Source organism: uncultured Acetobacteroides sp., assembly GCF_963667355.2.
GTDB lineage: Bacteria > Bacteroidota > Bacteroidia > Bacteroidales > ZOR0009 > Acetobacteroides.
The window spans coordinates 2,535,818-2,593,488 of sequence record NZ_OY763328.2 but is presented as its reverse complement, the minus strand read 5'-3'; the positions used below and the strand labels follow the sequence as shown (position 1 = coordinate 2,593,488).

The window sequence follows — 57,671 nt, the reverse complement described above, 5'->3', positions numbered from 1 at the left end:
GTATCCCCATTCGTTTTGATGAAATATAAAAAGGTGGCCCCTCGGTACCTTTTTGTTTTATGATGACGAAGCGAATGTCACCTCTCCCTTCGGGAAAAGCCATCTCAACAACAACAGACGATCCCAAGCGCTGGGATACGCTATTGCTGTAGCAACGCTCAATCCCCAATGCTGGGATGCGCCATTGCTGTAGCAACGTTTAATCCCAAATGCTGGGATACGATATTGCTCCAGCAATGGATAATCCCGCGAGCTGGGATGCGATGTTGCTGCAGCAATGGACAATCCCGCGAACTGGGATGCCCTGCAAAGCCTCTAAAGGCTGATATCATGAATAAAACAACGACTCCTCAAAAAATATTTAACAAAATATTTTATAATATATAGAATCTTTCGTATTTTTAAGCATTAACCAAAAATTGATTCATATGAAAGCTAAATTTAAGACGCTTACGCTTCAAAATTTACGCATTGGCGAGCTATTCGCATTTCTAACCCTTATTCTACCCATCATCAATGCTTGCACCACGATTAGTGCAAAGCTAAAAAAGATGCTCGAAGAGATGGCCAAAACGATGGTTGCCCTAGAAGCCGCAACGAATAGCGGTAGCTTCGAGGAGCAAACAAAGGTTGTAAAGTCGTCGAATGCCAAGCGCGAGACGAGCATATCCCGGTTTCAGCACTTTGTCGAGTACTTCAAGAAGAGCGATGACGAAAAGGAGATTACAGCGGCCAACCTCATCCTAAAGGCATTGAAGGATGCGGGCAGCATCTACCGCATGGGGCTTAAAGATACGACAACGGCCATCCACGGGCTAAACGTGCTCTTTACCACCAACAGCCGCTACGTCGAAGCGCTTACGCTACTCAAGGCCACTGCAGAATGGGGCAAAGTTTGGGCCAACCAGCAGGAGTTTGAGTCGGCATACGGCTATCGAAACAACGTAATGGCGGACGAGAAGCTCGAGGCCTCGGCCTACGAGATCTCCAAGATGGCGAAGAGCCAATGCTCGGCCATCATGGAGCTCATCGAGGACCTCTACAACGTGGAGGAGAAGCCCGAGTATCTTGCCATCATCGACAAGGTGAACCTGGAGATCGAAAAAACCATGGCCGTGGTTCGCACCCGCGAAACCCTTGCCGCCAAGGAGCGCAAGGATCCCAAGAAAAGCTCTTAGCGCCTGTGAAGGCCCGTAATTGTTAATTACTAGTTTTTTAAGAAAGGTAGCCCCGCCAGCAATGGCGGGGCTACTAGCATATAGCAAAAGGGCTACCGCATTATTGCAATAGCCCTTTTGCATGGTGCGCATCGGAGGATGATTTCATCAGCCCATATCAGCATCAGATTCGGTCGATGTTGCACCGATTTTCTTTATCAGCAGCTAGAACAGCTCCACCGAGATATTTTGAATAAAGCCGGTATAGGTGTAATCATCCCCGATTTCGGCTTCCGAGATGGTTAGCAGGATAGAAAGTTCGTCTCCCCACTTATTGTAGACCGTCACCTCGCTTCGAACCCCTTTAAACCTATTTTCGTCCGATTTCAGGTAGCATATTGCATCGCCAGGCTTCCAATCCTTACACGCCGGAGGCAGCAGCATGCCGATGTGCTGCCCAATCACCTCGCTCTTGGTATAGCCAAACAGCTCCTCGGCAGCGCGGTTGTAAAGCTCAATCCTTTCGTCCGAGCTGATGGTAACGATGGCATCCATTGCCCCCTCGAGGGTCTTCTCGTTTCGGATCTTCACCGACTTTATCTCCTCCAGCTTCTGATGGAGCTGCTCCTCCTGCATCAGCAGCTGCTCCGTCTTCTGCTGAGCCTCCAGCTCGAGCCGCTTCTGCGAGGTGATATCGTTGGCAATAAGCACCACCTTCGAAAGCTCGTTGTACATGTCGTACACCGCCGTAAAGGTTCCCTGCAGCCACTTCTCTTCGCCAAACTTCGAGATCATCTGGTACTGATTTTCCTGAGGATGTCCCAGCATCACCTCGTTCCAGGTATCCCTAAATGCAAAAGCATTTTCAGCCGAGAAGAAATCGTAGACGGTTATCGTCTTCAGATCGTTCAGCCCGTAGCCAATAATGCTTAAGAGTTTGGCGTTCCCAGCTCGTACCGCGCCATTGGGCTCGAACTCTGCCGTAACCGCAGAGCTGTTTAGGGCAAAGACCTGGCTCTCCAAGTCGAGGCTAAGCTTTTTGAGCTCGGTAATGTCGATACCCATGAAGAGGATCCGCGTTACCTCGCCGCGCTGATCGCGCACGCAGGTGTAGGTGGCCATCGACCAGAAATCGGTTCCCATCTTGGTGGCGTGCTTCATGTCGCCCTCAAAGTGGCTGCCGCCCCTGCCCAAGCCATCCCAAATTTTAAAGAACCACTCCCGGTCCTTTTTATTGATGAAGAGCGAAACGTGCTTTCCCCGAATCTCATCGATATGGCCGTAGCCAAGCTTCGTAAGGAAGAGGGAATTCGCGTATAGTAGTTTCCCGGAAATATCGTACTCAGCACGAACCAGCGTGTTGTTTACCGATTCGGTGAAGTTGGCCAGCTCGGTGCTCTTCTTGTCAGCCTCCTCCTGAATGGCATGCAGCTCCTCAATGGTCCGCCGCATCTCCTCCTCCTGCTCCTTAAGCAGCTCCGACTGATGCTCCGACTGCTCCAGCAGCTCGGCGGTGTGCGAGGTTACCTTCACATTCTTAATGGTAGATGCAATGGCCTCCGACAGGTGCTCAACGAAATCGACCTCATGCTTCTTAAGCACGTTAAAGGATGCGAGTTCGATAACCCCCAGCACATCACCATCGGCAACAAGCGGAACTATCAACAAGCAGTGCGGATTTGCCCCACCCAACCCGCTGGTGATGCTCACGTAGCGATCCGGGATATCCGTCATAAAGATCGACTCCTTCTCGAAGGCGCACGCGCCAATAAGGCCATCGTTTATTTCTACCCTTTTGCGAATAAGCCGATGCCGATCGTAGGCAAAAGCCGCCACCTGAGCAAAATGCCTATCGCTAGGATCCGAATCTTCCAGCAGGAAAAAGCCCCCCTGGTTTGCATTAAGATACTTCACCAGGTTGCTGATGATTTCGTACGACAGCTTTTCCAGATTATCGTTATTCAGGCGGAGTATCTCGCCAAACTTTGCTAGGCCATCAACAACCCAGCGGCGCATCTTCTCCTCGTCAGCCCGAGCCTGCTGCTCCTGCTTGCTCTTTACCAGATATTCCCGAAGCTGCAGGATAGAACGCCCCAGCTCGCTGTCCTGATCAAACTCGGCAGGAGCATCAAGTTCGCCACGGTTGAGCCTTTCGGCAAACTGGAGCAGCTGCTTGCTCCTATACGCTTCGTCTGACGCACGTTGTTTTCTTGCTCTAAGGTAAAGCACATGCACCCTTCCGATGGAATAGGCAGCCACCCCCATAGCAGCAGGCAGCAGGTCAATCAACCACCACGATGGGCTATGCCCGTGAAGAAATACAATACCATTCCCGGTTATAAGCTCTCTCTTAGAAAAGAATTCTATGAAGAAAAAGACGATCCAAATTAAAAGGCCAGCCGCAACCCCTACAAGGGTAAAAACTTTGGCAATCCGTTTAACATCTACCTTCTCCCCGAAATCATACAACGAATAATCTGCTACTTTCATCTTACTAGTTTCAATGCTGTACGCTTACTTTCATCATTACCGGAGCAATTTGCTCGAGCGGCATAACCCTCTCCGCAGCCCCTAGCCGGATTGCCTCCTTGGGCATTCCAAACACTACGCATGATTTCTCGTCCTGGGCAATTGTTTTGGCTCCAGCCATCCTCATCTCTAAAAGTCCCCTTGCGCCATCGTCCCCCATTCCTGTCATGATAATGCCAATGGCATTTTTGCCAGCATACCTTGCAAACGACCTAAAGAGAACGTCCACCGATGGCCGATGGCGATTCACCAGCGGTCCGTCGTTGAGCTGCACGAAGTAGCGAGCGCCGCTTCGCTTTAACAGCAGATGCCTATTGCCTGGCGCAATAAGCGCACGCCCTCTGATAACGGTATCGCCATCCTCGGCCTCCTTTACGGTGATATTGCAGAGCTCGTTTAGCCTATTGGCAAACGATTGGGTAAACTTTTCGGGCATGTGCTGCACAATAATAATGCCCGGACAGTCGTGGGGCAATGCGGTAAGGAACTCCCGCAACGCCTCCGTACCTCCTGTCGAGGCGCCCACGGCTACCACCATCTCCGTAGTCTGCAGCATGCTGTGCGAAGTTGCTTCGGAGATAATGGCATCAGCCGATAGCTTTGGAGCAACCTCTATCCGATCGGCTATCACCTTGCGCTTTACCAGAGCCAGCGATGCTGCCTTAACGGAGTCGCAGATTCGGATGCACGACTCCTCGAAGAACTGCTTCGTGTTCATCTTGGGCTTGGTGATAATCTCCACAGCCCCGTACTCCAATGCCTTAATTCCAGTTTCAGACCCCTTATCGGTTAGGCTCGATATCACCACCACCGGAATCGGATGCTGCGACATGATCCGCCGCAGAAAGGTAAGACCATCCATCCTTGGCATCTCAATGTCGAGCGTTATAACATCTGGCACTTCGTCCATAATCTTCTTCACCGCGATATACGGATCGGAGGCGCTTCCTACTACTTCTATCATGGAATCCGATTGAAGTATCCCGGTAAGCGTTTGCCGAACTACTGCCGAATCATCTACTATTAGAACCCTTACTTTTTTCATGCCCTATTTGGGGTATACAATGATTAGAAGTAATACCCTACCTGTATCTTACAACTTCTTTTCGATTATCTTTTGGAAGACCTCGCCTGTTGCTGTTACATACATCAGTTTGCGCCCATTCTTGCCACCAACGCTTTGCGCCACAATAGGAATTCGATGTGCCTCCAGCAGCTCCTTTGCGATGGCGATGTTTCGCTCTCCAATGCGAAAGTTGGCGATGTTGGTTTCAATAACCTCCCCTCCTCCGAATACTTTTGCCCGTAGATTTGCCTTGCTACTCCCTAAAAGGAGCATTCGCTCTATCAACTTTTCAATGGCTATATTGCCATACTTCGGCGAGGCCAGCCCGTTGCCGTTCCAAAACGGCAGCATGTAGTGGTTGATACCTCCTATTAAGAGAATGGGATCCCAAAGACAAACAGAAACGCAAGAGCCAAGAACTGTTACCACCCGATGCGGCTTCGCGCTAGCAAAAAGAGCCGACGGATATAAAAAATGCTGTTCAATGTTATCCATCATGCATGTTTTCGATTCGTAAATGCACCAGAGGTGATGCTAGAATATCTCATTATCGGAATCGAACATGATTTCGTTGGTATCAAAAGCAAAACCATCAACCTCGTCGACCACCAATGCTTCTGGGATTCGTACCGTAAAGCGACTTCCCTCGCCCGCCTTGCTCGATACCTCTATTGTGCCCTCAAGCACCTCGAGCATTGCCTTTGCTACCGTAAGCCCAAGTCCGTAGCCCACGTTCAAGGTGTTGATGTTGGTGTCGATTCGCTTAAATCTATCGAAGATAGACTTCAGATTGTCCTCGTCGATACCAATGCCGTTGTCAGCAAGGGTGATTTCGAGGAATCCGTTTGCGCAGGACATGGTAACCTCAATATGCCCTCCTGTTTTACTAAACTTGATTCCGTTATCCAGCAAATTTAGGAAGACCAGCTTCAGCTTATCGGCATCCGTTTTAAACACTCCCCCCTCGGCGGTACACTTGAAATCGACGGTTATGTTTCTTTTCTGTAGCTCTAATCCATACGATTCAATGATGGACTTAAGCAACGAGGTTACATCTACGCTCATGCAGCTCAGCTTTGCTTCGCCAGCCTCTACTTCGGCTGCTGCGAAGATATTCTGCAGCTGGAAGTCCAGCGAGAACGCCTCGGAGTGTATCATGGCTGCCATTTGCTTCATCCTATCAATATTGTCTGGTCCGCAAGCCTGTATATGCGTGGCCAAACCTAGAATGGATGCAAATGGATTTACAATTTCGTTACGAATGTTGGAAAGGAAGTTGCTCTTCATCCTCTCCGACTCCTCGAGCTTCCTATTCAGCTCCATCAGCTGAACATTCAGCTCGCTTAAATGCTTTAGCGAATCAGTATTTTGTTCGAACCTGCTTTTTAGCTCGTCTAGCAGCTCCGCATCAGTTAATTTCATTTGTTGTAAGCTTTTTCGGTTTAAACCTGCCTATTCCCCTAAGATCTCAATATTAAAAGTTACCCTCTACGAGGCTATACTTTTACAAAAATTGTTGGCTTTACCTGCTTTAGCGGTACATTCATTGCCATTATCGATTCCGAATGCCCTAGAAAAAAGTAGCCGCCACGCCTTAGCTTAGCTGCCAGCTTGTTTATCACCTTCTCCTGGGTCTTCTTATCGAAATAGATTAGCACATTCCGGCAAAACACCATGTCGAAGCTATCTGGAGCATCGTAGTAGGAGTCCATTAGGTTTAATCGCGCAAACGTTGTCTTTGCGCGTAGCTCTGGAGTTATCCTAACCGTCTTTTTTAGCGGATCCTTGCTCCGTAGCAGATACTTCTTCTTTAATTCCAGCGGAACAACAGCCACCCTATCCTCCTTGTACACCGCATCAACGGCAATTTGGAGCACTTTTGTTGAGATATCCGTGCAATGAATATGGTAGTCGAAACTTTTGTTTTGCTCGATGTAGTTTTCCATAACCATTGCCAGCGTGTAGGCCTCCTCGCCACTCGAGCAACCAGCGCTCCACACCTTCAAATTCCTTTTTACTGATGATCGGCTTGTAAGCTCTGGCAGAATGGTGTCCACCAGAAAATCGAAATGGTGCGGCTCGCGAAAGAAGTCGGTTTTATTCGTGCTTACCTGATCCATCATCAGCACAATCTCCTCGTGCCCATTCTTGCTGAACACGTAATCGACATATTCGGTAAAGGAGGGGATATTTAATGCCCTCAACCGCTTTTGGAGCCGGCTCTGGAGCATTATTTTTTTCTCTACGGGCATCTTAATCCCGTAGTTGCTATAGATAAATTCGCTCAAACGGCTAAACTCCGTTGCCGACATTTTCAGAATTAGCTCACCTGCTTCACGAGGATCCTGCATCAATAAAATAGTATGATTATTAGCAATTACACCTACATTGTCGGATTTGAATAACCCAAGCTAGCGCAGCTCTAAGCTCACGCCACCTCCTGCTGCTTTTGCAGCATCGACACTATTCGTTCGTTGAGCCCTTTTAGGTCGCTCGAATGGTTGGAGTAGATGCGTCCGCCTCGCTCCACGAAGCTTAGCGTTTGCTTTAGCGCCGTTTGCACCATACCGTAAACCGATACTCCGCTCTCCTCCTCCTGATCCCATTCGTACCTGTCAATAAGATCGCTTGCAACACACGAGGCAGCATCGTCGACCACCTGGGCAACCTCCTCTTCTAGGAGGGCTATAACCTCATCTCCGTTGCTCATCTCCAGCTCTGCAATCTCCTGCTGCATCCTTTTTATTGCAAGGATTCTCTCGTACTGGCATAGCACCAGATAGGTTCCCTTTGATAGCGCATTAAGCGTTCGAATGCCCGCATAGAAGGTGATGGAGCTCGATTCGAGATCGTAAATCCTAACCATCGTAGCATCTTCGCGCGTAAGCGTTGTAAATGCGTTAAGGATGCTACTCCATATCCTACAAAACTTTTCGAGCTGGTTGATATCCTTGATGAAAAGAGCCTCGTCGAAGCTGATTTGCAGCAAATGGTTGCGCTCCTCCATCTCCATCGAATACTCATTCCCCTCCAGGGGCCTAACCAGCGGCTCAAGGCTGGCAACTAGCTGCTTTAGCTGACCTTGAAGAGCTACAACTCGCGTACTATTGTTCTCCAGTTCCTGTACCAGCGCCGAATAGTCTCCATTGCCCTTCTCAAAGAGCAGCTGTAGGCGGTCTGATGCCTGAGCGCCCAGCAAGCTAGGATTCTCCAGTTTCTCAAAAATTCGCAAATATCCCTTTTCCCAATCCTGCGGATTTACCTCACAAAGGCTTCCCTTCAGCAGCTCCAGCTCCTTGCCTAGCAGTTCGCCATCGGCAGCATTCCCCTTCAGAGCCTGTGTGCAAAACCCAATAAGACGTTGATAGTGCTCGCTTATCCCGCTGCGCGTAATGCCGTCGGAGATATAGTTCGCAATTTTTATGAGTTGACTAATATTCATGTGCTTCAGCTGGGTGTAATTACCGGACAGATGAATGCTTCACCTGACATCAAGACCCATAAACAGCGTACTTAATCGGATGCCTGCGAAAAATTATGCAATACCCACGGCAGGATTAGCCACTTAGCCAACCTAACGTAGGAGTTCAAAAACATCGATTAATGATTTGCTGTGAAAGAAGATATCTGCTCCCCGCAAAATAATGCGGAGAGCAGAGTAAATAGAAGACTCAGGCAGTAAGGCTCAAAAGATCGTGATCGGTTGCCGCAGAATTTCCCCTAACTAAAAACCCAACAGCCTCACATTATTCCGCACAACGATACGACCTAATCATTTAGAGCCCACTGCTAGAATCTTTCGTAATCTGAATCTTTTGCGCTAGAGTGCAAGTTGATTTTTACCCCCTTCGACTTAACCGAAGCCTCGTGGTTGTTATCCTTTATATTCAGATGCTGAACCTGGATGTTTCTTTTAGGCTGGTTATTGACCTGAAATTGGGATTTAGAACGACCCACATTGTCAACCTTAAAGAAGGAGATCATCTCGCGCAGCTGATCAGCCTGGTTGGAGAGCTCCTCCGACCCTGTTGCCATCTCTTCCGAGGCGCTAGCATTCTGCTGGGTAACCTGGTTGAGCTGATTAATGGCATTGTTGATCTGGTTAGCCCCAGAGTTCTGCTCAAGCGAAGCAGCGGTAATCTCCTGAACTAGGTTTGCCGTTTTCTCAACATCGGGAATAATCTGGACCATCAGCTTGCCAGCCTCTTCGGTTAGCTCGACGCTGGTTTTGGAGAGAACATCAATCTCTTCGGCCGCAATCTTCGAACGCTCGGCGAGCTTACGCACCTCAGCGGCAACAACGGCAAATCCTTTACCATGCTCACCTGCTCGAGCAGCCTCAACGGCAGCATTTAGAGCAAGAATGTTGGTTTGGAAAGCAATATCGCCGATGATGGTAATCTTAGAGGCTATCTCCTTAACCGATTTCATGCTGTCGTTGGAGGACTTGCTTACCCTTTGCATGCCCTGCGCTGCAGCAATCGAGATCTTCTCCGTTTGCTGTGCATTCTCGGTATTCTGCTGAATGTTGGAAGACATTTCCTCCATCGAAGAAGAAACCTCTTCGGCAGCCGAAGCCTGCTCCGAAGCACCTTGCGATACTTGTTGAGCGTTGGCGCTCATCTCTTGGCTGGCCGCAGCAATATTATCAGCCGCTGACTGTACCTGAATCACCACATCCGATACCGACTTAACCATATTCATCAAAGCCCTAATGAGCTCATCCTTGTCGGAGCGCATCTTAAGGTCGACGGTAAGATCGCCATCTGCAACCTGCGTTGCCTTGGCGGTAATATCGTTCAGGGTGTCTATTAAAATGTTGATGTTGTTCTTGATGTTGTTGAAATCGCCATTGTAGCTCTCGGTGATCTTCGCAGGCATGTCGCCCTGAGCGATACGGTCGATATTTTCGGCGGCCATATTCAATGGGCCTATCACGGCATCTAGCGTGTTATTCACGCCCTCAATAATCTTCCTAAAATCGCCCTGATGCTTCTCGGCATCCGCTCTTGAGGCCAGTTTTCCGTCCACAGCAGCTTTTGCTAGCATGTTAGCGTCGGCAACAAGCCCCTTGATTGCTTCAATCATCTGAATAAATGCGGGAATCAGCGTATCGTTCTCACTTCGCTTACCCACCTTCTTCAAATCCTCAAGATCGACCAAATTACCCCTACTGATGTTATCGGTGATGCTAATAACATGTAAAAGACGTGCTCTTACATTATTTACAGCGGTTGCAGTGCTATGGTAAATCCCTTGGTAGTTTCCTTCCACCATATGGCTGTAGTCGTTGTAGGCCATCTCGCCTAAAACCTTCGAAGCCTCAACCAAGCCTCCTAAACCATCGATACAATCGTTAATGTTGTTCTTTATAATGTTGAAATCGCCGTTGTAGCTTGCCGTAACCTTTTCTGGAATTTCTCCCTTGGCAATTAGGGCGATGTTTGCGGCGGCCATGTTAAGTGGCTCTATCACGGCATCCAGCGTATCATTTACGCCCTGAATGATTCGCTTATACTCGCCCTTATGCTTTGTCACATCGGCACGGGTGGCCAACTTTCCATCTACTGCTGCATTCGATAGCATGTTAGCATCGGTAACCAGCGCACCAAGCGAGCTTCCAACCATCTTGAAGCTCTCGTTAATCTTGCCGAACTGTGCCTCAACCTCCTTGGTGTACTCATCGGCAGGTGATAGGGTGAAGTCAAGATTCAGATCGCCATCTCCAAGCTGCTCCAAGTTCTTAGCAACGATGCTAACCTGGTTCTCGGTATAGCGTTTCACGCGTAAAGTAGATGTAAGGTCGGTAACGGTTTCCACGAAGCCTACCTTCTCGCCCTTAGCGTTATAAACAAACGCCGTATCCTGCTTGCAGTTCATGCCGCACCAGTCGAAGAAGCTTTGTCCAACTCCCATGCGCAGCTGCTCGATACCGCAGTTCTTGGTTCGGCAGATGTTGGCGTTTGCGGTAGCACAAGGACGTCCTAGCGCCTCTTGGCGATCGCGAACGTAACCCTGATCGACCATCAGCTTCTCAAAGTTCTTGTTCAGGAATACCCAGTTCATGCTATTATCGATCACATGGATGGGGAATGGAACCGCATCGAGAATGGAACGGTACCACTCCATCTTGTCCACCACAATGTCCAGCGTTCCATTAACTCCTTCAATAACTTTTCGGTAATCACCTTGATGCTTCGACACATCGCCACGGGTAGAGAACTCTCCCTTAATGGCAGCGTCCGAAAGCATATTGGCATCCTGCACCAGGCCGTTAACGGCATCAATTGCCTGGTTAAGGTTGTTCTTTATGATGTTAAAACCTCCGTTATACTCTTCCGTAATTTTCTCTGGGATATCCCCTTTACTAATCCTTTCTATATTTCGGGCAGCCATATCGAGCGGGCGCATAAATGCATCGAGCACCTTGTTCATTCCAAGAACAAGATCTCGGAACTCGAAGTTGATTGAGGCGGCATCGCCACGCAATGTCAGATTCCCGTCGATAACAGCAGTTACCAGCTTGTCGGTTTCATCTTTGATGGCCCCTGCGATCAGTATTATGGCGCGAGCAATAAACCACCCAAGCACAATGGCTATCACTATGCCGATAAACATGAAGATTCCCATGGTAACAACGGCCTTATCAGCAGTGTCGGAATTCCCTTGGGCTACGCGTTGCGCAACCTTTAGCTTACCACTTTGCAATGAGTCGAGCGCAACTTGGCAAGCTTCGTTTGCCTTTTGCCCCTGCTCGCGCATGCGAACTATTGCTTCGGCCTTTTTGCCGCTCATGGCTAAGCTCATAATCTTCTTTGCCTCGTCCTGATAGTCTTTTTTCGCTGTTTGCGCCTGACGGAGCTGGTCCCGTACATGATCCGTAAGGATGGTCTTCTCGAAAATGGCAGCAGACTTCTCGAACTGGCTGCAATGACCATCAAACTTATCGGAGTACTTCTCGAAATCCTGCTGGCTGTCGGAAAGAACAACCTCGCGCAGGTTTACGCGCATGCGCTGGAACGATGACTCCATATCCATAAGGTCAGTTAGTGGAGCGGTCATCGTCTCATATAAACGTGTATCTTCTTTTTCTAGATTTCTGATGTTGGAAATACCCACAAATCCAACAGTTGCCGCAATGGCAGCAACTAAAAGGAAGCCAAGCAGCAGCTTAGTCCTAATTGTAAGGTTCTTTAGCATGTTTTTCGTTGTTAGGTGATTTAAAAATGTTCTTCGCTGCCCGATTCCGATGTGCTATCGCGCAAGATGAGCGCCTCATCGGAAGAAAAGACCTTATCCATATCCAGCAACATGATGAAATGCTCGTCGTTGAGCTTATACATCCCATTAATGAACTCCGACCGATACCGACTCCCAATGTTGGGCGGTGGCAGAATCTGGTGGGGTTCAAACTCGAGCACCTCCTGTACGGAGTCGACCAGTCCGCCAACCTGTAGAGCTTCGCCCTCTACCTCGACCTCCAATACTAGGATGCAGGTGTTGGGGGTGAACTCCGTATCCGACATCCCGAATTTTACCCGCGTATCGACTACCGGAAGGACCGTTCCCCGAAGGTTTATTACCCCTTTCATGTAGGGGGGAGCCTTGGGTACCTTGGTAATCTTGGTCATCTCGAGGATATTGAGAACCTTACTGACGTTGGCAGCAAACGTTTCATCCCCCAGCTTAAACGACAGGTAAGAGTTTAGCATCAATTTTTCTCCATCCATATTATCCCTTTCTTTTTAAGCCATTTTTCTATTAGTGTCTCTCCAATTCCCTTACTACGATTCAAAAAAATATTTGGAAGCTCTTTACCTTTAGGAATTTCTCCTTTAAAGTATTGATCCTATATGCCCAATATCAAAACCCAATAATTTAGTCTCCCTCAAATTGGTACGAAACGAGTGCAATCCCCAATTGCACAACCCTAATTCGAAGGCTATCCCCCGCTGGCGGGGGTGGGGGGTGGACTTTCGGTATAAAATAGGCCCCGGTTCAGCCCTTTATTCCCAAACCCGTTCATTAGCATCGCAGCGATTCCATCAAGTTGCATCTTCCACCCCCTTGCCCCCGCCAGCGGGGGATACGCTTTGTGCCACGAAAGGCTAAATCATTAGCATCTCCTTGCTTGGGGGGTTAAATACCCTTTAAAGCAAAGCTCCCGTTCAACTCCAGCTACCGCGCAGCAACCTGCTTGATGATTTTTGCGGTATCGAGTACAAGCGCTATGGTTCCATCCCCCAAAATGGAGGCTCCACTTACAATATCGAGATTCTTAAAAGTCTTTCCCAGCGGTTTAAGCACCGCCTGATATTCTCCAACTACCCTATCGACAACAATACCAACGCTCGAATCGTTGTAGTTAATCAGCACCACCTGCTCCTGCTCGTCTACGCTTATGGGGTAGTCGAAAACGGTGCGCAGGTACACGTAGGGTATTTGCCTGCCGGCTAGTACAACCTGGTTGTTGTACTTCTTAAGCTCGCCATGCTTTATTCCAAATATGGTATCGACCACCGATAGCGGAACCACAAAGTAGGTGTCCGAAATTTGCACCAGCAGCCCATCGATGATGGAGAGCGTCAGCGGAAGCTTAATGGTTAGCGTTGTTCCCTTGCCCTGGGCCGACTCGATCTCCACCTCGCCCCTTATTTCGGTAATTTTCCGCTTCACCACGTCCATGCCAACCCCTCTACCGCTAAGATCGGTAACCTTTGCGGCGGTCGAGAAGCCTGGGAGAAAGATCAGCTCCAACAATTCCTGCGCGCTGAGCATGGCGTCGGGCGAGATGATTCCGGCCTGAATGGCCTTTTCTCGTACCCGCTCGGTGTCTATTCCGCCGCCATCGTCAGCAATCTGGATGTGTACGTTTGTGCCCGAGTAGAACGCCTTGAGCTTTATGGTGCCCTGCGCCGGCTTTCCCTTGGCAAGGCGATCCTGTGCGCTCTCGATTCCATGGTCTAGGCTGTTGCGCAGGATGTGCATGATGGGGTCGGCAAGGCTTTCGATCATCGTCTTGTCCAGCTCGGTGTCGGTTCCTTCGGTTACGAAGGCCACATCCTTGCCCAGCTCGGTGGATACGTCGCGCACCAGGCGATGGAAGCGCGTTAGCATGCTATCTAAGGGAATTAGGCAGATGCTAAAGGCGGTATCGCGTAGGCGCCGCGATATCTTGTCCATCTCCTCGGAGATGACGGTGAGCTCGGGCAGCAGGTTGTTTTCGGCAAAAAGGCTCAGACGGGCTTGAACGGTAACCAGCTCGCTCACCAGATTCATCAGCCCGTCCACCTTATCCGATGAAACTCGGATGCTCGATATTGCCGCATCCTTGGCCGCCGCTACCCTACGGGCATGATCCTTTTTGCTTGGGGCCGGCTTATCCTGACGCAGCGATTCTACGAACCCGAGAAGGTCCGCAGCGCTAAAGCCGCTTCCGGCGCCGTATATGGCGGCAATTTTATCGGTAAAGAGGCTCGTACCTAGCAGGTCGTAAGCTGCTAGAGGCACAATCTGAAGGTCGCAGTCGTCCTCAACAAAGATGAAAACATCGCGGAGAGCGTTTTCGTCCTCATCGGTAGCGAGGAAGATGCTCCATGCGGTGTAGCAGGCATCTGCCTGAAGCTCCTGCAGCGTTGGAATGCTGCTGGTATCGGCATACACAATGCTTTTGCCCATGCTGCAGAGCTCATCGATAAGGAAAAGCGGGTTGGTACCCGTCCTAAAGATGTCGGCATGCGGCTTAAAGCTGATAAAGTAGGTCGAAGAGGTACGCGCACCATCCCTACCGTCCTGTTCGGCCGCTGGCGATGCGCCACCCGACGTCGTCTCTGCCGCCTCGGCTCCCGAAATAAAGGTGTTCACCCTGTCGGTAATCTGTTTCGATTCCAGCAAGGTTTCCTCCGATACCAAATCGCCCTCGTTGAGCAAAGCTTTAAGATGATCGACTGCCGAAAGCGTTACCGTAAGCAGCGAAGACGATACCGCTATCTTACCCTGCCGTACATGGTCGTAAACCGTCTCCAGGTTATGCGTAAACCGGTCGATGTGGCTAAAGCCGAACATCGCGCTGTTCCCCTTAATGGTGTGCATAGCTCGGAAGACCTGCTCGATGTGCGAGCTATCCGACGGATCTTCCTCCAGTATCAGCAACGACTTCTCGAGCTCCTGAATAAGGTCAAAGGCCTCCTCGAAGAACTTCTTTCGGAACTGATCCATTAGCGTACAACTTTAGAAACGGCAGCAAGCAGCTTCTCGGGAACAAAAGGCTTCACAATCCACCCAGTAGCCCCAGCCTCTTTTGCCTGTAGCTTCTTCTCGGCCTGCGATTCGGTGGTTAGGAAAAGTATAGGAACAAACTTGTAGCTTCCACTTGCCCTAACCTCCTTAATAAGCGCAATACCGTCCTTGTTGGGCATGTGAAGGTCGGTTATAACCAAGTCTATATGTGTTCCATCTAGGTATTTAAGCGCATCCTGTCCATCAACAGCTTTCATAACTTGATGACCTGCGCTTTCCAGCGTAAACGAGACAACTTCTCGGATACTTTCGGAGTCGTCAACAATCAAAATGCTTTTCCCCATCGTCTGTAGTCCCTTTTTATTTTTCTAGTATAGATTCATTGCATCGCGAAACCCGTAAAACAGCGGTTAAGCGTACAAAATGGTTTAGCCAATAAGTCATGCATGGTAGAAATTACAGGTAGCCAAAAAAATCTGCCCCTTACTACGCCTACCAATCTTTTTCTGCTCTTACCCAATGCTCCCAAGCCATCGGGCAAGTGGTGCCTACCGGAGCAGGCTGCTATATCCCGAGCATTCAACCAAGCTCTGCGCATCGCCCGAGTAGATAATCTCGAAGGTCAGCGTCCGGTTCTCCTGCTGCAGCAGCTTCTGGAGCGATACCAGCAGCTGTAACCCCGAGAGGTCGATCTTCTCGACATTCGAGGCAATAAGATGCACCGCTCCACCGTTACTAACCATAGCCAACAGCTCCTGCCTTAGCGCATCGCTATTCTCAAGGGTAATGTCGCCCTCTACGGTAATCGTTTGTCCTCCCTGTGCAGGAGCTATTTCGTTTTTTACGCTAAATGTTCCCATCAAAAAAATAATCAGAGAAAGGTTAAAGCCACATCAGCCCCTATATAAAAACTAGAATCTCGCTCTATTCACCCCTAAATCCCCTAAAGGGGACTTTGCGGCAGCTCAACATATTAGGAGTTCCCCCAGCTACTATTCGGCATATTGCCAAACTAACTACTTCGCCATAGCCCCCTTTAGGGGGTTGGGGGTGAATGCTGCAAACCTTTTCAGCAGCCCCAATGCGAACGCTTAAGTGCGATATTCCCTTCCAAAAATCCCTAGCAAGCTGCTAGATGTTAATTCTTACCGTTCGAAATATGGTATTCGCTCTTTCGAAGAACGCCTGCAACACCTCGACAGACATTCACGGACTTTCAACTTTGGTTTACCGCTTTTCGAGAAAGCCCAACGCCATCTCGACGATAGCTTACGCCATTTCAAAATTGGTTTACGCCATCTCGACGATGGTTTACGAGCTCGTAAACTTTCGTAGAGATTTCGTAAACATTCCGAGAGATTTCGTAAACTTTCGTAGATGTTTCGTAAACCTTTCTCGAGATGCCGTAAACTTATCTCGAAGCTCCGTAAACCTCTCTCGAAAGGCGGTAAGCTTATCTCGAAGCTCCGTATGCTATACTCGAAGGTTCTCAAACCTCCCTCGAAGCGTAAAATACTCGTTTCGAAGCTAATTGCTCCATGCTAAAAGCTCGCCATGCTGGGTTTCCGATGCAAATTGCCTCAGCAATCGTGACATCAACCCCAATAAGAACCAGCTTCTAGCTAGTAGTAAGCCCCGTGAAGACTAGGCAGCATCCAACAGCCAACCAATTATCCCATTATAACAGCCAACAGATCCTAAAAACACTCTTCCCGATTTCTCTTACCCCCAAAAGGGTAGGAAGAGCTTCACTAAAAAATCTGCCTAGCTTCACGAGGAGCTTACACTAACTCAACTAATAGACTTCCCTCTGTTCAAAATTACTTGGCCGCTCCTACTTTTTAAGCGACCGGTTATCAACGTATAAGAATTTCCCTTAATCCTCTACATTCTATTCTGCAATGGCTCGCTAAAAGAGCTCGAGGTTATCCTCACCGACAGCACATTCGGCCATTGTGCCGCCATAAGCTCCAGAGCCATTCCCCGCTACACCTAAATATATCTTACGATGAATCTCCCTTTCGCTTTGCATCGTATATCCCTTTTCTATTTCTGCCAATCCCTGTAGGATTTGCTCGTCCGAAGCGCCAAACAGCCGGGGCAGCTCCGAGAGCTTTGCTAAATCGTCTATTACCTCCGAAATCTTCTTGCTAAAGAAGTCGGTATACTTATCATGAACCTCGCGGGTATTGTCCTCTTCGGGTAGCAAGATCGAGCTGGCATTATCCAGCTTCGAGCCACACTTTTTTGCATACAGCTGGTATACCGATTCGTTGTAGCACACCTCGTGGCTCCTGCCGTAGGCCTCATCAACAAAATGCATGGCAGCGGACACATCAGCATACTGCTTAATGCTATTGGAGACCTCCACGCTAAGCGTGAGCAGCTGGCTACGCGAGGCGGCAACGAGATCTTCCAGCTCATCGAAAAACGAGACATGGTCAAACTCTTCAGCCATACCACTAGCAGAGGTATTCATGTATTCAACTATGCTGCCCCTCATTCTAAGCAGCCCAACCTTAAGCCCACGAAAAGATGCCTGCAAATCGCCAACCGTTCGGATGTAGTTTTGCTCGTTGCTGGCCATCGAAGGGAGCTCCTGCTGCATCAAGCCCTCCACCTTTCGGTTAAAGTCGGCATCGAAATGCCACTTTAGGCAGGATACCTTTACAAAGGATTCCAGCGCTTCGCCCATTCTTTTGTCTATCGTGTTCAGGACGCTTCGGATTGCCGAAAAAGCGCCCATGCACTCCTCCTTTGTAGACTCGAGCTGGGCAATATGAAGCCGCGTTAGCTCGGGAATCATTGCGAGGTATTGGGGGATAAGCCCGTTACCCTTAGAGGATGCCAGCTCGTGCAGCAGCTGCTCGTACACCTCATCAATATGCTCCAGGCGCTGCCTCACCCTATCGTGAATCTGTATATTGGTAGCCAGCTTGTTGATATCTTCGAGGCAAAGCGCGGCATCGGTGCCAATGGTAAGCATTAGAGCCGAGGCGGTGCTGCTGCTCAGGTCCTGAGCCCTATTCAAGGAGTCTTCGGAAAAATCGAAGTACTTATTGATGAAAAAGAGGGCATCACCCGACTGTAAGATGGGCACCAAAAGGTTATCCAGTGCGATGATGAGGCAGTCGAGCCCATCTCCCTGCTCTTCGAGAAAGCCTACAATTTCGGTGTAGGAGCTAGTAGAGCCGTTAGCGGCGAAGGCGTGCATGCCGACCTTCTCCGTCAGCGTTCTGAAAGCGGTTCGCTCGGCCTCAACCTCCTTCTTTAGCCTCCAGCACTGGTGCTGGATTACCTGAAACGTTTGAAACAGCAGGTGGATCTGATTCCTACGATCTTCTATCCCGGATGCAGCAGCGTGCAAGCTGCGATCCGTTGGATCAATCCCGCCCATAGCATCAAGCAAAAGATCCGCATCTGTGGCAATCTCCCGAATCTCCTCGAAGTACACCTTCAGCCGCTTGCTAAGGTGGTTGAAATTCCGCTCCGAGTAGTCGTGCACAGAGCTCATCTTACAGCGCAAGCTGTAGAATTGCCTGTTTAAGGTATGATGGGTTGCTCCTATATCGCCATTTAGTTTCATTAACCTGCTGATTATCGCTTATTAACGACTGAATGTTTTTTATTCAAAACCTTGCCCCAAATATTGCCTCCACCATTCGCCATACCCAATAAGTATCTTAAGCAGTGGCCGAAAAGGCATAAAGCAAAGCCTCGTCACCTACATTTACCTTGTAGTAAGTAACTAAAATTGAACATGAAAAAATGTAAAAGGAGAGTTAGTATCCCAGGAGATAATTATTCAAAATGTCATTCCCTTTTTTTCCTTAAAACAATATTCCCTCTTCCCTTATCGAGTGTAAATATATTGCAATATCCATTAAATTAAACAGCGCGTTTGTCTATTTATTGCGATATATGGTTATTTAAGAAATAGGAAGGTAATATTACCATACAAAGACCGCTTACAAAACCTATAACGTTTGCATAAAATGGTCGAAAACGCGCGCAAATGCGCAAAACACTGTATCAATACACCTTACAAAAACGAAAAAATAAAGCCAAATCAAGTTTCACTTTGCATGCACATCCGTGTAATTACACTCATTATGATAAGTAGTACCCAATCTGACGGTTTTACGGCCTTGCAAAAGTCTACACATGTATTAATGCATTTAACACAATGTGCCTTTACCGAATTTCTGTTTTTAGAGCATCAGCAAAGGCACATTATTAGCCCAAAAGTACCACCTGGCCTAGCAAAATAGCGCTATCGCCCTACTCTAAACGATGCCTTAACAAGAAACACGTTGTAGGGGTATGCCGAGAAGAGATCTCCGACATCCTTGCCAACCTGCGATCGTCCCAAGCTGGTGCTGTGGCTCCGGTTTTGCGACCAAACCACAAACAAGGTATTGCCGGGGACGTACTCCCAGCGGAGCACCATGTTGGAAAGAAACTCGGTAGACGTAAAGTTGGGATTGTCGAATTCGTACGTACCGACACCCGCCTCATTTAGCTTGTAGGTTTCGTTGGCAGCGTCGTAGGATATTTGGTTAGGGGTAAAAATATGGAAACGCTCCGTGTATTGGCTGCTCATCACCTTGTTGGCGCGCTTAAACTCCGAGTAATCTCCGGTTGCCACAAAAGGTTGTCCCCAATACTGCAATGTTAGGTTTGGGGTGATGTTGAAGTTTACCCGAAGCGATACCCGGAATACCTTTTGCCTTATTTTTGCGAGAATGTACTGGTTGGTGCTGCTACCCGTAAACTTATCCACATACTGAAGCTCATTGGTCTCCTTTAGGTAGCCTGGCGCCACCGAAACATTTAGGAACGACGACGGCCTATAGGTAAAAGTCACGCCATAGTCTACAAACACGTCGCTCGAATTGGATGTACTTTTCCCTACCGAGAAATTTGCCTCTGCGAAGAACTTTTTGCTATCATCGGAGCGAAGCCCAAACCATCCATTTAGGTTATCGCCCATTTTTACAGATGGCCCACCACGTAGCAAGTCCGTTGAAATCTGATCGAAGTTTACGTTTGTGCCAAGACCCATATTCCAGAGGTTTTTAAAGGTTATATTCCCGTTTACATTACCTCCGATTCCCTGATATTCTCCGCCATAGGTCCACTCGGCCCACTGGTTGAAGTTCAGATTAGCCAGACGCATTATTCCTTGGGGTTTGGTGAAGCGGTAGCCTGCCCAGTATATCTCCGTAAGCCGATCCACGGTTCGAACAAAGCCCAAATCGTTTACCTCCAGCTGCGGCGATTTCCAAAGCCCACAAAAAAGCATTCGAAGCTTCCCCGACTCCTTCGAGAGTATCAATCGTCCTCCATTACCCGTTAAGGAGGTTCGTGAGGAATCTACTCCCAGATGTGGAGCGTCTGGCCGCTGAAAATAGTGCCCCGCAGCCTCCTGTGTTTCAACAATTGCCTCCTTCGAACCGTCAACCCTGCTAAAATAGGTGCTAAAGGCTAGCGACCACTTCTTATCGGCGAAGTACTGGAGCAGGTTTACGCCTCCCGTGGTGGCGCTCTTGTGCAGGTAGCAGAGCTGGCTGGCGTTGATGTTCCGAATGGTGGAGGTTACGATAGCCCCAAACTGCGTATTGGCGTTATTCATCTCCTTCGAGACCCGGGCAACGGCGTAGTTGGTGAGCGGTTCTATCTCCAGCTCATGCTCGCCGGCTTTGGTGCCAACGCGCGCAAACTCCTGCGAGGTAACAGCCTCCATGACGCCCACCGAAAGGCCGTTAGGGTTGCGCCCAGATATTTTGGCGGCACCTAGAATAGTGGTAAACTCAGGCCGCTTCGTATACTCATCGTCCTTAAGATCGGGATCGTAGTGGGGACGTCGTCCGATACGCCGGGTGTAGAATAACGACTCGCTTCCCAGGTCGCCATCGCCCACGCCAAGCCCAAAGGAGAAAATATTGCGCCCCTCAACAAAGAATGGACGACGTTCCTGCTGGTAAATCTCGTATGCGGTAAGGTTTACCTGCGATGGATCGGCATCAACCTGCCCAAAGTCTGGATTAACGGTTATATCGGTAGTCCAGCTGTTGCTTATGCCGATCTTGGCGTCGAATCCAACGTTTGCCTTGTAGGCATGACCGGTTCTACAGAATGGATTATCGGCATCCTTCCAAAACTTATCGGCTTGAGCAACCACGTAAGGGGTAACGTTTAGGGGCAGCTTCGAGTCAACCTTTTCATGCCACCTCATAACGCCCAAATTGGCATTCCAACCCTGCTGCTCGCGGCTCATGGGCTGCCAGACATCGCGCTCCTGCAACCTGAAAATCCAGCGAACAACCTCTAGCCCCCACTTCGAGTCTTCGGAGGGCTTAAAGCGGAGCTCCGCCAGCGGAATACGCATCTCGGCGTACCAGCCTCTTTCATCCTTCGACGTCTTTACCCACCAAATAGGATTCCAGCTGTCATCCTGCCCGTTGTTATCCGACGAGGTGTAGTCCAGCTTCACCCCAGAGGCGTTAACGTAAAAACAGAAGGAGGTGATATGGTCGTTGTAGCTGTCAAACTCCAACCCTACACGGTCTCCGGCAGCATCATCCCTGCGCGAAAGGATTGAAGATATCTTAGCGGATTCGGTATCCAAGCATCGGAACGCCGCATAGATGTAGCTATCGTCGTGGAAGATCTTAAACTCAGTTTCCTGCGAGGGCTTTGCCTTTTCGTTGGGGATATATTGGGTAAAATTCCCCTCCCACGTTCCCTGTTGCCATATGGCATCGTCGAGCTTACCATCAATGGTAGGAATAGGGGCCGCATTGCGCGAAATTGACACTTCGCGCGTGGGCCTATCTACAGCAAGCCCCGTAAAGGAGGAAAGAAGAATTGCCGGAACTAGTAATATTTTCCCTAAATGCATAGCGTTCTTTTTTCCATTAAGACGTATTACACAAAAAATAGCTACAGTTTCCTTTTATGCAATCAAACATTTTTTTTTACCCCACACTCAGACGAAAAGCATCAGGGATTTTCATTTACAACTTAAAAAAACGTCTATTGGAAGAACGACCAACAAACGGCAGACAAACTTCCCAGCACAGTATAGCGTTCCTCCGTAAATACCATGGCGTAGCCATACCAGACTGGCACGAATTCTGTTCGAGCGAGCGGAGCAACTACAACACCAACTAACGCATTACTGCTAAAAGGACTAGGAACAACCATTTGAGATGAAGAGATTCCACCGCGACCGAGCGAGTTAATTCGTGCCAAGGGTTTTTCATTCTTTTTGCCCTTCAAAAAGAATAGAGAAAGAGATGCATACTTTCATTTTAAGCGCAGACGGTTTCTTGAATAATGAGGCTATATCTTAAAAGGCTAAATCCTTATGAAAGGCATCAGGGATTTTGTCCAAACCACCCCGACCCCTTCTATTTTTTATGCTTAAACAAGTTAGAATCCCCTATATGGCACACAATCTTTCATCATATTCCTATATTTGCATCACTAAAAAAGTACACCATGACAGTACAAGAAGTGGAAGATCAGATTGTCGAAGAGTTTAGCATCTTCGACGATTGGATGGATCGCTACAACTACCTAATAGAGCTCAGCAAGGACTTGCCGCTCATCGAGGAAAAGGAGAAAAACGAGCAGAACGTTATTAAAGGATGCCAATCGCGCGTTTGGGTTAGCGCCGAGTACAAGAATGGGCTGATACACTTCACGGCCGACAGCGATGCCATCATCACCAAGGGCATCGTAGCGCTACTTATCCGCGTGCTCTCCGATAGAACCCCGCAGGAAATCCTCGACAACGACTTAACTTTTATCGATAAAATTGGTTTAAAGGAAAATCTCTCGCCAACACGCGCAAATGGGCTTCTGGCAATGATTAAGCAGATGAAGCTGTACGCCCTAGCCTACAAAACTAAAGGCGAGTAAACTCTTAACAAACGATGATGGACGCCAACCGCATACTTGAGGTAGAAAAGGAAATCGTAGCACAGCTGAAAACGGTTTTCGACCCCGAAATCCCCGTAAACGTATACGATCTGGGGCTTATCTACGAAATAGACGTAGAGCCAGACGGCTACGCTACGATTAGAATGACCCTTACTGCGCCAAACTGCCCAATGGCAGAGGCTGTAATACAGGATGTGAACGACAAAACCCGCATGGCATCGGGCGTTACCGACGTTACGGTAATCCTCACCTTCGACCCACCCTGGGATAAGGACATGATGTCGGAAGAGGCAAAGCTGGAGCTTGGCTTTCTGTAAAATACAAAAGAAAAGAGGAGCTATCTCCTCTTTTACTTTTTCTTCTCGTTTAGGAATATGCTATCCAGCACCGACGGAACGCCATCATTGGGAGCAGGAGCTATACCCAGCGCCTTGCAAACAATGTTGTAAACGTTTAGATTCTCGAACGAAGGCGCCTTGTACCCCTTCTTGAACATTGGACCGCAAGCGTAGAATATCCCTTGCATATCTTTATACTCCGGATCGTAGCCATGGGTTCCCTTAATGTAGCTATCTGCCGGTTGGTTCCTATTCATCTTCCACGTTACGCTCCAAAGGCTGTCTGCAACCACAACAAAGTCTAGCGTGCGCGGATTTTTCCCATAGTTAAGGCGCGCCGGCACCTCCGAGCTTCGCCAAGCCTTTATGTGAGGCAACCGCTTTAGCGCATTATACACCGAGTCGGTATACTGAGGTTTTGCCTTAATGTTCATAGCTGGATTATCGGCCTGCACCTGAGTAACCCAATCTTTTTTGATGGCCGTAGAGAGTTCCACCACCCTATCCTTCGATATTGGAGCCATCCCGTGATCCGAAACAATAATCAGATTCACCTTAGCGCCACTAGGTACGCCTGCCAATTTCATCCTAAGCACCCCAATAAGGCTGTCCAGCGATTCCACCGCTGCTTTTGTCTGCTCCGATATGGGTCCGTTGCGATGGCTAATGGCATCAGGCTCCTGGAAGTAGAGTAAAACAAGATGCGGACGACTAGAAGCTGGAAGCTTAAGCCAGCTAACCACGCTATCAACCCTATCCGAAAAGGGAACAGCGCCATCATAGGGCTTCCAAATCGATGGCAGCTTTCCGTTTATCGGAATTTCGCTTCCCACCCAAAAGAACGACGCGGCCTTAACGCCTTGCCGCTCCGCCGTATTCCACACAGGCTCTCCTCCGTAGAATTTTGGGTCGTACTTAGCCTTTTGGTTACCCAACGAGAACGATTCGTCGAACTCTGGCGCGTAAAACGAGTTGTTCACAATTCCATGATGGTCGGGATAAAGCCCCGTAGCCATGCTATAATGATTCGGAAAAGTCTTTGAAGGAAAGCATGGGATAAGCGACTCGGCGCTCACCCCTTCCTTTGCCATTTTATCGAGGTTTGGGGTATGGTATATCCTCGAATAATCCCATCGGAAGGCGTCCATAGAAACCAGCACTACGTACTGATCCTGAGCAATAACAACAACAGCAAAAAGTAAACCTAAAGTAAAGAGTATAGCTTTCTTCATGATATGCCAATTTGAAGCCAAGGTATAAATTTTTCGGGTTTATGATTTCCCGTTGCCACACCAAAAAACAAAGGGAGCATCCAAACTAGAGGATGCTCCCAATTATCTTTTGCTGCTATATAAATACTACCTTGTACGAAAGAAACTAACCCTACATTGGTCTCTATAACAGCCAGTACATTATTTTGATGCTTTAGAAAGCGCCTTTTCGAGCTCCTTAAGGTTACGTTGAGCATCTTTAAGTAGATCCGCTGCTGGTCCTTTTTTCTCCTTACCCTTATCAACATTCTTCAATCCGGTCTGGATCTTCTTATCAGCAGCCTTATACTTATTTTCTATTTCCTTAAGGTCTGCCTTATACTTGTTTTCCAAAGCCTTTTTGTCGTTTTTGGCAGCAGCAACGTCATCCTTATCCTTGCTCTTAAGCTGCTTCTCGATTGGTTCAATTTCGTTGTCAAAAGCTTTCATCAGCGCTTTTTCGTCAGCTTGCGCTTCTTTAGTCTCCTGCTTCCCTTCTTTCTCCATCTCCTTACCAACAGTAATAAGGCTGTCGGCTTGGTTAACTTTAGCCTGAGCCTTTTCTACTTTCTCTTCTGCTATCTTAATTTTATTCTCAAGTTGAGTTGCCTTGTCAACTTTTTGGGCATTAGCCGATAGCGAAAGCGATACAATAGCCAAGATAGCAACAGCTAGAGTCGCCACTCTTGAGGTTAGAGTCTTCATCATAGTATAAATAAGTGCTTGATTAATCTGGCGCAAATTAGAAAAAAAGGATACTCCATTACTATCCGATTTGAAAAAAAAGAGACTCCCCATTTCTTTTAACAATCCCATCCAAGATCAACCCATTTTACAGTTCCATGTTTTTCACATCTTCCAAACTAATAAGCTTGTTTACAATAGCATAAATAGTCAAACCAGATATTGACTTAATTCCAAGTTTACGGGCAATATTCTTTCGATGGGTGATCACCGTATGGGGCGAGATAAAGTTTTTGTCGGCAATCTCCTTGCTGGAAAGTCCCAAGGCAATATCACGAATAATATCACGCTCACGACTAGTAACCTCATCCGAGCCATCGCTTCCGAGCGCATCCTTTCGCGCTGCTAAAAACGATCTGATTGTCTCCTTAAGCCGACCAATTGACCATTGAGACGAGATATAGCCAATGCCTTCTGGAAAACCATCTGCGACTATGTCGTGATCTCCCACAACCAGAATTTCATCGTTGCCCAAAACGTTTTTACCTAATGCATCTTGCTGCTCCAGCTGCTTGAATAGCGAATGATCCAAAATGAGCATATCAACACCATGCTTACAAGCAGCGTAAAAGGCACCTTCACTGGCAGGCTTCAAAACCACCTTCACATTAGCCTCGATATCTTCCACAATGCCCTTTATCCCATGCTGAACTATCTCTGGATACACCAGTATTGCGACTGTCAGGTTCATTGCTTCTTTTTCTTTAGATCGGCTTCAAGCTTTACTACCTTTGGAATGAGCACGAGCTCTTCGATACGCGAATGGTCGTCGAGGTCGTTGTTTAAATGAAAGAGTTTTTCTAAAATTTGAAATGCCAAAACACTATCCTCAGCTTGAGGAACATGCCTTACAATTAAATTTTTAAGGTCGTTGAGTTTCTCCTCTATATTATTATGCTCGGTAATGAAGTCGTGAATGGTGTACTCCCTAAACTGGCGTGCCATCTCCTCCGAAATATCATCACCCTTGTGCGCACGCTCTACAGCAAGAGCGTAAGGAAACATGTACTCATCCTCGGTAGCAAAATGCTTCTCCATTTCGCTGCTGTACTCTTCGAAGAAGTTTCGCAAAAGCCCCTTGTATGGCGTCAAAGCCGACTCTGCGGCATATCGTTCAAAGAGTAAAGCCAGTTCAGGAAGCTGTTCAACAAGAAAAACCTTATGCGAACGCCTAAGGTAGTCGACAATCTCAACCACCGAAAATGTCTTCAAATGTTGCTCTGGCAAATAGGCAGAATCGTTGTAGGCATTAAGGATTGCAACCACAAAATCGGAATTAAGCGCATGTTTTAGGGCAACCTCTTCCACCGTGGCATCACCAAAACCAAGGGTCATTCCTGCCTTATGAATTACAGATAGCAGATGATGATTAAGATCTATCACCTCTGCCATTTTTGTTGTTTTCGCAATCATAGAATAGATTATATTATATAAGCACAGATTCGCTACCTCTCCAAACAAGTCTACCTGATAATAGTTTAGCGAACTTCAGCGTAGACCGAAAATATACCATGATTATAAATAAAAAAGCCTTGAGGTAATACCCCAAGGCTAAATATTTATTGAATTGTTGATAGGAACTACTACATCATTCCGCCCATGCCACCCATGCCTGGGTTCATCATTGGAGCAGGATTTTCCTCCTTCTTATCAGCAAGAACGCACTCAGTAGTTAGGAACATACCTGCAACAGAAGCTGCATTTTCAAGAGCCACGCGCGACACCTTAGTTGGGTCGATAACGCCAGCTTCGAAAAGGTTTTCGAACTTGTCAAGACGAGCGTTGTAGCCATAGTCGCCAGTACCTTCCTTAACCTTTTGAACGATTACGCTGCCCTCGCCACCTGCATTTTCAACAATCTGACGAAGTGGTTCCTCGATAGCACGCTTAACGATTTGGACACCGATGGTTTCATCCTCGTTGTCGCCCTTAAGGTTTTCAAGAGCCTCAATCGAACGGATGTAGGCAATACCACCACCAGGAACAACACCTTCCTCAACAGCAGCACGAGTTGCGCTAAGAGCATCGTCAACACGATCCTTCTTCTCCTTCATCTCTACTTCCGAAGCAGCACCTACGTAAAGTACGGCAACACCACCGGCAAGCTTAGCAAGACGCTCTTGTAGCTTTTCCTTATCGTAGTCCGAGGTAGAAATCTCGATTTGCTTGCGGATAGCAGCAACACGTCCATCGATTGCTTCCTTAGCACCAGCACCGTTTACAACAGTTGTGTTTTCCTTGTTGATAGAGATCTTCTCGGCACGTCCTAGCATATCTAGGGTTGCACCATCAAGACGAAGACCCTTATCTTCTGAGATTACGGTACCGCCAGTTAGGATGGCAATATCTTCGAGCATTTCCTTACGACGATCGCCAAAGCCTGGAGCCTTAACAGCAGCAATCTTAAGCGCACCGCGAAGCTTATTAACAACAAGAGTTGCTAGAGCTTCACCATCTACATCCTCTGCAATGATAAGAAGTGCACGTCCTTGTTGAGCAACTGGCTCAAGAACTGGAAGAAGATCCTTCATGGTAGAAATCTTCTTGTCGGTTAGAAGAATGTATGGGTTTTCGAGCGCTACTTCCATCTTTTCAGAATCGGTGATGAAGTATGGCGAAATATATCCGCGGTCGAACTGCATACCTTCTACAACCTCAACAGTAGTATCAGTACCCTTAGCCTCTTCTACGGTAATAACACCTTCCTTCTTAACCTTACCCATTGCCTCAGCAATAAGAGATCCAATGGTATTGTCGTTGTTAGCCGAAATGGTAGCAACTTCTTCTATCTTCTTGATGTTATCGCCAACCTCAACGCTTTGAGCCTTAAGATTTGCAACAACAGCAGCAACTGCCTTGTCGATACCACGCTTCAAATCCATAGGATTTGCACCTGCAGTAACATTCTTTATTCCAACAGAAATAATTGATTGAGCAAGAACCGTAGCGGTAGTTGTACCATCACCAGCCATATCGGCAGTTTTCGATGCAACCTCCTTTACCATTTGAGCACCCATATTTTCGAATGCATCAGAAAGCTCGATTTCTTTAGCAACGGTTACACCGTCTTTAGTAATTTGTGGTGATCCAAATTTCTTATCGATTACCACATTACGACCTTTAGGTCCAAGGGTTACCTTTACTGCATTTGCAAGCTTATCAACACCAGCCTTAAGCTGATCGCGCGCTTCGATGTTAAATTTGATATCTTTTGCCATTTTCTTACGTTTGAAATTTTAATTTGAAATTAGAGTATTCCAAGAATGTCTGACTGACGCATAATTATGTAATCAACGCCATCAATAGAAACTTCGGCACCTGCATACTTCCCGTAAAGAACGGTATCGCCAACCTTTACCTCCATTGTTACATCCTTAGAGCCTGGACCAGCAGCAACTACCTTGCCTCTTTGTGGCTTTTCCTTTGCAGTGTCAGGAATATAGATCCCACTTGCAGTTACCTGCTCTGTTGCTGCAGGCTCCACAACTACTCTATCAGCTAATGGTTTGATCATTGCGTTTACTATTTTAAGTTTAACATTAATATCGTTTTTCAGGCTTTGAACTATCGAAATTTGTGCCAAGTCATCTTTTCGCCTAAAAACTGTTCTTTTTTCAGTTTTACTAGGTACTAAATGTCATGTTAATGAAAGTTTGTCAGGCGCAAACAGAATAGCACCCAATATACGCCAAATATTACAACTACTACAAGCTGCAACCAGCACCTTTTAATGAATAATTCGTGTTTTGAATTTCTCATGCATACATAAAAAAAGGGATCTCATGCGAGATCCCTTTTTTGCGTATGGTAAGTAAACCTATTTCTTTGCAGGTTGCTCTTTTTCTGGTTCAGCAGCTGGCTTTTGCTGTGCTGGCTGTTGTTGAGCAGGAGCAGATTGTTGCTTAAGCGCACCTGAAGTTGGGAAAGCAGGAACACCAGCAGCAGGCTGGCTTGTAATCTTTTTCTCAAGACCAGTAGCCTCAGAACCCTTGTTCGTGTCGATTGCAACAGTAGCTGCAAGGCTAAGAACAACAATTGCAATAGCAAGCCACCAGGTAAACTTCTCAATAAAGTCGGCAGTTTGCCTAACGCCTACGATTTGGTTTGCACCAGAGAAATTTGCAGCTAATCCGCCACCCTTAGAGTTTTGAACCAAAACTGCAAGTATTAACAAAACTGCCGCAATAATAATCAATATTGAAAAAAGGGTGTACATAGTTTATTGTCTGAATGTTATTTACTTTGACTCCTTCAACTTTTCGAGTTGAGCTACAAAATAAGCTTTTTTTTCTGGGAATTTCAAGCACAATTTGCGGTAAATGTCCGCAGCCTTATCAGTAAGTCCCTGCGCAGCGTATATTTTGGCTAGCGATTCTGTCACCAAATCGCCATCATCCTTAAGCGATCTTACTGAGATGTCCTCATTTACAGGCGGCAGGTCGGGTTTGGGAACAATTCGGGGGTTTTCGTTCAAGAACTGATCTATAAGGCTATTTTGTACCTCCAAGATCTTTTCGTTGTCATCGAGCGTGTAGAGTTTCTGGTCTAGCACCTCGAAAATCGGATCGTCTCTATCCGACTCTAGGGCGTCATCAATAAGTTCAAAGGGTTCCTCATCGTCAAATTCAGGAGTAATGGGAACTTCGACAATTGGTTCCGCAACTATCGGAACCTCCTGCGCTGCCACTTCTTCAACTATAGTTACTGGTTGAAGCAACTCCTGTGGTTTCTCATCGACTGATTCAGGCATGGGGGGTATTTCGACAATTGGTTCTGCAACCATCGAAACCTCTTGCGCTGCCACTTCCTCGACAATAACTGCTGATTGAGCTGGTACCTGTACCTCTTCTTCATCTTCAGCAACGATGCCTTCTTCCACAAGCGCTGCAGATGCCAAGTGTTCCTGCGCAAGCTCTTCCTCTATTTCTACGCCATTAGCTGGAGCCTCCTCTATTTCTGGAGTGACTGCGCTAGGTTGGCTGGCAACAGGTTGCTGGATAATGGCTGCGTCGATTTGCTCATCCTCATCTTCCTGATCGTCGTACGCAGGTTGGATGCCGATTCCGAAATCGTTTAAGTATAGGTATAGCCACTCTCCGCTTGGCGCATACGTGGATACATGCGAAAGCAAGGTAGAGAAACGTGCATCTCCATTTACCTTTAGCCCTTTAAGGTAGGCCAGCTTTGCTAGGCTGAAGTAGGGATATTTTTCAATCACCTTAACCAGCTGGTCTAAAGCCTTATCATCAACACCCAAAGGGTTTTCGATCAACTTGATAAATGTACGTTCATCCATCTTCATAGGTTTTACCAGTTTGCTACCGACGCATTAAAGATAGCATCAATGAGCTGGTTTGTTACATCCTTAATAAGCTCATTTTGGACGCTCACCACGCTAACGTTGCTCGGAAAATCTTTGAACTGCTTAAACTCCTTATAGTCGGTGAAGCTCAATTCAGGATTTTGCTTGTTCGTAAACTTAACTCGTACAGTAATCGTAAGGCGGTTTTGGCTGGCCTTATCGTTTCCGGTAATTGCAACAGGATCGATAGAGTACCCCACGATTTGCCCTTCGAAGGACAAGTCGCCGTTGCTGCGAATGTAGTCGAGCCTAGTTTGGTTTAGAAACCTATCCTTTAGTGCCTCCGTAAACGTGTTGCTCAGGCTGGGCACAACTAAAGGTGCTAGATTCTGGAAGTATGCTACCGAGAAAGTCTTCGATTCGGGAGAAATGGAGGCTCCCGAGAATGAGTACTTCATGGTACACGATGAGAATAGAGAAACGGTAGCAACAAATGCCAATGCCCTAATGAGCCTATTCAACTTCATTCTGCTAAATATTCAGGTTGTATTCTTTAATTTTTCGATACAGGGTTCGCTCCGAGATGCCCAGCTCTTGAGCGGCATCCTTACGCTTTCCTCCGTACTTGTTTACTGCTTTTATGATAAGCTCCTTTTCCTTGTCGGCCAAAGATAGCGACTCTTGCTTAATTTCATGGGATATGTCGAGGTGCGACACATCTTCAAAATCGTCAACGTCGTTATCGGTGTCCAGATCGCCTATGGGGGTGTGCAGCGAAGAGTGTATGGGCGTGTAGCCTGGGTGCTGGGCGACGCTTCGTAGCGGATACACCACCTTGCCATCTGGCTCGTCGGGGGTGTGAAGCGCAGTTCGCGACAGCTCCTCAACACGTTTTTTTAGCGCATTCATATCGTCGCGCATATCGAAAAGAATCTTGTAAAGAATCTCCCTGTCGCTGGCGTACGATCGTTCGCCGCCATCTTTTCCCCCCACGTAAATTGCAGGAAGCGCCTTATCCTCGACATGCGGGATGTACAACATCAGCTTATCCACATCAACGGCACGCTCCTCCTCTATCACCGAAATCTGTTCGGTAACGTTCTTGAGCTGGCGGATGTTGCCTGGCCAACGGTAGGCCTCGAGCAGCTGCTTGGCCTCTGCGGTTAGCGTGATTGCGGGCATGCGGTACTTCTCGGCGAAGTCGGCCGCAAACTTGCGGAAAAGCAGCGAGATGTCGCCCTTGCGCTCGCGCAGCGGAGGTATGCTAATGGGGACGGTATTCAAACGGTAGTACAGGTCTTCGCGGAACTTGCCGTTTTGAATGGCCTGGGGCAGGTTGACGTTGGTGGCCGCTATGACGCGCACGTCGGTTTTCTGCGCTTTGGATGACCCTACCTTCATAAACTCGCCAGTTTCGAGCACGCGCAGCAGGCGAACCTGGGTTGATAGGGGGAGCTCGCCAACCTCGTCGAGGAAGATGGTGCCGCCATCGGCCACCTCGAAGTAGCCCTTACGGGTTTCGTGCGCTCCGGTAAAGGAGCCCTTCTCGTGCCCAAAGAGCTCCGAGTCTATGGTTCCCTCGGGAATTGCCCCGCAGTTTACGGCTACATACTGGGCATGCTTCCGCGAGCTAAGCTGGTGGATAACCTGGGGAAAAATCTCCTTACCAACGCCGCTTTCACCAACAATAAGTACAGACAGATCGGTAAAGGCAACCTGGTTAGCAATGTCGATGGCTCGCTCCAGCATCGGCGAGTTGCCAATAATTCCAAATCGTTGCTTAATTTTTGCAATATCCATTACGCATAACTGTTTTAGACTGTCAAAATTACCTTTTACAAGCGGTATAACAAAGCCTTATACCACCTTTTTTATAGCATTTATGACATTTTTTCCGATTTTTTGAGCCCTTTTGCCATGGAAGAATCAAGTCTTGTTTCATACCTTTGCGTCAAACTAAGTACGCCATGAAGTTTATTGGAATTATACCAGCCAGATACGCATCAACCCGATTTCCAGGAAAACCACTCGCCGACATTAAGGGCAAACCCATGATACAGCGCGTGTACGAGCAGGCCAGCAAGGTGCTACCGGTGGTGTACGTTGCCACCGACGACGAGCGCATATTCAACGCCGTGAAGGCTTTTAGAGGAAATGCGGTGATGACCTCTACGGACCACAAGAGCGGAACCGACCGCTGCGCCGAGGCCGTTCGCAAGGCGGAAATTGAGCGCGAGGAGATGTACGACGTGGTGGTAAACATTCAGGGCGACGAACCTTTTATCGTACCCGACATGCTGCTGAAGGTGATGAGCTGCTTTAACGATGGCAAAACCGACATCGCCACGCTGGTAAAGCCCTTTGGCGCCGACGAGGATATCTTCAACGCCAACTCGCCTAAGGTAGTGGTGAGCACCAGCAACTTCGCCCTATACTTCAGCCGATCGGTGGTGCCCTTCCTTCGCGGGGTGGACAAAAAGGACTGGCAGAAAACCCATACCTTCCTCAAGCATATAGGGCTGTACGCCTACCGCACCAAGATCCTGCACCAGCTTACCCAGCTCGAGCAGGGCGTGCTGGAAGAAGCGGAATCGCTCGAGCAGCTCCGCTGGCTGGAGAACGGCTACCACATTAAGGTGGAGTACACCGACCACCAGAGCTTCGGCATCGATACGCCCGAAGACCTGCAAAAGGCGCTACAGCTGAAACTTCTTTAGCGCTACGCCTTGAAATCCATTTTCGGCTTCATCAGGCATCTTTTCCAGAAGAAAAGGGGCAACAGCATAGAGCCGCTGCTCCACTCCAACGCCGAGAGGCTCTTCGGGGAGTGGAGCAGCGGCTTTGGCATTTCGGTGCCCCCGTCCAGCCGCCCGCTTCGGTTGGCAGACGTGGTGGGCAGCTACGCCGTAAGCGGAAGCAACCCCAGCACCACCAGCGAAGGCTACTTCGGGACGCTCCAACTGGAGCCCTGCGGGGCGCTCGTTAAGGCCTACTGGGAGATTGGCCACACCCACCAGCCCCAGCATGGCGTGGGCTTCCTGAAGAACGACCTGCTGGCGCTCGACTTCTACTACGCCGAGGCGGGCGAGCGCTTCTACGGGCAGGCGATCTACCGGGTGGCCGGCGATCGGCTCGTTGGCTTTTGGCGGGAGCATGCCGATGGCCGGATTGCCCCCGAGGTGGCCACCCTAAAGAATCGGCTCGTGTAGGCAACGCCCTAGGGCCGTCAAACTAAGGATCTTCCTCAAAACTCTAATGCATATTCATGGCTCGTTATCCTCCTGCTCAGGCAGGAGGGCAGAGGATGAGGTTACTCGTTTAAATTAAACATTTCACTTTACTTAGCGCTCTTAACCCACCCCTACCCCTCCCGTGGAGGGGACAACGTGCTGCTATTGGGCGTATATCTTTAAGTATTCAGGCTTAGCTTAACATCTATGGGCAAACCAGGAATGCAGGAGACCGCCAGAAGCCTTGCAGGGCCTCGTACTGATATCAGTACACCTTCCTGCAGTATGCAGGGCTCCGTACTGAAGCCAGTACACCTTCCTGCAGTGTGCAGGGACTCGTACTGAAGCCAGTATTCCTTCCTGCAGTGCGCAGGGCTCCGTACTGACGTCAGGATGGCTTCCTGCAAGCGCTGCTGCGCAGGGCCCGCGGGGGAGGCCTTTCCCTACATTACCATCATTTAGTAGCCATTAACGGTGGACGCCTCCAGTCTTTACTACCTTTGTCCATCCTTAAAATTTACTCTTACCACTAAGCGGTCGCTGGCCGCTAAACTTTTAATATGGCAAATACCTCACCCCTCGACTTGGGCAAAGCCCCAATCCCCAAGCTGCTGCTGCACTACGCCCTACCATCGATTATTGCCATGACGGCCTCGTCGCTCTACAACATTGTCGACAGCATCTTTATTGGGCATGGCGTTGGAGCCATGGGCATATCGGCGTTGGCCATCTCGCTTCCGCTGATGAACCTGGGCGCCGCCTTTGGGGCCCTTATTGGGGTGGGCGCATCGGCCCTGCTCTCCATCAAGATGGGCGAGGGGGATGTCCAAAGCCAGTTCAAGATTCTGGGGAATACCCTTACGCTGAACATCCTCCTCGGCGTGATCTACACCGTCGTTGGGCTCTGGTTTCTCGACCCCATCCTAACGCTATTCGGGGCCAGCGAGCACACGCTGCCCTACGCCCGCCAGTTTATGCGGATCATCCTTATCGGGAATATCTTTACCCACATCTACCTAGGGCTAAACACGCTCCTGCGCGCATCGGGGCATCCGCGCCACTCCATGGTAATTGTGGTGATGGCGGTGGTGGTTAACGCCATCCTGAACGCGCTCTTCATCTTCGTTTTTAGGTGGGGAATTGCAGGGGCCGCCTGGGCCACCGTCACCGCGCAGCTGCTGGCCACCCTGTTCGAGATCGCCTACTTCTCCCGCAAATCGCACCCCATCCACTTCAAGGCCTTCGCCCTGAAGCTGGACGGCCACATCGTACGCTCGATATTTGCCATTGGGATGGCCCCCTTTCTGCTGAACATCGGGTCGAGCATCGTGGTGGTGTTCCTCAACAACGTCCTGATGCAGTACGGCGGCGACCTCTACGTGGGGGCCTTCGGCATTGCCAACCGCATCCTCATGGTGATTGCCATGATAACGTTCGGGCTCACCCAGGGGATGCAGCCCATCGTAGGGTTCAACTACGGAGCCCGCCACATTGGCCGGGTGAAGCAGGTGGTGAAGCTAACCATCGCGTGGGCCACCATCTGCACCACCGCCGGAACCATTGGCGGCGTCCTGTTCCCCCGAACCATTGCCACCATCTTCACCACCGACGCCGGGCTGATCGACATCGCCGAAAACGGGCTCCGCATCGTATTCATCGGCTTCCCCATTGTTGGATTCCAGATTGTATGCGCCAGCTTCTTCCAGTCCATCGGCATGGCCAGCCGGGCCGTCATCCAGTCGGTGCTCCGCCAGATGGTGCTGCTGCTCCCCTTCCTGTTCATCTTCCCCAAATTCTGGGGAACCACTGGGATATGGGCCAGCATGCCCGCCTCCGACATCCTGGCCTCGCTCGTATCGGCCATCCTAATCGCCAGCGAGTGGCGGAAGCTCAACCGCCTGGCGCTCGAGGCCAAGAAGCAGGCCGCACCGCAGGAGCTGCAGCCCGCGTAGCCCCATTTGGCGCTATTGCCCCATTTGGTTAACTTTGCCAATTGCGCGCGGCACGCGCTTAAATTGCAATCATTAAGAATAACATACCCATGAAGAAGTTCAAGAGACATCTGGTAACCTCGGCGCTACCCTACGCCAACGGGCCAGTACACATAGGCCACCTCGCTGGGGTGTACATCCCCTCGGATATCTACACCCGCTACCTCCGCCTCAAGGGCGAGGATGTGATCCACGTTTGCGGAACCGACGAGCACGGCGTGCCCATCACCATCAAGGCCAAGCAGGAGGGCGTAACCCCTCAGGATATCGTGGACAAGTACCACAAGATCATCGGCGACTCGTTCAAGGGGCTGGGCATCTCGTTCGACATCTTCTCGCGTACCACCACCCCAACGCACTACGCCACCGCATCGGAGTTCTTCAAGAAGCTGCACGACGCGGGCAAGTTCGTGGAGCAAACCTCCGAGCAGTACTACGACGAGGAGGCCAAGCAGTTCCTGGCCGACCGCTACATCATGGGCACCTGCCCCCACTGCGGCAACGACCGCGCCTACGGCGACCAGTGCGAGAAGTGCGGCACCTCGCTCAACTCCACCGACCTCATCGACCCCAAGTCGATGGTAAGCGGCAGCAAGCCCGTGATGAGGGAGACCAAGCACTGGTACCTGCCGCTAGACCAGTACCAGAAGGACCTCGAAAAGTGGATTCTGGAAGACCATAAGGAGTGGAAGAACAACGTATACGGCCAGTGTAAGAGCTGGCTCGACCTCGGCCTTCAGCCACGCGCCGTAAGCCGCGACCTCGACTGGGGCATCCCCGTTCCCGTTGAAGGTGCCGAAGGAAAGGTGCTCTACGTGTGGTTCGATGCGCCCATCGGCTACATCTCGGCAACCAAAGACCTTACCCCCGACTGGGAGAAGTACTGGAAGAGCGAGGACACCAAGATGGTGCACTTCATCGGTAAGGACAACATCGTATTCCACTGCATCGTGTTCCCAGCCATGCTGATGGCAGAAGGCAGCTACAACCTACCCGAAAACGTACCCGCCAACGAGTTCCTCAACCTCGAAGGCGATAAGATATCGACTTCGCGCAACTGGGCCGTATGGCTGCACGAGTACCTCCACGACTTCCCCGGCAAGGAGGATGTGCTCCGCTACGTGCTTTGCGCCAACGCCCCCGAAACTAAGGACAACGACTTTACCTGGAAAGATTTCCAAACCCGCAACAACAGCGAGCTGGTGGCCATCTTCGGCAACTTCGTAAACCGCGCGCTGGTGCTCACCCAAAAGTACTTCGGCAACAAGGTGCCCGCAGCAGGCGAGTTAACCGACTTCGACCGCGAGACGCTAGCCGAAATGCCAGCCATCAAGAAGGCCGTAGAGGACTACATCGAGGTATACCGCTTCCGCGATGCGCTTAAGGAGGCCATGAACCTGGCCCGCCTAGGCAACAAGTACCTTGCCGACACCGAGCCCTGGAAGGTAGCCAAAACCGACATGGAGCGCGTGGCTACCATCCTTAACGTAGCGCTACAGATCACCGCCAACCTGGCCATCGTGTTCGAGCCATTCCTGCCCTTCTCCACCGAGAAGCTGCTGAAGATGCTCAACGCACAGGAGTTTGGCTGGGATAAGCTGGGCAGCACCGACCTACTAGCTGTTGGCCACGAGCTGGGCAAGGCCGAGCTGCTATTCGAAAAGATTGAGGATAGCGTGATAGATGCTCAGTTGAAAAAGCTCGAGGATACCAAGCTGGCCAACGCCCTAAAGGAGTACAAGGCCGAGCCCCAAAAGGACGAAGCCCAGTTCGACGACTTCATGAAGATGGACATCCGCGTGGGCACCATCACGGCTGCCGAAAAGGTGGCCAAGACCAAGAAGCTGCTGAAGCTAACCGTCGATACCGGCATCGACACCCGCACCATCGTATCGGGCATTGCCGAGCACTTCGACCCAGAAGCATTGGTTGGCAAGCAGGCTTGCTTCCTGGTAAACCTAGCTCCTCGTGAGATTAAAGGCATCACCTCTAACGGAATGATCCTTATGGCGCAGGATGCCGACGGCAAGCTCCGTTTGGTACAGCCCAACGAGGCCGTTAAGCCTGGCTCGCAGGTAGGATAATTGTCATTAGACAATGAATATATGTGTAGGGGCGCAAGATTTTGCGCCCCTACGTTTGTTTACAATCTTTCAGGATTAATAGCTCCGCCTCCCCCGCTCTTCATTGACTTAGCATACCTTCTTACCATATCTTAAGCCATCTTTTTAATCGTATATCAATCTCTAAGCCATGAAGACACAACTCCTTTTTACCATGGTTGCAGCGCTTACAATTGCGTCAGTAGAAGCTCGGGATAATAGTAAAAATTGGAATATTGGAGGAGGAGGAGGAGTTACAATGCCCTTTAACTTCACCAAGGAGTACTCGAAATACGGCTCCAACGCCTTTGCCGTAGCAACCTACAGCCTCTCCCCCACCTTTTCGGCAGGCTGCGAGGTTAACTACACCAACCTCACCAACAAAACAGCCACCGTAAGTAAAAACGTTAATACCGACTTCCTCGCCCTAATGGCCAAAGGGGTGTACACCTATAGGAACGCGATCCTGACCCCCTACTTCGCCCTGAATCTTGGCTGGTACAAGGCGCAGGAAGATCCCGGAGAGTTTGGCTACTCCGGCGAAATTGGCGTACTATACCGCCGCATCATCCTCGGGGTGGGCTACCATATTGCCACCACCAGAGGATTCGAATACCTCCAGCTCAACATTGGGTACCGCTTTTCGTTTTAGCAGTAGGCATGCGCCCGATACTTGAGGAATAGGCCGAGGTGCTTAGGGCATTCCCACGATGGAAGCCCGATACCTAAGCATCACAACACCCCGAATAGAAAGGCGAGGATGCTGCCTTAACCATAAAACATAGCCCCATGAAAAAAATACTACTAGCCCTGGCAATCGCAAGCGCCACGGCGGCAACGGCTCAATCGCAAAGCAGCAGCTGGGATGTATCCATTGGCGGTGGCGTAACCATCCCCACCAGCAAGGCCGCCGAATACTGCGAAACAGGTGCCAACGTCATCGCCAACGCCACCTACAGCATCACCCCCATGCTGGCCCTCGGAGGCGAGATCAACTACGCCTACCTGCACGACAAAACCACCACAGGCGCCAACATCGGCCACACCAACTTCGTCGCCTTTCTTGTAAAAGGAATGTGCACCTTTACGCAGAAGGGCATCCGCCCCTACGTTGCCCTCAACGCCGGATGGTACAAGGCCCACGACGACCCCGGCGAGCTTGGCTACGCCCCCGAGGTAGGCCTGCGGTACCGCAGCATTAGCCTCGGCACCAGCTACCATGTGGCCACCAGCCAGGGGTTCGAGTACCTAGAAATCAGCGCGAGGTATACCTTTTCGCTGTAGAAGTTCACTACCTAATAGCCGCTAAACAAAGAATTATACAACCCATACCTAGTAAAGAAAGGATAGCAATCAACCCCCAACGTATAATCGAAGTAATTGCAGTAAGCGTATTGGATTGACATTTATGGTATCCGTTGGCTTAAACGGTGAAAAAAATATCTCCATCTCCCCTAGTTGGCTATCTTTGAAAACAAAAATGCGATTCGAAAATCCATCTGTAAACGTAGAGGAACTCCCCAATGCCTCGAAGGCCAGCTACACGCCGCTGCACAACGACTACATCATGGTGCAGCTCTTCAACGCTATTGTGCTGTACGTATCCATATTTGCCGTTGTCGCCTTCGTGGCGCTGGTGGGGATTAACGCCTTCTGGTCTCATCCCATCCTATACACGATGCTAATGGTAGTGCTAATGCTTTCACTGCTGGGCCTTCAGATGTACCTTATCATGGTTGGCTTCAAGAACAAGGGCTACTGCATCCGTCAGCATGACGTGCTCTACCGAAACGGCCTCATCTTTAAGCGCGAGCTGGCCGTTCCACTTCGAAGAATTCAACACGTAGAGGTTAAGCGCGGCATCTTTTCGCGCATCTTCGATCTGGCATCGCTCCACATCTACACCGCTGGTAGCGGCAGCGTAGACCTAAAGATCCCGGGGCTAAGCCTCGCCGATGCCGAAAAGCTGATGGAGCACCTTTCCCAAACCATCTCCCATGAGCGCTAAGTCCATCGACCTTACCCAGCCCACACGGCTACACCTAGGTGGCATGGTCATCCTCTTTGGGCTATCGGCTAAGAAGTTTTTGCAGTACATCTGGCCTATTCTGCTCATCCGCGTGTTCGACAAGGATGGGTCGGTACCCGCCGCCCTCATCCTGTTAGCCATTATTGCCGCCGGAGCCCTCGCTCATGCCCTGCTCGAGTACCTCTACTTCACCTTTCAGATTTCCAAGGCCGAGCTAACGGTACGCAGCGGCTACATCCGCAAGAAGCAGGTATCCATTCCCCTTTCAAAAATTCAAAGCCTCAACATGAAGCAGAACCTGCTCCAGCGGCTGCTAAAGATTTACGCGCTTGAGGTGAATACCGCCGGGGCCAAGGGCTCGGAGGTGACGCTGCAAGCCCTGAGCCTAACCACCATTCGCGAGGTAGAACAGCGGGTAAGCCTAGGTGCTTTGAGCAGCTCGGTAGAGGGGCACGAGGCGGAAAATGCCCCTACCACAAACGAAGAGCACGAGCATACCATAATGCGGCTAAGCCCCGCCGATCTGCTGAGGGTGGGCCTTACCAACAACCACATCAAGGTAATCCTTATCGTGTACGGTTTCCTGTTTGGGATCTACGACGACCTTCCCGAAAAGTGGCAGCGGTTGGTAGTAGACACGCTCGATCAGGTCTCGGCACAAGCCTCCAGCCAGCTGGCCATCTACCTTGCCTTGGGGCTGCTGTGCGCCATCGTCTTTACGGTTACGGGGGCCATTCTGGCAACCTTTGCCTGGCACTTCAACCTGAAGCTGAGCCACACGCCCAGCCGATTAGTGCTGGATGCCGGACTCGTTGCGCATAAGCGGGTGCTTATCCCCTTCAGGAAAATCCAGACACTTAGCTGGACCACCAATCCGCTTCGAGGGCTAATCGGCATCTTCGCCGTTTCGGTGGGGCAAGCATCCTCGCTTGAGGAAACCGAAAAGATGAAGGCCAACGTTCCAGGATGTACCGATGCTCAGGTAGAGCAGATCCAGCAGGCCCTCTTCGGTACCAGCCTAATGGCCCAGCCGGAGGAGCTGCACCGCAGCCATTGGATGTACCTCCGCAACCTCTGGCTGACGCTAGGGCTAGCTCCTGCCGCCTTAGTTTCCGTTGTGGGCTACCTCGCAGATAACCCGCTGGTATGGAGCTGGCTTTGGGCTATCGTATACCTACCCTTTGCCTACCTAAGCTGGCGCCACGCCTACTTCTACATGGACGAGCAGCACGTGGTGGTGAGCAGCGGCTCGTTTGGCCACAAGCGCCAGATGTTTGCCCTACATAAGATTCAGGGGGTGTCCGTACACCAGTCAATCTGGCAAAAGCCAAGGGGAAGAGCCACCGCCACCCTCTACCTAGCAGGCGAAACCATCACCCTATCGCAGATAGACGCCACCACAGCCTACGCGCTACGCGACTATGCCCTCTACCTAGCCGAGAGCGAGCAGCAATCGTGGATGTAAGGGCGAAAGATTATTCCCCCCTACATTTTATTGACGATTCCACCGCTCCAGCAGCCCCCTCCATCTCCTCCCCAATAGGCATCGCCCAGCAGCGGCCCATCCTACGGCAGCAGCCCAATGGGCATCAGCCGAGGGGTAGGCACCCTACTGCCGTGCAAAATGCAAGATCCCCGGGGTATCTTCATTTTGCAGGTATGGAAAATAGTGATACCTCGGGGTATTTTCATTTTGTCGGCATGCAAAGTTGAAATACCCCAAGGCTTCTTCATTTTGTCGCCCTACAAAATAAAAACACCCTGGGGCATCTGCATTTTGTCAGCTTGCAAAATGGCGATACCCCGAGGCTCCTTTATTTTGCACGGTAACAAAGTAAAAGTACCCCGGGGATTCTGCATTTTACAGCCCTGCAAGATGGAAGTACCCCGGTGGTATCCTGCTTTACCTCCAACGGAGGGTAAACGCCAATGGACGGATACCCATTCCCGAGGCCATCCGAAGCCATCGTCCGCAAATAGTCGGCTAAACGCTTGGCGCTCTCGGGCAGAATGGTAGCTTTGCAGCACTAAAACAAACGCTATGCAACGCTACCTACTTACTATCATACTCCTCTTGGGCGCCATCGGTACCATGGCGCAGCGGGGCGAGAAGGCCATCAGCCCACAGCAGATGGTAAAGGATATCATGGCCCTGGAGGCCGACTCCATGCAGGGCCGCCTGCCCTGCACCCTAGGTGAAACCCGCACGGTGGCCTACCTCACCGCCCGCATGAAGGCGCTGGGCCTACGCCCCGCCTTCGGCACCAGCTACACGCAGGCGGTGCCGCTGGTGGCCATCCGCAGCCAGCTGCCGCAGGCCATCACCATCACCTCGCCCGAAGGGATTCCGCTGGAGTACCAGGCAGGCACCGATTTTTCGGTTTGGAGCCCAACCACCCAGCCAACGGTTAGCCTCAAAAATTCGCCCATGGTGTTCGTGGGCTTCGGCGTAACGGCGCCCGAAAGCCAGTGGGACGACTTCAAGGGCATCGACCTAAAGGGCAAAACCATCGTGGTGCTGATAAACGACCCCGGCTTCTACAACAACGACACCACCCTGTTCAAGGGCCGCGCGATGACCTACTACGGCCGCTGGCGCTACAAGTTTGAGGAGGCCGAGCGCCGCGGTGCCGCTGCCTGCCTTATTGTACATGATGATGCGGGTGCCGGATACCCCTGGAGCGTGGTAAACGGCCACACCAACAACAAGGAGTTTTATATTGATGATCCTGCGCTGGAGAATCCCCGCTGCATAGTAACCGGATGGCTCACCAAGAGCGCCGCCGTCAGCCTGATGGAGGCTGTCGGATATCGCCTAACAGACCTGATGGAGGCGGCGGCCAAGCCCTCGTTCCAGCCGGTAGACCTGCGCTGCAGCTTCTCCATCAACATAAAGAACGAATTCACGCGAGGCCAGTCGCACAACGTGGCCGGCTACATACAGGGGTCGAAGTACCCCGACGAGGTGATCGTGTACAGCGGCCACTGGGATCACCTGGGGTTCGGCAAGCCCATCGCAGGCGACTCCATCTGCCACGGCGCCTCCGATAATGCATCTGCTATATCTTGGATGTTTGCCATCGCGCAGGGCTTTCAGGATGGGCCGGCGCCCGAGCGCTCCATCCTCTTCCTCTCGCCCACCGCAGAGGAGGCCGGGCTGCTGGGCAGCAGCTACTACGTGCAGCACCCCACCTTCAGCATGAAGAAGACCGTAGCCATGTTTAACACCGACGTGTTCGTGTTCATCGGCAAGTTTAGGGATGTCACCATCACCGGCCCCGGCCACTCCGAGCTCGACGGCATGCTCCGCGACGCCGCTGCCACCCAAGGCCGCTACCTCGCCGACGACCCCACCCCCGAAAATGGCATGTTCTACCGCTCCGACCAGCAGCCCTTCCTGAAGGCTGGCGTACCCGCCCTGTTCGCTAAAGGATATATCGATAACATTGAGCTAGGAAAGGAAAAAACCGCACAGGTAAATGCCGACTACTGGAAGACGGTATACCACAAGCCCACCGATAGGTTCACTCCAGGGGTGAGCAAGATTGATGGCGTGTACCAGGATGCCATCCTCTTCTACCGCCTCGGCTACAAGCTGGCCAACAGCCGCACCGTCCCCAAGTGGATGAGGAGCTCGGAGTTTTACGTGGAGAGATGATCGGAACACTGATACTACTGATTGGCCTGATTTACGCTGATATTATAAAAGGGAGAGCCGATGTACATGCATCGGCTCTCCCTTTACTCTTTTAACTTCTGAAATAACTTCGTTTAACTCCTGCTCTAGTATGCTCCCCCAAACATCTGCTGCACCACCAGCAGCGCCTCATAGAGCCGATCCACCTCCTCCTTGGTGTTGTACATGGCAAACGATGCGCGAACAGTACCATCGATACCAAAGTGGTCCATGATGGGTTCGGTGCAGTGGGTTCCGGTGCGGACTGCAATACCCAGCTTATCGAGCACCATGCCCGTATCGAGCATGTGAATACCGTTTAGCAAGAGTGATACGATGGCAGCCTTATGCGGAGCCTTACCGTATACAGTCAGGCTTCCTATGGTCGATAACCGCTGGTTGGCGTAGTGAAGTAAGCTATGCTCGTGCGCTTGGATGTTCTTCAGACCAATCTCTTCGATATAGCGAATGGCTGCACCCAACCCAACGGCACCAATATAGTTGGTTGTTCCCGCCTCGAACTTAAGCGGTAACTCTGCCCAGGTGGTACCCGTTGGCAGCTTCACGTGAGCAATCATATCGCCCCCGCCCTGATAGGGAGGCATCTCCTCAAGGTACTTTTCTTTTCCGTAAAGTATTCCTATACCCGTTGGACCATATACCTTATGACCAGCAAACACGTAGAAGTCGGCATCGATATCCTGTACATCTACCTCCATGTGTGGTGCAGCCTGCGAACCATCCACCAGCACCGGAACACCCAAAGCATGGGCTCGCGCCACAATCTCCTTAACAGGATTGATGGTACCAAGCGAGTTGGATACGTGAACCAGCCCAAGGATCTTTGTCTTTTCGGTGATTAGGCTTTCAAGAAGGTTATCCTGAAGGATTCCTTTACTATCGAATGGGATGTACTTAAGAATAGCCCCCTTTCGCTGGCATAGCAGCTGCCAGGGCACGATGTTGGCGTGATGCTCCATCTCGGTGATTAGCACCTCGTCTCCCTCCTTGATGTACTTCTCGCCAAACGAGTATGCCACTGTATTGATAGCGGCCGTAGCTCCGGCGGTGAAGACAATCTCGCGGGTACTGGCGGCATTCAAAAACGAGCGCACCGTTTCGCGGGCAGCCTCATACATCTCGGTGCTCTGCTGCGATAGGTAGTGCACCCCCCGATGGATGTTAGCATTCCAAAAGATGCTCATCTGGTTCACCGATTCGAGCACAGCACGAGGCTTCTGCGTGGTAGCACCATTATCCAGGTACACCAAAGGTCGCTTATTCACCTCGCGTGCCAGTATTGGAAAGTCTTCGCGTATCCTATTTACGTCGTACATTTTTTTTGAGATATTAGATGTTAGATGTTAGATTTTAGACTACGATCACATCTAAAATTGTTTCACCTAACCTCTCAATTCCTTTTTATCTAAAAGATGATAAACCACATTAGCATCAGCAACCTTACCTAAAGAGGTCTAATATCTAAAGTCTAACATCTAAAAATTACATGCAATGCATCTCGCACACGTTGCAGCGGCTTAGCTCGCCACGCAGACGCTTGTTTACAAGCTCATCGATGCGGTCGCGTAAAGGCTCAATGCCTATGTGCTGAATTACCTCGTGGGCAAATCCAAACATCTGAAGTAGCGTAGCCTCGCGCTCTCCAATACCGCGGGCACGCATGTAGAATACCTGATCGGTATCGGGCTGACCAACGGTTGCTCCGTGGCTACACTTCACATCATCAGCATAGATCTCGAGCTGAGGCTTGGTGTACACCTTGGCATCGTCGGTAAGCTGAAGGGTACGGTTACTTTGGTACGCCTCGGTCTTCTGGGCATCCCTAGCCACGTACACCATTCCGTTGAAAGCAGCGACCCCGTTATCGTCGAGCACACCCTTAAAGAGCTGGTTGCTGAAGCAGCGTGGCACGTTATGGTTAACCACGGTGCGGCTATCCACCTGCTGGTCCTTATCAACTAGGTATAGACCCGATAGCTTATTCTTGCACTCTTCGCCATTGAGGTTCGCGGTTACGTTATTGCGCACCAAACCACCATGCAGGGTTACTGCGTGAGAGGTATACCGGCTTTGCTTATCCTGATGCACGTACACATTAGAGATGAGCGTTGAGCCATTGTTCGCATTCTGCATCTTTACCACCTCTACATAGGCATTGCGCTCAACAAAAACCTCCGTAACCGAATTGGTAAGGAAACTATTTGTTGATAACGTATGATCGCAGATGGCAACCTTAGCTTCGCTATTCTCCTCGAAGATGAAAAGATTTCGAGGCTGGGTAAGAATATCCTCGTTGGAAACAAATCCATTTAAAATCTGAATTGTCTTGTCGAGAACAACTCCCTTTGGTACGTAGAGGAATACGCCATCCTGTGCAAATGCAGTATTGAGTGCGGTTAACCCCTCGTTTGCATTATCGGCAACCTTGTTGTAGTACCTCTCGAACAGTTCAGGATACTGGGTTGATGCAGCGGCAAACGAGCCAAATACAACCCCATTATCCAAAACGGATAACTTCTCTCCGAAGTAGAACCCATTCACCAGCATTGCCAAATGGGCATTCAGGTTGGGCACATCGCACTTAAAGAGGTCCGATTGTTCAACGGAGATATTCTGCGAGGCAAAGTACTTTTCGTACTCGTTTTCGAATACCGATTGGATATCGGTATACTTATACTTTTCGTTTTTCTTGTTGGGGATGCCGTTGAGCAGGAAGCTCTCGATGGCATCGGCACGAACGTTGTTCACCGCAAGCGAGACCCCATCGGTAAGCATCTCCATGTTGGCGATGTAGAGGTCAACCAGCGATTTTACAACGTTATTTTCTATAGGCTTACTCATTTCTGCTCAGATTTTGGGGCATTAGAATTCGCCATCCTTAATTAGCCAGTCGTAACCCTTTTCCTCCAGCTCAAGCGCCAGTTCCTTACCCGCCGACTTGATGATGCGACCGTTGTAAAGCACGTGCACAAAGTCTGGCACGATATAGTCGAGCAAGCGCTGGTAATGGGTGATAACTATGGTTGCGTTATCGGGCCTCTTAAGCTTAGTTACGCCTGTAGCTACAATGCGTAGCGCGTCGATGTCCAATCCCGAGTCGGTTTCATCGAGGATTGATAGCTTTGGCTCAAGCATCGCCATCTGGAAGATCTCGTTACGCTTCTTTTCTCCACCCGAGAAGCCCTCGTTCACCGAACGATTGGTAAGCTTAGCATCTATTTCAACGATCTGGCTCTTCTCGCGCATCATCTTCAGGAAGTCAGATGCCGAGATGGCAGTAAGCCCCTTGTATTCGCGATGCGCGTTAACGGCGGCACGCATAAAGTTGGTCATCGATACCCCTGGGATCTCCACAGGATACTGGAATCCTAGGAAGATACCCTCTCGTGAACGATCCTCAGGCGATAGTTCTAATAGGTTCTTACCTTCAAAGATCACCTCACCATCGGTAACCTCAAACATTTCCTTGCCAGCCAAAACCGATGCAAGAGTACTCTTACCAGAACCGTTAGGCCCCATGATTGCGTGAACCTCGCCAGGGTTTACCTCGAGGTTGATTCCCTTTAGGATTTCCTTGCCATTAATGCTGGCATGAAGATTTTTTATCTGAAGCATTTCTATTCGTTTTATATAAGTAGATAGAAGAGGTTAACCGACGCTTCCTTCCAAAGAAACAGCTAACAACTTTTGCGCCTCAACGGCAAACTCCATTGGCAGCTTATTGAGCACCTCCTTGGCATAACCGTTTACAATTAGTCCAACGGCCTCCTCGGTTGATAGACCACGTTGGTTGCAGTAGAAAATCTGGTCTTCGCCAATCTTAGAGGTGGTAGCCTCGTGCTCTACAATAGCGCTCTTGTTGTTAGTTTCGATGTAAGGGAAGGTATGCGCTCCGCACTTATCGCCCATAAGCAGCGAATCGCACTGCGAATAGTTGCGGGCGTTATCGGCATTCTTGGTAACCTTAACCAAACCACGGTAGCTGTTGTTGCTCACCCCTGCCGAAATACCCTTCGATACAATACGGCTCTTGGTGTTCTTACCGATGTGGATCATCTTAGTACCGGTATCAGCCTGCTGGTGGTTGTTGGTAACTGCCACCGAATAAAACTCGCCAACGGAACTATCGCCCATCAGGATGCAGCTGGGATACTTCCAGGTAATTGCCGATCCAGTTTCGATCTGCGTCCACGAAAGTTTTGCCCTATCACCTTTACAAATGCCGCGCTTGGTAACGAAGTTATAGATACCGCCTCGTCCCTCCTTGTCGCCGGGATACCAGTTCTGAACGGTGGAGTACTTCACCTCAGCATCCTTCATCACCACAATCTCGACGATGGCAGCATGCAGCTGGTTCTCGTCGCGCATCGGGGCGGTACACCCTTCGAGGTAGCTAACGTAAGCCTTCTCGTCGGCAACGATAAGCGTACGCTCGAACTGACCCGTGTTAGCCGCATTGATACGGAAGTAAGTCGACAATTCCATTGGGCAACGAACCCCCTCCGGAATGTAGCAGAACGACCCATCGCTGAATACAGCCGAGTTAAGCGCAGCAAAGTAGTTGTCGGTATAGGGAACCACCGAAGCCAAATACTTTCGCACCAAATCGGGATGCTCGCGAACAGCTTCGCTAAACGAACAGAAGATAATTCCCTTTTCGGCAAGCGTATCCTTAAAGGTAGTCTTCACCGACACGCTATCCATTACCGCATCTACAGCAACACCGGCAAGGTGAGCCTGCTCGTCGAGCGGAATGCCTAACTTGTCAAATGTCTCCTTAAGTTCAGGATCGACCTCATCCATACTTTCGTACTTAGCCTTTTGCTTAGGCGCCGAATAGTAGATGATGTCCTGGTAGTTGATTTCAGGAATTGTCAAATGCGCCCAATGGGGCATTTCCATCGTCTGCCAGTGGCGAAAAGCCTTGAGCCTAAACTCAAGTAGCCATTCCGGCTCCTCCTTTTTTTGGGATATGAGTCGGACGATATCCTCGTTCAATCCCTTCGGAATTTTGTCCTCCTGAACATCGGTAACAAAGCCGTACTTATATTCGCCCTTTGTTACGTCGTCTAGGATGTTATCTTGACTATCCATTACTGCATATCTTTGTTTGTCGGACTAACAAAGCTAAACCATTAATGTTTACCTTTGTAATCGGTCACAAGTTGTTATGTAGAATAAATCTAAATTGGGTCAAAGATAGTCAGTTTTTTAAAAACCAAACCCCAAAATCAACTTTAAAACCACATCAATCACCAAAAAAGAAAGAAGAAATGCCATCAAACGATATTAAGCGCACGGAGTTATCGGCACTCGGAGAGTTCGGACTTATCGACCACCTTACCGCATCGCTAAAGTACAAACAGGATTCTACCCAAACCGGCGTTGGCGACGATGCCGCCGTAATCGACATGGGTGACAAGTACCTGCTGCTATCCACCGATCTACTTCTGGAAGGGATTCAGTTTGATCTTACCTACACCCCCCTCCGCCACCTCGGCTATAAAGCGGTCGTGACGAGCATTTCGGACATCTACGCCATGAACGGAACGCCAACGCAAATCACCATAGGTATTGGCATATCGAAACGCTTCTCGGTGGAGATGCTCGACGAACTCTACGATGGTATCCGCCTTGCCTGCGACACTTACAACGTAGATCTTGTTGGTGGCGACACCACCAGTTCGCTAACGGGGCTTACCATAAGCACCAGCGCGGTTGGCTTTGTTGATAAGAAAAAGGTTGCCTACCGCAGCGGCGCTAAGGAGAACGACCTGATCTGCGTGAGCGGAAACCTAGGCGCAGCATTTATGGGCTTACAGATTCTGGAGCGCGAAAAGCGCGTGTTTGCAGGCAATACCAACGTACAGCCTCAACTCGAAGGATTCGACTACATCCTGCAGCGCCAACTAAAGCCCGAAGCTCAAAAAGATATAATAGATCTGCTCTCCGAGTTAGGCATTCAGCCTACTTCGATGATCGACCTTTCGGACGGATTGGCCTCTGACACCCTTCAAATCTGCAAGAGTTCGAAGGTTGGCGCCCGCATTTACCTCGATAAGATGCCTATTGCCAGCGAAACGTTTAGGGCTGGCGAGGAGATGAACTTCGATCCTGCCGTTGCTGCCCTAAATGGTGGCGAAGACTACGAGCTGCTCTTCACCGTACCCATCGAGCTGCACGAACAGCTGAAAAATCTTGCCGGCATCGACGTTATCGGCCACATCACCTCCGAAAGCGCAGGAACCTTTTTGGTAACACCCGATGGCGGCGAAATACCGCTGCAAGCACAAGGCTGGGATTCGCAAGAATAGTTAGTTATCAGAAACCAAATTGATCAATAACAAACGAATGCCCAATAGCAAACTAGTCATATTCACTGACAGCTACCCTTACGGAAGTGCAGAACCCTTTCTGGCAAACGAACTGGAATATCTTGCAGTTGCATTCGGAGATATTCTCATTATTCCCCTGAACTACGGCACATCGAAGAAGGCACAATCACTACCCGCAAACGTTACCTGCACCAAGCCTATTCTTAACAGCACCAAGAATAAAGCGGAGCTCGCCAAACGAGGGCTACTGAATTGCGCACCTATTGGGAAGTACCTCGGGGAACTGCTTCGGGGAAAGGTAACCTCGTCGGCAAAAGCAATGTGGAGCTGGAGCATTGGGCTGCTACTAAGCCGCGCTATCCTATCCAGCAAGCAGGTTAGTAATGTTCTAGAAGATGATACCTACACAACTCTCTACTTTTACTGGGGAGTTCGTAGCTCATTCATCGTTCCTTTTATCAGTGAAAATTGTAAAAATATTGCCGTTCGCTTCCATGGATCGGACACCTACGAGGAGACCAATGGCGGATACATCCCTCTTCGCAGTCAGCAGCTGGCTAAAGTCAACAAATGCTACTTCTGCTCCGAGTATGGACGAAAGTACGTTGAAAGCAAGTATCCCTTTGTCACCAAAAAAGCCGAAATTGCAAGGCTTGGCGTGCACGATCGAGGAATCTGCCAACCAAGTACCGATGGCGTATTTCGCATTCTTACATTATCGAACATGGTGCCACTTAAGCGCCTTGAATTGCTAGTGGAAGCGCTGATGCAAGCCTCTATTCGCATAGAGTGGACACACATCGGCGACGGCGAAACATGGGAGGTGGTAACCTCTGCAGCCCTGAAACTCCCCCAAAACGTAAAGGCAACTTTCCTTGGTAGGCAACCCAATGCGCAAGTAATCGAGTACCTCACCAAGAATCCAACCGACCTGTTCGTAAACGTCAGCAGTAGCGAGGGCGTTCCTGTTTCCATCATGGAAGCCCTATCGATGGGCATCCCCGTTTTGGCAACAGCCGTAGGTGGTTCTCCCGAAATTGTTGACGATACCGTAGGCAAACTCGTATCAGCCAACGTATCGGCGGTAGAACTAATGCACGAGATTGAGGACATTGCCAAGCATCGCAGCTACGAAACGCTTAGGAGCAATGCAAGAAATCGCTGGGCTGAACGCTGCGATGCATCAGCACTTTACCAGCAATTTTGCCAATCAATTTTAAACATTTAATACCGTTCTCTATTTATAAAGACAGGTGCCAATTTTCGTATACCTTAAATTGCTACCTTAGAGACGAAAATTAACTTTGTAAAAAATATTTACAATGATAGACGGAAAAGTAGTTATAGGAATCACTCAAGGCGACATAAACGGAATCGGCTACGAAGTTATCATGAAAACTTTGGCTGATACCCGCATTAACGAAATATGCATACCCGTGGTTTATGGATCACCTAAAGTGGCCGCCTTCCACCGTAAGCTCATCAACGTAGAGAACTTCTCTTTCAACCCAGCAAAGAGCATCGAAGATATTCATCCAAAACGCTCGAACATGATAAACGTTATGGATGATAACGTACGTGTTGATGCCGGCAAATCGACCCCAATGGGTGGAGCAGGTGCCGTTACAGCCCTCGATATTGCAACTCAGGATTTAATGGATGGCAAGATTGACGTTCTGGTAACAGCTCCAATAAACAAGCAAAACGTACAATCGGAAGAATTCACCTTTCCGGGACATACCGAATACCTGGAAAAGCGCTTTAACAGCCAGTCGCTAATGATTATGATTAGCGACATTCTAAAAATAGGTGTGGTAACCACCCACGTTCCTATTAAGGATTTGCCCTTCCTTATTTCGAAGGAACTTATTCTTGCCAAACTGCGAACGCTCAACGAATCGCTGGTTGTAGACTTTGCCGTTCGTGGACCACGCATTGCCGTGCTAGGACTAAATCCACACGCTGGCGATAGCGGTTTGATTGGCATCGAAGAAAACGAGGTTATTATCCCTGCAATAAATGCAGCCAACGAGGAAGGTATTATGGCATTTGGACCCTATCCTGCCGATGGTTTTTTTGGTTCCGACAGCTTCCGCAAGTTCGATGCCGTACTTGCCATGTACCACGATCAGGGGCTTATTCCATTTAAGGTAACCTCATTTGGCAGCGGCGTTAACTATACCGCAGGTCTCCCTGTAATCAGGACATCACCTGCACATGGAACTGCCTACAATCTGGTTGGACAGGATATCGCCTCGCCCGACAGCTTCCGCAGCGCCATTTACGCAGCAATCGACATCTTCCGTAACCGTTCGATGTACCACGAAATTTCTAAGAATCCACTACCTCACGTAGACCCTGATTCGATTTAGATTTTACGATCAAATACATTATAAGAGAAAGAGTCCGGCATTTTACCGGACTCTTTTATTTTACAATATAGGGTTTCACCTATTCAATGATGGAGTTCATTTCACATCTTCACCCATTTAATCAACCTACTAGATTAATTAAACGTGTAACGGATACCAAACTGCAATATCCAACAGTTTGAAGAACTCTTGTATGTGTCAACACTTTTGTTGATCAAATATTTACTCTTATCAGTATTAGTTAAGGTAGCCATTGAGTATCTAGGAATATTATTCACTGCACCTTCTGAGTACAAAATCTTACCATAATTAGCAGGAGCAGTGGTATGTGTTACTCCCCAAGAGTTGTTAAGTAGGTTAGCAGCATTTAGGATGTCAACGCTGAACTGTAGAGTATTCATCTGACCACCAACTTTAATTTTAAAATCTTGAGCTACCTTTAGGTCAATGCGATTTAACCAAGGCAATTGAGCACCGTAAGCTTCTGTATACTTTCCTTTTCTATCCTTCAAATAATCATCTTGATTGATAAAATTCCAGAACGCATCTGCCTGCTGAGCGGCTGTAAAGCCATTCTTGTCAACAAAGGTGATCTCATCCTTTGTTTTAGGAACATAGATAAGGTCGGAACTTTGCCCATCACCATTCATATCGTTACCATAGTAATACGTATAGGAACCTTCGTAATAACCAGTATAGAACATCCCAATACTCGTACAGAAGTTACGTCCCTTACCATACTCAATCTTATAGTTTGCAGAGGCTATAACCTTATGAGGAGTAAGATACTGAGAGTATTGAAGACCTGATAGATTTGGACTATCTACAGAATATAAGTTCTGCCAAGAAGAATAAGCCTGACTACCTGGAAGACCTGATACTTCCTTAGCATACATTCTAATATAAGAAGCCATCAGGTATAAATCCTTAATAGGCTGTGCATTCACCATAAAGTTAAAACTCCCGCTATAGCCTTTCTTCGTATTGCTAAGGACAACAGCCCCTCCAGTTACGGATGAAACTACACTTGGAGTACTAACGCTTTTATAATTATAACGATTATCAGGGCCAGCAAAACGAGTAAGGTTTCCTTCATTAACAACGTTCCAGTTTTCCTGAGTTATAGCGTTAATATCTTTATTATACATTCCTTCAACAGTGAAACTTAAAGGAAATGAAGTTGGAGCTTGGTAATCTACGGCAACGGAACTCTTCCATACTTGAGGTAACTTGAAGTCGTCGGCAACACCTACTATAGACGCACCGCTTAACTTTGCACTTGCATTGGAATAAGTAGAAGTTGTTGGTAAACCAAGAGTGCTAATCATTTGATCTACGTCAGTGATAACTCCTCCTGCTAGTTTAGAAAGTGTTGCAGCATCTGTAATTTGAACGGTATTCTGAAGCATCATACCGTTTGTAGGCATGTTGGTGAAGAACACCAATGGAATACGACCCGTAAAGATACCAGATCCTCCACGAACCACAAGGCTGTTGTCCTCAAAGACTTTCCAATTGAAACCAACGCGAGGCGAAAGGAGCACCGAATTCTTTGGCCATTTTCCATTATCGATTACAGGAGAACTATAGGAAGCATAGCTTGGATCTGTTTTTGCAATAAAATGATCTTTCCAGTTTAGAGCTTTAAATGCCTCGTTAGTTTCTAGATCATTTAAGAAAGTAAGTAGTTCTGCACGGATACCATATGTTACTTTAAGACTTTTAGTAACATTCCATTCATCCTGAAGATAAAGGCCAGATTGCGCAAATTTTACTTCTGCAGATGGGTTCGTGTTTCCATTATATCCATACGTTAATCCAAATGCAACTGGGGCAGCTCCGTTCTTAAAATCGTCAAAAGACTTATATTTATAATACCCCGTACCGTAACGCATAAAGTTGTTAAGAGCCATTTGGTTCTCAAAACTAAATCCACCTATGATTCTATGATTACCAATGGTCCAAGTTACATTGTCCTGTACGTTAAAGGTCTTATTTTGGACCTTATTATGCCAAGAAAAGAGTTCATATCCTGCACTCATAAAGGCATTACCATCTTTCCAAATGTCAATATGGGGGAATGGACTTGAATTAGAACTGCGTTCGCTAACAATATCAGAATAGGTAAGAAGGAGTCGGTTTTGAATATTCGTCCCAAATCTGCTATTAAGTTCACCCGTAACAGAATTGACATTGTCATCCATCATATAGCAGTTGTTCTTAAATGCCATTGCATCCTTAGAAATACGATCAGAGGCTGCTTTCGTGCCAACAGTTGAAGAGCCGTTAGTTGCAACATCCTGCGAATTCTTTGTCAGATTATAGCGAACGCTCAACTTATGATTGTTGTTAATGTTCCAATCTAAACGCCCCAAAAATTTATAGTTCTTTGTCCCTCCGTTATAGTCTGTATAAGAACCTGCATTGTAGCCATAAGGTTTATCTTTAAGAATGGCAGCAAAATCGTCCATGTCCTTTGCTGTTACACGGCTCTTCATCGCATCGGTATTGGAGATACCATTTTCCGATACTCCCCACTTAGTGATAGGTTGTGGCTGGTTTTCATACTCACCATTAATAAAGAAGAAAAGCTTATTCTTTACTAATGGACCTCCTACCGTAAATCCATAGGTTTCTTTAGACTCCTTAGGTCTATCACCCAAATCATAACCGTCTACTTTGTTTCCTCGTAGGTTCTCGTTTTTCCAATATCCATACGCACTACCCCTAAAGGTATTTGTTCCTGACTTTGTGATAGCATTTACACCACCTCCAACAAAATTGGTTTGACGAACATCAAATGGAGCAACAACAACTTGAACTTCCTCAATGGCATCAAGCGAAATTGGATTACCACCACCAGGGAGGCTGCTAGATAAACCGAAGTTATTATTCAGGTTAGCACCGTCAATGGTGAAACTATTGGTTCTACCATCACGACCCCCGATTGAGTTGTTTGCACCAGAATAAGGAGAAAGCCTTGTAAAATCGCTAAGACTACGATTAATGGTAGGGAGGCTTGTGAGCTGACTATTGGAAATGTTGGTAACAGCTCCCGTTTTTTCTCTAACGAACTTTGAACGAGTAGATGACACAACAACCTCATTAATGGTCACATCTGTATTACTCAATGTGACATTCAAACTAAGAGGTTCGCCCAGTTTCAAGTAAATATCATTATAAACACTTGACTGATAACCAACGAATGAAATGGTTACTTTGTAAGGACCACCAGTACGCATACCCTGTATTAGGAAGCGACCTTGCTGGTTGGTAACTGTTCCATACGTAGTTCCGGATGGAAGGTGAATTGCTTGAATGGTTGCTCCTACTAGTGTTCCATTCTTGTCTGAAACACGACCTTCAATTTCAGAAGTTGTAACCTGTCCAAACGCCAACGTACTAATTAGGGCTACCGCAATGGAGAGAAGTGCCCGCTTAAATAAAACTCTCATGTTCTGAACCGTTTTTAATTAACTTATGTTTCTGTTTGTAAAAGTATCGCTTAAGGTAACTACCTACGGTAGTACAATGTTAAGATTACATTATTTCTAAGCTATCCACACAGCCAACACTCGGTCAGACGTCCATCCTCAATATCTCAACTTGAATGCAAATGTATACTAAAATATTTAAAGCGCAATTAACCTATATTGATAAAATTTCTCTTTGAGCTACTATCAAAAAAAAGGGGCTATGCTAGCCCCCTTAGAATTGCTTGTGTAGCCCCTATATGCAGCTTTACGTACTCCCTCGAAGCCGAGGAAGATTGCTCTAACATTACCGAATCTTTTACTAGTAAATTCAATATATCACTTAGGTGGGCAAAGTCTGCTACCGAAAAGGCAGCTTTTAAGTCAACCAAGTCCTTTGCCTCTTGGAATTTCTGGTAGTTTGGTCCAATTACTATTGGCAATCCAAAGGTGGCTGCCTCGAGGGTGTTGTGTATGCCAACGCCAAAACCTCCACCTATGTAGGCTATCTTCCCATACCTGTAAACAGAAGATAGGATTCCTATAGTATCTATAACTAAAACTTGAGCGCAAGCAGCATCGGCAGGTGAGGTTTGCGTGTACCTAACGACTTTAAGCGCGCTGAACTTCGCGAGAATCTCCTGAATGTGCCCCTCCCCAATTTCGTGTGGGGCAACCACCATCTTTATGGAAGGGTTAGCGGCAGCGTATTCGGCGAGGATATCTTCGTCGGAAGGCCAGGTGCTGCCGGCTATAATGGCGAAATCGGTTGCTACAAACGCCTCAACGATTGGCAGGCTCTTTACATTGCTGGCGATGTCGGCAACGCGGTCGAAGCGGGTATCGCCCGAGATGGTTACGTTGGTTACGCCAATCGAGCGGAGCAAATCGGACGACTGCTGGTTCTGCACAAACAGCTGACGGTAGTTCCGGAGCACCCTGCGAAACATGCCGCCATACCAGCGAAAGAAGATTTGCTTGGGCCTGAAGATGGCGGATATGACGTAGGTTGGAATGCCATTCTGGTGAAGCGCCTGCAGGTAGTGATACCAGAACTCGTACTTGACGAAGATGGCCGCTTTGGGTTGAACGATTTGAAGGAAACGCTTGGCGTTACGGTAGGTGTCGAGTGGGAGGTAGTAGATATAGTCGGCACCCTGGTAGTTTTTGCGAATTTCGTAGCCGGAGGGGGAAAAGAAGGTGAGCAGGATCTTATGCGTGGGATGCTGCGTTCGGTAGGCCTCGATGACGGGGCGCCCCTGCTCGAACTCGCCCAGCGATGCGCAGTGGAACCAGACGATCTCCTCGCCACTGGGGATTTGCTCTTGGAGCCGCTTAAATAGGCCCCGCCTACCGCGTATCCACTGCTTTGCCTTAACGTTGGAGACTGATGCTATGAGGATAAGTAGGTAGTATATGCGCAGTAAAGCACTGTAGAGTAATATCATCGCTTTATATTCGAAATTAGGTGCGGCAAATTTACTCTTCTAAAGTAAGAATGGCAAATAATCTTGTCCGCTGCGCCGCAGAATCGCCTACGCTTTGCCCGTTTTGTTATACTTTTGCCCACCATGCTTTACCCGAATGGAGCTACGCCCGCCTAAAACAGAACAGCTATGAATGGAGATCCTAAGCTTTACGCGCTTCTAGAAGAATTGAACATTGGCTACGAGTACCACGAGCACCCCGAGGCGCCAACCATCGAGATTGCCATGCAGTACTGGGAGGGGATTGAGGCCACCCACTGCAAGAACCTCTTCTTTAGGAACCATAAGGGCAACAAGCACTACCTGGTTCTGCTGGAGTGCTCGCAGGCGCTGGACATCCACGATCTGGAGAAGCGGCTGAAGCAGGGCAAGATCAGCTT

Annotated in this window: 45 protein-coding genes (1 of these 45 cut by a window edge); 16 read left to right on the top strand and 29 right to left on the bottom strand. The window is 49.0% G+C overall.

Annotation, left to right across the window (positions count from 1 at the left end):
* Window positions 1-428: 428 nt before the first annotated feature.
* Complete coding sequence (locus tag ACHZA1_RS10725; protein ID WP_320051877.1) at window positions 429-1,178, top strand: DUF6261 family protein; 750 nt, start codon at window positions 429-431, stop codon at window positions 1,176-1,178.
* Window positions 1,179-1,382: 204 nt separating this feature from the next.
* Here ACHZA1_RS10725 and ACHZA1_RS10720 read toward each other — a convergent pair whose 3' ends face one another.
* The 13 genes from ACHZA1_RS10720 to ACHZA1_RS10660 form a co-directional block, all read right to left on the bottom strand.
* Window positions 1,383-3,647, bottom strand: coding sequence for a PAS domain S-box protein (locus ACHZA1_RS10720; protein ID WP_320051876.1), 2,265 nt, complete (start codon window positions 3,645-3,647; stop codon window positions 1,383-1,385).
* A 10-nt stretch (window positions 3,648-3,657) separates the two neighbouring features.
* Window positions 3,658-4,731: a chemotaxis response regulator protein-glutamate methylesterase gene (locus ACHZA1_RS10715; protein WP_320051875.1), complete on the bottom strand. Its 1,074-nt coding sequence runs from the start codon at window positions 4,729-4,731 to the stop codon at window positions 3,658-3,660.
* A 48-nt stretch (window positions 4,732-4,779) separates the two neighbouring features.
* Window positions 4,780-5,250, bottom strand: a complete 471-nt coding sequence (locus tag ACHZA1_RS10710) for a chemotaxis protein CheD (protein ID WP_320051874.1) — start codon at window positions 5,248-5,250, stop codon at window positions 4,780-4,782.
* A 36-nt stretch (window positions 5,251-5,286) separates the two neighbouring features.
* Window positions 5,287-6,174 carry a HAMP domain-containing sensor histidine kinase gene (locus ACHZA1_RS10705; protein WP_320051873.1) on the bottom strand — a complete coding sequence of 296 codons (888 nt, stop codon included), beginning with the start codon at window positions 6,172-6,174 and terminating at the stop codon, window positions 5,287-5,289.
* Between the two features lie 74 nt (window positions 6,175-6,248).
* Window positions 6,249-7,103 (bottom strand): protein-glutamate O-methyltransferase, encoded by an 855-nt coding sequence (locus tag ACHZA1_RS10700; protein WP_320051872.1) that lies wholly within the window; start codon window positions 7,101-7,103, stop codon window positions 6,249-6,251.
* A 77-nt stretch (window positions 7,104-7,180) separates the two neighbouring features.
* Complete coding sequence (locus ACHZA1_RS10695; protein WP_320051871.1) at window positions 7,181-8,194, bottom strand: hypothetical protein; 1,014 nt, start codon at window positions 8,192-8,194, stop codon at window positions 7,181-7,183.
* A gap of 347 nt (window positions 8,195-8,541) precedes the next feature.
* Complete coding sequence (locus ACHZA1_RS10690; protein WP_320051870.1) at window positions 8,542-11,952, bottom strand: MCP four helix bundle domain-containing protein; 3,411 nt, start codon at window positions 11,950-11,952, stop codon at window positions 8,542-8,544.
* A 20-nt stretch (window positions 11,953-11,972) separates the two neighbouring features.
* A complete protein-coding gene (locus ACHZA1_RS10685; protein ID WP_320051869.1) occupies window positions 11,973-12,482 on the bottom strand; it encodes a chemotaxis protein CheW in 510 nt (169 codons plus the stop codon).
* Window positions 12,483-12,930: 448 nt separating this feature from the next.
* Entirely contained in the window at window positions 12,931-14,970 is a 2,040-nt protein-coding gene (locus ACHZA1_RS10680) for a chemotaxis protein CheA (RefSeq protein WP_320051868.1), read from the bottom strand.
* Window positions 14,970-15,335, bottom strand: a complete 366-nt coding sequence (locus tag ACHZA1_RS10675; protein WP_320051867.1) for a response regulator — start codon at window positions 15,333-15,335, stop codon at window positions 14,970-14,972. The genes ACHZA1_RS10680 and ACHZA1_RS10675 overlap by 1 nt, the downstream gene beginning before the upstream one ends.
* Before the next feature lie 204 nt (window positions 15,336-15,539).
* Window positions 15,540-15,851, bottom strand: a complete 312-nt coding sequence (locus ACHZA1_RS10670) for an STAS domain-containing protein (protein ID WP_320051866.1) — start codon at window positions 15,849-15,851, stop codon at window positions 15,540-15,542.
* A 1,049-nt stretch (window positions 15,852-16,900) separates the two neighbouring features.
* The gene (locus ACHZA1_RS10665; protein ID WP_320051865.1) at window positions 16,901-18,577 is read right to left on the bottom strand and encodes a hypothetical protein; all 1,677 of its coding nucleotides are present in this window, start codon (window positions 18,575-18,577) and stop codon (window positions 16,901-16,903) included.
* Window positions 18,578-19,264: 687 nt separating this feature from the next.
* Complete coding sequence (locus tag ACHZA1_RS10660) at window positions 19,265-21,895, bottom strand: DUF5916 domain-containing protein (protein WP_320051864.1); 2,631 nt, start codon at window positions 21,893-21,895, stop codon at window positions 19,265-19,267.
* A gap of 602 nt (window positions 21,896-22,497) precedes the next feature.
* On the opposite strand from ACHZA1_RS10660, the gene ACHZA1_RS10655 reads away from it, so the two are divergent.
* Both ACHZA1_RS10655 and ACHZA1_RS10650 read left to right on the top strand, forming a co-directional pair.
* A complete protein-coding gene (locus tag ACHZA1_RS10655) occupies window positions 22,498-22,920 on the top strand; it encodes a SufE family protein (RefSeq protein ID WP_320051863.1) in 423 nt (140 codons plus the stop codon).
* A gap of 17 nt (window positions 22,921-22,937) precedes the next feature.
* Window positions 22,938-23,258: an iron-sulfur cluster assembly protein gene (locus tag ACHZA1_RS10650; protein ID WP_320054908.1), complete on the top strand. Its 321-nt coding sequence runs from the start codon at window positions 22,938-22,940 to the stop codon at window positions 23,256-23,258.
* Window positions 23,259-23,290: 32 nt separating this feature from the next.
* On the opposite strand, the gene ACHZA1_RS10645 is transcribed toward ACHZA1_RS10650, so the two are convergent.
* The 10 genes from ACHZA1_RS10645 to ACHZA1_RS10600 form a co-directional block, all read right to left on the bottom strand.
* Window positions 23,291-24,511 carry an ectonucleotide pyrophosphatase/phosphodiesterase gene (locus ACHZA1_RS10645; protein ID WP_320051862.1) on the bottom strand — a complete coding sequence of 407 codons (1,221 nt, stop codon included), beginning with the start codon at window positions 24,509-24,511 and terminating at the stop codon, window positions 23,291-23,293.
* 180 nt (window positions 24,512-24,691) lie between these two features.
* Window positions 24,692-25,237, bottom strand: a complete 546-nt coding sequence (locus ACHZA1_RS10640; protein ID WP_320051861.1) for a hypothetical protein — start codon at window positions 25,235-25,237, stop codon at window positions 24,692-24,694.
* A 124-nt stretch (window positions 25,238-25,361) separates the two neighbouring features.
* Window positions 25,362-25,964, bottom strand: a complete 603-nt coding sequence (locus ACHZA1_RS10635; RefSeq protein WP_320051860.1) for a LuxR C-terminal-related transcriptional regulator — start codon at window positions 25,962-25,964, stop codon at window positions 25,362-25,364.
* Complete coding sequence (locus ACHZA1_RS10630; protein ID WP_320051859.1) at window positions 25,961-26,686, bottom strand: hemerythrin domain-containing protein; 726 nt, start codon at window positions 26,684-26,686, stop codon at window positions 25,961-25,963. The genes ACHZA1_RS10635 and ACHZA1_RS10630 overlap by 4 nt, the downstream gene beginning before the upstream one ends.
* A 170-nt stretch (window positions 26,687-26,856) precedes the next feature.
* Window positions 26,857-28,491, bottom strand: coding sequence for a chaperonin GroEL (gene groL, locus ACHZA1_RS10625; RefSeq protein ID WP_320051858.1), 1,635 nt, complete (start codon window positions 28,489-28,491; stop codon window positions 26,857-26,859).
* Between the two features lie 29 nt (window positions 28,492-28,520).
* Window positions 28,521-28,787 (bottom strand): co-chaperone GroES, encoded by a 267-nt coding sequence (gene groES, locus ACHZA1_RS10620; protein WP_320054907.1) that lies wholly within the window; start codon window positions 28,785-28,787, stop codon window positions 28,521-28,523.
* A gap of 303 nt (window positions 28,788-29,090) precedes the next feature.
* Window positions 29,091-29,429: a preprotein translocase subunit SecG gene (gene secG, locus ACHZA1_RS10615; protein WP_394701025.1), complete on the bottom strand. Its 339-nt coding sequence runs from the start codon at window positions 29,427-29,429 to the stop codon at window positions 29,091-29,093.
* Between the two features lie 81 nt (window positions 29,430-29,510).
* Complete coding sequence (locus ACHZA1_RS10610; protein WP_320051856.1) at window positions 29,511-30,569, bottom strand: hypothetical protein; 1,059 nt, start codon at window positions 30,567-30,569, stop codon at window positions 29,511-29,513.
* Between the two features lie 11 nt (window positions 30,570-30,580).
* Window positions 30,581-31,102: an LptE family protein gene (locus ACHZA1_RS10605; protein ID WP_320051855.1), complete on the bottom strand. Its 522-nt coding sequence runs from the start codon at window positions 31,100-31,102 to the stop codon at window positions 30,581-30,583.
* Window positions 31,103-31,106: 4 nt separating this feature from the next.
* Window positions 31,107-32,375 (bottom strand): sigma-54 dependent transcriptional regulator, encoded by a 1,269-nt coding sequence (locus ACHZA1_RS10600; protein WP_320051854.1) that lies wholly within the window; start codon window positions 32,373-32,375, stop codon window positions 31,107-31,109.
* A gap of 167 nt (window positions 32,376-32,542) precedes the next feature.
* On the opposite strand from ACHZA1_RS10600, the gene kdsB reads away from it, so the two are divergent.
* The 9 genes from kdsB (at window position 32,543) to ACHZA1_RS10555 (ending at window position 43,585) form a co-directional block, all read left to right on the top strand.
* Window positions 32,543-33,292: a 3-deoxy-manno-octulosonate cytidylyltransferase gene (kdsB, locus tag ACHZA1_RS10595; protein WP_320051853.1), complete on the top strand. Its 750-nt coding sequence runs from the start codon at window positions 32,543-32,545 to the stop codon at window positions 33,290-33,292.
* A 9-nt stretch (window positions 33,293-33,301) separates the two neighbouring features.
* Window positions 33,302-33,784: a hypothetical protein gene (locus tag ACHZA1_RS10590; protein ID WP_320051852.1), complete on the top strand. Its 483-nt coding sequence runs from the start codon at window positions 33,302-33,304 to the stop codon at window positions 33,782-33,784.
* 581 nt (window positions 33,785-34,365) lie between these two features.
* Entirely contained in the window at window positions 34,366-35,757 is a 1,392-nt protein-coding gene (locus ACHZA1_RS10585; protein WP_320051851.1) for an MATE family efflux transporter, read from the top strand.
* An 89-nt stretch (window positions 35,758-35,846) separates the two neighbouring features.
* The gene (gene metG / locus ACHZA1_RS10580; RefSeq protein WP_320051850.1) at window positions 35,847-37,880 is read left to right on the top strand and encodes a methionine--tRNA ligase; all 2,034 of its coding nucleotides are present in this window, start codon (window positions 35,847-35,849) and stop codon (window positions 37,878-37,880) included.
* Window positions 37,881-38,049: 169 nt separating this feature from the next.
* Window positions 38,050-38,550, top strand: a complete 501-nt coding sequence (locus ACHZA1_RS10575; protein ID WP_320051849.1) for an outer membrane beta-barrel protein — start codon at window positions 38,050-38,052, stop codon at window positions 38,548-38,550.
* 137 nt (window positions 38,551-38,687) lie between these two features.
* The gene (locus ACHZA1_RS10570; protein WP_320051848.1) at window positions 38,688-39,182 is read left to right on the top strand and encodes an outer membrane beta-barrel protein; all 495 of its coding nucleotides are present in this window, start codon (window positions 38,688-38,690) and stop codon (window positions 39,180-39,182) included.
* Window positions 39,183-39,378: 196 nt separating this feature from the next.
* Window positions 39,379-39,906: a PH domain-containing protein gene (locus tag ACHZA1_RS10565; RefSeq protein WP_320051847.1), complete on the top strand. Its 528-nt coding sequence runs from the start codon at window positions 39,379-39,381 to the stop codon at window positions 39,904-39,906.
* Window positions 39,896-41,392 carry a PH domain-containing protein gene (locus ACHZA1_RS10560; RefSeq protein ID WP_320051846.1) on the top strand — a complete coding sequence of 499 codons (1,497 nt, stop codon included), beginning with the start codon at window positions 39,896-39,898 and terminating at the stop codon, window positions 41,390-41,392. Before ACHZA1_RS10565 ends, ACHZA1_RS10560 begins: the two co-directional genes overlap by 11 nt.
* A gap of 576 nt (window positions 41,393-41,968) precedes the next feature.
* Window positions 41,969-43,585 (top strand): M28 family peptidase, encoded by a 1,617-nt coding sequence (locus ACHZA1_RS10555; protein WP_320051845.1) that lies wholly within the window; start codon window positions 41,969-41,971, stop codon window positions 43,583-43,585.
* Window positions 43,586-43,710: 125 nt separating this feature from the next.
* On the opposite strand, the gene ACHZA1_RS10550 is transcribed toward ACHZA1_RS10555, so the two are convergent.
* The 4 genes from ACHZA1_RS10550 to sufB all read right to left on the bottom strand — a co-directional run bounded on the left by ACHZA1_RS10550 (window position 43,711) and on the right by sufB (window position 48,718).
* Window positions 43,711-44,940, bottom strand: a complete 1,230-nt coding sequence (locus ACHZA1_RS10550) for a cysteine desulfurase (protein WP_320051844.1) — start codon at window positions 44,938-44,940, stop codon at window positions 43,711-43,713.
* A 166-nt stretch (window positions 44,941-45,106) separates the two neighbouring features.
* On the bottom strand, window positions 45,107-46,465 hold the full coding sequence (gene sufD / locus ACHZA1_RS10545) for a Fe-S cluster assembly protein SufD (protein ID WP_320051843.1): 1,359 nt from the start codon (window positions 46,463-46,465) through the stop codon (window positions 45,107-45,109).
* 21 nt (window positions 46,466-46,486) lie between these two features.
* The gene (sufC, locus tag ACHZA1_RS10540; RefSeq protein ID WP_320051842.1) at window positions 46,487-47,239 is read right to left on the bottom strand and encodes a Fe-S cluster assembly ATPase SufC; all 753 of its coding nucleotides are present in this window, start codon (window positions 47,237-47,239) and stop codon (window positions 46,487-46,489) included.
* Window positions 47,240-47,272: 33 nt separating this feature from the next.
* Entirely contained in the window at window positions 47,273-48,718 is a 1,446-nt protein-coding gene (gene sufB, locus ACHZA1_RS10535; RefSeq protein ID WP_320051841.1) for a Fe-S cluster assembly protein SufB, read from the bottom strand.
* A gap of 179 nt (window positions 48,719-48,897) precedes the next feature.
* Between sufB and thiL the strand changes: the two genes are divergently transcribed.
* From thiL to pdxA, 3 genes are all read left to right on the top strand, one after another.
* The gene (thiL, locus tag ACHZA1_RS10530; protein ID WP_320051840.1) at window positions 48,898-49,938 is read left to right on the top strand and encodes a thiamine-phosphate kinase; all 1,041 of its coding nucleotides are present in this window, start codon (window positions 48,898-48,900) and stop codon (window positions 49,936-49,938) included.
* A gap of 37 nt (window positions 49,939-49,975) precedes the next feature.
* On the top strand, window positions 49,976-51,187 hold the full coding sequence (locus tag ACHZA1_RS10525) for a glycosyltransferase (RefSeq protein ID WP_320051839.1): 1,212 nt from the start codon (window positions 49,976-49,978) through the stop codon (window positions 51,185-51,187).
* A 94-nt stretch (window positions 51,188-51,281) separates the two neighbouring features.
* Window positions 51,282-52,331: a 4-hydroxythreonine-4-phosphate dehydrogenase PdxA gene (pdxA, locus tag ACHZA1_RS10520; RefSeq protein ID WP_320051838.1), complete on the top strand. Its 1,050-nt coding sequence runs from the start codon at window positions 51,282-51,284 to the stop codon at window positions 52,329-52,331.
* Between the two features lie 134 nt (window positions 52,332-52,465).
* On the opposite strand, the gene ACHZA1_RS10515 is transcribed toward pdxA, so the two are convergent.
* Window positions 52,466-55,786 carry a carboxypeptidase regulatory-like domain-containing protein gene (locus ACHZA1_RS10515; protein WP_320051837.1) on the bottom strand — a complete coding sequence of 1,107 codons (3,321 nt, stop codon included), beginning with the start codon at window positions 55,784-55,786 and terminating at the stop codon, window positions 52,466-52,468.
* Between the two features lie 239 nt (window positions 55,787-56,025).
* Complete coding sequence (locus ACHZA1_RS10510; protein WP_320051836.1) at window positions 56,026-57,252, bottom strand: glycosyltransferase N-terminal domain-containing protein; 1,227 nt, start codon at window positions 57,250-57,252, stop codon at window positions 56,026-56,028.
* Window positions 57,253-57,420: 168 nt separating this feature from the next.
* Here ACHZA1_RS10510 and ACHZA1_RS10505 point away from each other — a divergent pair, with 168 nt between their 5' ends.
* A protein-coding gene (locus ACHZA1_RS10505) for a prolyl-tRNA synthetase associated domain-containing protein (RefSeq protein WP_320051835.1) crosses the window boundary here: on the top strand, window positions 57,421-57,671 show its 5' portion. It continues 241 nt past the right edge of the window; only the first 251 of its 492 coding nucleotides appear in the window; it begins with the start codon at window positions 57,421-57,423; its stop codon lies beyond the right edge, outside the window.

What these genes read in the sequence shown, in the direction of transcription:
- ACHZA1_RS10690 (WP_320051870.1), bottom strand. Translation starts at nt 11,952, where the DNA reads ATGCTAAAGAACCTTACAATTAGGACTAAGCTGCTGCTTGGCTTCCTT.
- ACHZA1_RS10660 (WP_320051864.1), bottom strand. Translation starts at nt 21,895, where the DNA reads ATGCATTTAGGGAAAATATTACTAGTTCCGGCAATTCTTCTTTCCTCC.
- groES (WP_320054907.1), bottom strand. Translation starts at nt 28,787, where the DNA reads ATGATCAAACCATTAGCTGATAGAGTAGTTGTGGAGCCTGCAGCAACA.
- ACHZA1_RS10720 (WP_320051876.1), bottom strand. Translation starts at nt 3,647, where the DNA reads ATGAAAGTAGCAGATTATTCGTTGTATGATTTCGGGGAGAAGGTAGAT.
- kdsB (WP_320051853.1), top strand. Translation starts at nt 32,543, where the DNA reads ATGAAGTTTATTGGAATTATACCAGCCAGATACGCATCAACCCGATTT.
- ACHZA1_RS10725 (WP_320051877.1), top strand. Translation starts at nt 429, where the DNA reads ATGAAAGCTAAATTTAAGACGCTTACGCTTCAAAATTTACGCATTGGC.
- sufC (WP_320051842.1), bottom strand. Translation starts at nt 47,239, where the DNA reads ATGCTTCAGATAAAAAATCTTCATGCCAGCATTAATGGCAAGGAAATC.
- ACHZA1_RS10665 (WP_320051865.1), bottom strand. Translation starts at nt 18,577, where the DNA reads ATGAAACTAAATGGCGATATAGGAGCAACCCATCATACCTTAAACAGG.
- ACHZA1_RS10610 (WP_320051856.1), bottom strand. Translation starts at nt 30,569, where the DNA reads ATGGATGAACGTACATTTATCAAGTTGATCGAAAACCCTTTGGGTGTT.
- ACHZA1_RS10635 (WP_320051860.1), bottom strand. Translation starts at nt 25,964, where the DNA reads ATGAACCTGACAGTCGCAATACTGGTGTATCCAGAGATAGTTCAGCAT.
- groL (WP_320051858.1), bottom strand. Translation starts at nt 28,491, where the DNA reads ATGGCAAAAGATATCAAATTTAACATCGAAGCGCGCGATCAGCTTAAG.
- ACHZA1_RS10650 (WP_320054908.1), top strand. Translation starts at nt 22,938, where the DNA reads ATGGACGCCAACCGCATACTTGAGGTAGAAAAGGAAATCGTAGCACAG.
- ACHZA1_RS10560 (WP_320051846.1), top strand. Translation starts at nt 39,896, where the DNA reads ATGAGCGCTAAGTCCATCGACCTTACCCAGCCCACACGGCTACACCTA.
- ACHZA1_RS10670 (WP_320051866.1), bottom strand. Translation starts at nt 15,851, where the DNA reads ATGGGAACATTTAGCGTAAAAAACGAAATAGCTCCTGCACAGGGAGGA.
- ACHZA1_RS10675 (WP_320051867.1), bottom strand. Translation starts at nt 15,335, where the DNA reads ATGGGGAAAAGCATTTTGATTGTTGACGACTCCGAAAGTATCCGAGAA.
- ACHZA1_RS10605 (WP_320051855.1), bottom strand. Translation starts at nt 31,102, where the DNA reads ATGAAGTTGAATAGGCTCATTAGGGCATTGGCATTTGTTGCTACCGTT.
- ACHZA1_RS10655 (WP_320051863.1), top strand. Translation starts at nt 22,498, where the DNA reads ATGACAGTACAAGAAGTGGAAGATCAGATTGTCGAAGAGTTTAGCATC.
- ACHZA1_RS10710 (WP_320051874.1), bottom strand. Translation starts at nt 5,250, where the DNA reads ATGATGGATAACATTGAACAGCATTTTTTATATCCGTCGGCTCTTTTT.
- thiL (WP_320051840.1), top strand. Translation starts at nt 48,898, where the DNA reads ATGCCATCAAACGATATTAAGCGCACGGAGTTATCGGCACTCGGAGAG.
- ACHZA1_RS10680 (WP_320051868.1), bottom strand. Translation starts at nt 14,970, where the DNA reads ATGGATCAGTTCCGAAAGAAGTTCTTCGAGGAGGCCTTTGACCTTATT.
- ACHZA1_RS10640 (WP_320051861.1), bottom strand. Translation starts at nt 25,237, where the DNA reads ATGATGAAGACTCTAACCTCAAGAGTGGCGACTCTAGCTGTTGCTATC.
- ACHZA1_RS10555 (WP_320051845.1), top strand. Translation starts at nt 41,969, where the DNA reads ATGCAACGCTACCTACTTACTATCATACTCCTCTTGGGCGCCATCGGT.
- sufB (WP_320051841.1), bottom strand. Translation starts at nt 48,718, where the DNA reads ATGGATAGTCAAGATAACATCCTAGACGACGTAACAAAGGGCGAATAT.
- ACHZA1_RS10570 (WP_320051848.1), top strand. Translation starts at nt 38,688, where the DNA reads ATGAAAAAAATACTACTAGCCCTGGCAATCGCAAGCGCCACGGCGGCA.
- metG (WP_320051850.1), top strand. Translation starts at nt 35,847, where the DNA reads ATGAAGAAGTTCAAGAGACATCTGGTAACCTCGGCGCTACCCTACGCC.
- ACHZA1_RS10715 (WP_320051875.1), bottom strand. Translation starts at nt 4,731, where the DNA reads ATGAAAAAAGTAAGGGTTCTAATAGTAGATGATTCGGCAGTAGTTCGG.
- ACHZA1_RS10600 (WP_320051854.1), bottom strand. Translation starts at nt 32,375, where the DNA reads ATGGATATTGCAAAAATTAAGCAACGATTTGGAATTATTGGCAACTCG.
- ACHZA1_RS10695 (WP_320051871.1), bottom strand. Translation starts at nt 8,194, where the DNA reads ATGAATATTAGTCAACTCATAAAAATTGCGAACTATATCTCCGACGGC.
- ACHZA1_RS10510 (WP_320051836.1), bottom strand. Translation starts at nt 57,252, where the DNA reads ATGATATTACTCTACAGTGCTTTACTGCGCATATACTACCTACTTATC.
- ACHZA1_RS10645 (WP_320051862.1), bottom strand. Translation starts at nt 24,511, where the DNA reads ATGAAGAAAGCTATACTCTTTACTTTAGGTTTACTTTTTGCTGTTGTT.
- ACHZA1_RS10565 (WP_320051847.1), top strand. Translation starts at nt 39,379, where the DNA reads ATGCGATTCGAAAATCCATCTGTAAACGTAGAGGAACTCCCCAATGCC.
- ACHZA1_RS10585 (WP_320051851.1), top strand. Translation starts at nt 34,366, where the DNA reads ATGGCAAATACCTCACCCCTCGACTTGGGCAAAGCCCCAATCCCCAAG.
- ACHZA1_RS10550 (WP_320051844.1), bottom strand. Translation starts at nt 44,940, where the DNA reads ATGTACGACGTAAATAGGATACGCGAAGACTTTCCAATACTGGCACGC.
- ACHZA1_RS10525 (WP_320051839.1), top strand. Translation starts at nt 49,976, where the DNA reads ATGCCCAATAGCAAACTAGTCATATTCACTGACAGCTACCCTTACGGA.
- sufD (WP_320051843.1), bottom strand. Translation starts at nt 46,465, where the DNA reads ATGAGTAAGCCTATAGAAAATAACGTTGTAAAATCGCTGGTTGACCTC.
- ACHZA1_RS10515 (WP_320051837.1), bottom strand. Translation starts at nt 55,786, where the DNA reads ATGAGAGTTTTATTTAAGCGGGCACTTCTCTCCATTGCGGTAGCCCTA.
- ACHZA1_RS10630 (WP_320051859.1), bottom strand. Translation starts at nt 26,686, where the DNA reads ATGATTGCGAAAACAACAAAAATGGCAGAGGTGATAGATCTTAATCAT.
- pdxA (WP_320051838.1), top strand. Translation starts at nt 51,282, where the DNA reads ATGATAGACGGAAAAGTAGTTATAGGAATCACTCAAGGCGACATAAAC.
- ACHZA1_RS10700 (WP_320051872.1), bottom strand. Translation starts at nt 7,103, where the DNA reads ATGCAGGATCCTCGTGAAGCAGGTGAGCTAATTCTGAAAATGTCGGCA.
- ACHZA1_RS10685 (WP_320051869.1), bottom strand. Translation starts at nt 12,482, where the DNA reads ATGGATGGAGAAAAATTGATGCTAAACTCTTACCTGTCGTTTAAGCTG.
- ACHZA1_RS10575 (WP_320051849.1), top strand. Translation starts at nt 38,050, where the DNA reads ATGAAGACACAACTCCTTTTTACCATGGTTGCAGCGCTTACAATTGCG.
- ACHZA1_RS10705 (WP_320051873.1), bottom strand. Translation starts at nt 6,174, where the DNA reads ATGAAATTAACTGATGCGGAGCTGCTAGACGAGCTAAAAAGCAGGTTC.